General features: G+C 68.5%; 50 protein-coding genes (2 of these 50 cut by a window edge). 16 read left to right on the forward strand and 34 right to left on the reverse strand.

What is annotated here, in order from left to right; all coding sequences use genetic code 11:
- The 7 genes from U0R18_RS04065 to mutA all read right to left on the reverse strand — a co-directional run.
- On the reverse strand, positions 1-5,028 hold the 5' portion of the coding sequence (locus tag U0R18_RS04065; RefSeq protein WP_526366180.1) for a type I polyketide synthase. Its footprint begins 300 nt before the window's first position; only the first 5,028 of its 5,328 coding nucleotides appear in the window; the start codon lies at positions 5,026-5,028; the stop codon falls past the left edge of the window.
- 81 nt (positions 5,029-5,109) lie between these two features.
- Positions 5,110-6,900, reverse strand: coding sequence for a fatty-acid--AMP ligase (locus U0R18_RS04070; protein WP_526366182.1), 1,791 nt, complete (start codon positions 6,898-6,900; stop codon positions 5,110-5,112).
- 210 nt (positions 6,901-7,110) lie between these two features.
- Positions 7,111-7,821: a thioesterase II family protein gene (locus tag U0R18_RS04075; protein WP_526366184.1), complete on the reverse strand. Its 711-nt coding sequence runs from the start codon at positions 7,819-7,821 to the stop codon at positions 7,111-7,113.
- Positions 7,822-7,884: 63 nt separating this feature from the next.
- Positions 7,885-9,153 (reverse strand): esterase/beta-lactamase LipL, encoded by a 1,269-nt coding sequence (gene lipL, locus U0R18_RS04080; protein ID WP_526366186.1) that lies wholly within the window; start codon positions 9,151-9,153, stop codon positions 7,885-7,887.
- Positions 9,154-9,186: 33 nt separating this feature from the next.
- On the reverse strand, positions 9,187-10,185 hold the full coding sequence (meaB, locus tag U0R18_RS04085; protein ID WP_526366188.1) for a methylmalonyl Co-A mutase-associated GTPase MeaB: 999 nt from the start codon (positions 10,183-10,185) through the stop codon (positions 9,187-9,189).
- Positions 10,186-12,462 carry a methylmalonyl-CoA mutase gene (gene scpA / locus U0R18_RS04090; protein WP_526366190.1) on the reverse strand — a complete coding sequence of 759 codons (2,277 nt, stop codon included), beginning with the start codon at positions 12,460-12,462 and terminating at the stop codon, positions 10,186-10,188.
- A 3-nt stretch (positions 12,463-12,465) separates the two neighbouring features.
- Positions 12,466-14,328, reverse strand: coding sequence for a methylmalonyl-CoA mutase small subunit (mutA, locus tag U0R18_RS04095; protein ID WP_526366192.1), 1,863 nt, complete (start codon positions 14,326-14,328; stop codon positions 12,466-12,468).
- A gap of 98 nt (positions 14,329-14,426) precedes the next feature.
- On the opposite strand from mutA, the gene U0R18_RS04100 reads away from it, so the two are divergent.
- Positions 14,427-15,185 (forward strand): TVP38/TMEM64 family protein, encoded by a 759-nt coding sequence (locus U0R18_RS04100; RefSeq protein WP_526366194.1) that lies wholly within the window; start codon positions 14,427-14,429, stop codon positions 15,183-15,185.
- 23 nt (positions 15,186-15,208) lie between these two features.
- Here U0R18_RS04100 and U0R18_RS04105 read toward each other — a convergent pair whose 3' ends face one another.
- From U0R18_RS04105 to U0R18_RS04120, 4 genes are all read right to left on the reverse strand, one after another.
- The gene (locus U0R18_RS04105) at positions 15,209-16,687 is read right to left on the reverse strand and encodes a hypothetical protein (protein ID WP_526366196.1); all 1,479 of its coding nucleotides are present in this window, start codon (positions 16,685-16,687) and stop codon (positions 15,209-15,211) included.
- Positions 16,688-16,884: 197 nt separating this feature from the next.
- Entirely contained in the window at positions 16,885-17,247 is a 363-nt protein-coding gene (locus tag U0R18_RS04110; RefSeq protein WP_526366198.1) for a DoxX family protein, read from the reverse strand.
- A 14-nt stretch (positions 17,248-17,261) separates the two neighbouring features.
- Positions 17,262-18,464 (reverse strand): SPFH domain-containing protein, encoded by a 1,203-nt coding sequence (locus U0R18_RS04115; protein WP_526366200.1) that lies wholly within the window; start codon positions 18,462-18,464, stop codon positions 17,262-17,264.
- Positions 18,465-18,476: 12 nt separating this feature from the next.
- Positions 18,477-18,911 carry an NfeD family protein gene (locus U0R18_RS04120; protein WP_526366202.1) on the reverse strand — a complete coding sequence of 145 codons (435 nt, stop codon included), beginning with the start codon at positions 18,909-18,911 and terminating at the stop codon, positions 18,477-18,479.
- 71 nt (positions 18,912-18,982) lie between these two features.
- Between U0R18_RS04120 and U0R18_RS04125 the strand changes: the two genes are divergently transcribed.
- Positions 18,983-19,849 (forward strand): Rv1486c family protein, encoded by an 867-nt coding sequence (locus tag U0R18_RS04125; RefSeq protein ID WP_526366204.1) that lies wholly within the window; start codon positions 18,983-18,985, stop codon positions 19,847-19,849.
- Here the strand turns inward: U0R18_RS04125 and U0R18_RS04130 are convergent.
- From U0R18_RS04130 to U0R18_RS04170, 9 genes are all read right to left on the reverse strand, one after another.
- On the reverse strand, positions 19,818-20,861 hold the full coding sequence (locus U0R18_RS04130) for a ferrochelatase (RefSeq protein WP_526366206.1): 1,044 nt from the start codon (positions 20,859-20,861) through the stop codon (positions 19,818-19,820). The genes U0R18_RS04125 and U0R18_RS04130 overlap by 32 nt on opposite strands.
- A 5-nt stretch (positions 20,862-20,866) precedes the next feature.
- Positions 20,867-21,676, reverse strand: a complete 810-nt coding sequence (gene inhA, locus U0R18_RS04135) for an NADH-dependent enoyl-ACP reductase InhA (protein WP_526366208.1) — start codon at positions 21,674-21,676, stop codon at positions 20,867-20,869.
- Positions 21,677-21,724: 48 nt separating this feature from the next.
- Positions 21,725-22,477 carry a 3-oxoacyl-ACP reductase FabG1 gene (fabG1, locus tag U0R18_RS04140; protein WP_526366211.1) on the reverse strand — a complete coding sequence of 251 codons (753 nt, stop codon included), beginning with the start codon at positions 22,475-22,477 and terminating at the stop codon, positions 21,725-21,727.
- Positions 22,478-22,520: 43 nt separating this feature from the next.
- Positions 22,521-23,528 carry a vWA domain-containing protein gene (locus U0R18_RS04145; RefSeq protein WP_526366213.1) on the reverse strand — a complete coding sequence of 336 codons (1,008 nt, stop codon included), beginning with the start codon at positions 23,526-23,528 and terminating at the stop codon, positions 22,521-22,523.
- A gap of 47 nt (positions 23,529-23,575) precedes the next feature.
- Complete coding sequence (locus U0R18_RS04150) at positions 23,576-24,520, reverse strand: DUF58 domain-containing protein (protein ID WP_526366215.1); 945 nt, start codon at positions 24,518-24,520, stop codon at positions 23,576-23,578.
- Positions 24,521-24,527: 7 nt separating this feature from the next.
- Positions 24,528-25,706: a chaperone MoxR1 gene (gene moxR1 / locus U0R18_RS04155; protein WP_526366217.1), complete on the reverse strand. Its 1,179-nt coding sequence runs from the start codon at positions 25,704-25,706 to the stop codon at positions 24,528-24,530.
- Positions 25,707-25,836: 130 nt separating this feature from the next.
- Positions 25,837-26,532 (reverse strand): NlpC/P60 family peptidoglycan endopeptidase RipB, encoded by a 696-nt coding sequence (ripB, locus tag U0R18_RS04160; protein WP_526366219.1) that lies wholly within the window; start codon positions 26,530-26,532, stop codon positions 25,837-25,839.
- Between the two features lie 10 nt (positions 26,533-26,542).
- Entirely contained in the window at positions 26,543-27,991 is a 1,449-nt protein-coding gene (ripA, locus tag U0R18_RS04165) for an NlpC/P60 family peptidoglycan endopeptidase RipA (protein WP_526366221.1), read from the reverse strand.
- 200 nt (positions 27,992-28,191) lie between these two features.
- On the reverse strand, positions 28,192-28,752 hold the full coding sequence (locus U0R18_RS04170; protein ID WP_526366223.1) for an Rv1476 family membrane protein: 561 nt from the start codon (positions 28,750-28,752) through the stop codon (positions 28,192-28,194).
- A 178-nt stretch (positions 28,753-28,930) separates the two neighbouring features.
- Between U0R18_RS04170 and acnA the strand changes: the two genes are divergently transcribed.
- Both acnA and U0R18_RS04180 read left to right on the forward strand, forming a co-directional pair.
- Positions 28,931-31,747: an aconitate hydratase AcnA gene (gene acnA, locus U0R18_RS04175; protein WP_526366225.1), complete on the forward strand. Its 2,817-nt coding sequence runs from the start codon at positions 28,931-28,933 to the stop codon at positions 31,745-31,747.
- Between the two features lie 15 nt (positions 31,748-31,762).
- Positions 31,763-32,326, forward strand: a complete 564-nt coding sequence (locus U0R18_RS04180; RefSeq protein ID WP_526366227.1) for a TetR/AcrR family transcriptional regulator — start codon at positions 31,763-31,765, stop codon at positions 32,324-32,326.
- A gap of 19 nt (positions 32,327-32,345) precedes the next feature.
- Here the strand turns inward: U0R18_RS04180 and U0R18_RS04185 are convergent, their stop codons facing one another.
- From U0R18_RS04185 to trxA, 4 genes are all read right to left on the reverse strand, one after another.
- Positions 32,346-32,537 carry a helix-turn-helix domain-containing protein gene (locus U0R18_RS04185; RefSeq protein ID WP_526366229.1) on the reverse strand — a complete coding sequence of 64 codons (192 nt, stop codon included), beginning with the start codon at positions 32,535-32,537 and terminating at the stop codon, positions 32,346-32,348.
- Positions 32,538-32,639: 102 nt separating this feature from the next.
- Positions 32,640-34,268 carry an ABC-F family ATP-binding cassette domain-containing protein gene (locus U0R18_RS04190; protein ID WP_526366231.1) on the reverse strand — a complete coding sequence of 543 codons (1,629 nt, stop codon included), beginning with the start codon at positions 34,266-34,268 and terminating at the stop codon, positions 32,640-32,642.
- Positions 34,269-34,283: 15 nt separating this feature from the next.
- Positions 34,284-35,129 carry an enoyl-CoA hydratase gene (locus tag U0R18_RS04195; RefSeq protein WP_526367410.1) on the reverse strand — a complete coding sequence of 282 codons (846 nt, stop codon included), beginning with the start codon at positions 35,127-35,129 and terminating at the stop codon, positions 34,284-34,286.
- On the reverse strand, positions 35,126-35,497 hold the full coding sequence (trxA, locus tag U0R18_RS04200) for a thioredoxin (RefSeq protein ID WP_526366233.1): 372 nt from the start codon (positions 35,495-35,497) through the stop codon (positions 35,126-35,128). The genes U0R18_RS04195 and trxA overlap by 4 nt, the downstream gene beginning before the upstream one ends.
- Before the next feature lie 286 nt (positions 35,498-35,783).
- Between trxA and U0R18_RS04205 the strand changes: the two genes are divergently transcribed.
- Entirely contained in the window at positions 35,784-36,206 is a 423-nt protein-coding gene (locus U0R18_RS04205; protein ID WP_526366235.1) for a hypothetical protein, read from the forward strand.
- 2 nt (positions 36,207-36,208) lie between these two features.
- Here the strand turns inward: U0R18_RS04205 and U0R18_RS04210 are convergent, their stop codons facing one another.
- The 7 genes from U0R18_RS04210 to U0R18_RS04240 form a co-directional block, all read right to left on the reverse strand.
- Positions 36,209-36,550 carry a metal-sulfur cluster assembly factor gene (locus tag U0R18_RS04210; RefSeq protein ID WP_526366237.1) on the reverse strand — a complete coding sequence of 114 codons (342 nt, stop codon included), beginning with the start codon at positions 36,548-36,550 and terminating at the stop codon, positions 36,209-36,211.
- Positions 36,543-37,019, reverse strand: a complete 477-nt coding sequence (gene sufU / locus U0R18_RS04215) for a Fe-S cluster assembly sulfur transfer protein SufU (protein ID WP_526367412.1) — start codon at positions 37,017-37,019, stop codon at positions 36,543-36,545. The genes U0R18_RS04210 and sufU overlap by 8 nt, the downstream gene beginning before the upstream one ends.
- A gap of 2 nt (positions 37,020-37,021) precedes the next feature.
- Entirely contained in the window at positions 37,022-38,266 is a 1,245-nt protein-coding gene (locus U0R18_RS04220; protein WP_526366239.1) for a cysteine desulfurase, read from the reverse strand.
- Position 38,267: 1 nt separating this feature from the next.
- Positions 38,268-39,035: a Fe-S cluster assembly ATPase SufC gene (sufC, locus tag U0R18_RS04225; protein WP_526366241.1), complete on the reverse strand. Its 768-nt coding sequence runs from the start codon at positions 39,033-39,035 to the stop codon at positions 38,268-38,270.
- A 2-nt stretch (positions 39,036-39,037) separates the two neighbouring features.
- On the reverse strand, positions 39,038-40,222 hold the full coding sequence (gene sufD / locus U0R18_RS04230; RefSeq protein ID WP_526366243.1) for a Fe-S cluster assembly protein SufD: 1,185 nt from the start codon (positions 40,220-40,222) through the stop codon (positions 39,038-39,040).
- Complete coding sequence (gene sufB, locus U0R18_RS04235; RefSeq protein ID WP_526366245.1) at positions 40,223-41,662, reverse strand: Fe-S cluster assembly protein SufB; 1,440 nt, start codon at positions 41,660-41,662, stop codon at positions 40,223-40,225.
- 61 nt (positions 41,663-41,723) lie between these two features.
- Entirely contained in the window at positions 41,724-42,473 is a 750-nt protein-coding gene (locus U0R18_RS04240) for a helix-turn-helix transcriptional regulator (RefSeq protein ID WP_526366247.1), read from the reverse strand.
- Between the two features lie 77 nt (positions 42,474-42,550).
- On the opposite strand from U0R18_RS04240, the gene mptB reads away from it, so the two are divergent.
- The 4 genes from mptB (at position 42,551) to U0R18_RS04260 (ending at position 47,005) form a co-directional block, all read left to right on the forward strand.
- Positions 42,551-44,230: a polyprenol phosphomannose-dependent alpha 1,6 mannosyltransferase MptB gene (gene mptB, locus U0R18_RS04245; protein WP_526366249.1), complete on the forward strand. Its 1,680-nt coding sequence runs from the start codon at positions 42,551-42,553 to the stop codon at positions 44,228-44,230.
- Positions 44,227-45,153, forward strand: a complete 927-nt coding sequence (locus U0R18_RS04250; protein ID WP_526366251.1) for an ABC transporter ATP-binding protein — start codon at positions 44,227-44,229, stop codon at positions 45,151-45,153. Before mptB ends, U0R18_RS04250 begins: the two co-directional genes overlap by 4 nt.
- Positions 45,150-45,926, forward strand: coding sequence for an ABC transporter permease (locus tag U0R18_RS04255; RefSeq protein ID WP_526366253.1), 777 nt, complete (start codon positions 45,150-45,152; stop codon positions 45,924-45,926). Before U0R18_RS04250 ends, U0R18_RS04255 begins: the two co-directional genes overlap by 4 nt.
- Before the next feature lie 146 nt (positions 45,927-46,072).
- On the forward strand, positions 46,073-47,005 hold the full coding sequence (locus U0R18_RS04260; protein WP_526367414.1) for a COX15/CtaA family protein: 933 nt from the start codon (positions 46,073-46,075) through the stop codon (positions 47,003-47,005).
- Here U0R18_RS04260 and U0R18_RS04265 read toward each other — a convergent pair.
- Positions 46,955-47,893: an ATP-grasp domain-containing protein gene (locus U0R18_RS04265; RefSeq protein WP_526367416.1), complete on the reverse strand. Its 939-nt coding sequence runs from the start codon at positions 47,891-47,893 to the stop codon at positions 46,955-46,957. The genes U0R18_RS04260 and U0R18_RS04265 overlap by 51 nt on opposite strands.
- A gap of 28 nt (positions 47,894-47,921) precedes the next feature.
- Between U0R18_RS04265 and U0R18_RS04270 the strand changes: the two genes are divergently transcribed.
- Positions 47,922-48,896 (forward strand): quinone oxidoreductase family protein, encoded by a 975-nt coding sequence (locus U0R18_RS04270; RefSeq protein WP_526366255.1) that lies wholly within the window; start codon positions 47,922-47,924, stop codon positions 48,894-48,896.
- Positions 48,897-49,045: 149 nt separating this feature from the next.
- Complete coding sequence (locus U0R18_RS04275) at positions 49,046-49,936, forward strand: endonuclease domain-containing protein (RefSeq protein WP_526366257.1); 891 nt, start codon at positions 49,046-49,048, stop codon at positions 49,934-49,936.
- Between the two features lie 33 nt (positions 49,937-49,969).
- Here the strand turns inward: U0R18_RS04275 and U0R18_RS04280 are convergent, their stop codons facing one another.
- The gene (locus U0R18_RS04280; protein WP_526366259.1) at positions 49,970-50,899 is read right to left on the reverse strand and encodes a heme o synthase; all 930 of its coding nucleotides are present in this window, start codon (positions 50,897-50,899) and stop codon (positions 49,970-49,972) included.
- A 176-nt stretch (positions 50,900-51,075) separates the two neighbouring features.
- Between U0R18_RS04280 and tkt the strand changes: the two genes are divergently transcribed.
- The 5 genes from tkt (at position 51,076) to pgl (ending at position 57,520) form a co-directional block, all read left to right on the forward strand.
- Positions 51,076-53,169 carry a transketolase gene (gene tkt, locus U0R18_RS04285; RefSeq protein WP_526366261.1) on the forward strand — a complete coding sequence of 698 codons (2,094 nt, stop codon included), beginning with the start codon at positions 51,076-51,078 and terminating at the stop codon, positions 53,167-53,169.
- A 16-nt stretch (positions 53,170-53,185) separates the two neighbouring features.
- A complete protein-coding gene (tal, locus tag U0R18_RS04290; RefSeq protein WP_526366263.1) occupies positions 53,186-54,304 on the forward strand; it encodes a transaldolase in 1,119 nt (372 codons plus the stop codon).
- 110 nt (positions 54,305-54,414) lie between these two features.
- Positions 54,415-55,896 carry a glucose-6-phosphate dehydrogenase gene (zwf, locus tag U0R18_RS04295; RefSeq protein ID WP_526367418.1) on the forward strand — a complete coding sequence of 494 codons (1,482 nt, stop codon included), beginning with the start codon at positions 54,415-54,417 and terminating at the stop codon, positions 55,894-55,896.
- A 2-nt stretch (positions 55,897-55,898) separates the two neighbouring features.
- Positions 55,899-56,810, forward strand: coding sequence for a glucose-6-phosphate dehydrogenase assembly protein OpcA (gene opcA, locus U0R18_RS04300; RefSeq protein WP_526366265.1), 912 nt, complete (start codon positions 55,899-55,901; stop codon positions 56,808-56,810).
- Positions 56,807-57,520 carry a 6-phosphogluconolactonase gene (gene pgl, locus U0R18_RS04305; protein ID WP_526366267.1) on the forward strand — a complete coding sequence of 238 codons (714 nt, stop codon included), beginning with the start codon at positions 56,807-56,809 and terminating at the stop codon, positions 57,518-57,520. Before opcA ends, pgl begins: the two co-directional genes overlap by 4 nt.
- Before the next feature lie 52 nt (positions 57,521-57,572).
- On the opposite strand, the gene U0R18_RS04310 is transcribed toward pgl, so the two are convergent.
- On the reverse strand, positions 57,573-57,671 hold the final stretch of the coding sequence (locus U0R18_RS04310; RefSeq protein ID WP_526366269.1) for a LutC/YkgG family protein. 531 nt of this gene lie beyond the right edge of the window; 99 of the gene's 630 nt are visible here — the last part of the coding sequence; the start codon falls outside the window, past its right edge; its stop codon occupies positions 57,573-57,575.

Consider the following 57,671-nt stretch of genomic DNA (forward strand, 5'->3'; position numbering starts at 1 on the left):
CCGCGACAGGATGGTCTTCAGCTCGCCCTCGAGTTCCACCAGCAGGTCGGCCCTGGCCATCTCCGTCCACGCGCGCCCGGGCGTCAACGGCTCCTGATCGGCCGGCTGCCCGCCGGACAGCGGCACCATGACCGCCTGCGCGAGGTCGAAGGTGTCGACGTACTCCCAGGCCGGGAACGCCTCCTGCGGGGTGACCGGCCGCGAGCCCATCCGCTCGAGCTCGTCGAGCACCACCTGGGCCTCGGTGGCGAACCCGAGACCACGCCACGCCACCCAGTTCAGGCTCAGTGACCGGCAACCCTGCCGGTGCCGGGCCCGCGCCAGGCCGTCGAGGTAGGCGTTGGCCGACGCGTACGCACCCTGACCAGGCACACCGAACACCGCACCGGCGGCCGAGGTCAGGTAGAAGAATTCGACCGAGCCGGGCGGGAACGCCTCGTGCAGGACCCGCGAGCCCGAAATCTTCGGCCACATGGTGGTGCGCAGCCGGTCGTCCTCGAGTTCGGTCAGCAGCTGGCCCTCGGTGACACCGGCGGCGTGGATCAGGCCACGGATCGGCGGTTTCCCGGCCTCGTCGCGAGCCGCCAGGAACGCGCTGACGGCGTCGGCCGAGCCCGAGTCCAGTGCCACGGCCTCCACGTCGACGCCGCGGTTCTCCAGGGCCCGCACGGCCGCGATGCGCAGTCGCACCGCGGGATCGTTGGACTCGCTGTCCCAGTCCCGGCGCGGCGGCAGCCCGCTGCGGCCCGCCAGGACCAGGCGGCGAGCGCCCAGATCGGCCAGCCAGTCGGCCATCAACAGACCGAGCGCACCCAGACCACCGGTGATCAGATAGGCCGCGTCGGGGCGGCAGCGCAGCGGTTCGCGGACCGGTTCGCCGAGCACCGGGGAGATGACGGGCGCCAACACCGCGCCGTCGCGCACCGCCAGGATGGACCGCACCGGACCGGCCAGGACCGGCGCGAGCGCCGGGGCGTGCTCGGCGATCAGGGCGACGGGCTCGTCCGGCAGGTCGATCAGACCGCCCCAGATATCGGGCTGTTCGGCACGAACCACGCCCGCCAGACCCCACAGGCTGCTCTGACGCAGCGCGGCGTCGGACGCACACTCGCGGACGCCACGCGTGACGATCCACAGCGCGACGGCGCCCGGGCGCTTGGCCAGCCGACGCACCAGGGCGGCGATGTCGGCCGTCAATCGGACCGCGCAGTCGGTGTCGGATTCGCCCGCGATGTTCGGTTCGGGGTCGGCGATGTAGACGACGCAGCGCGCCTCGTCCACGCCGGCGGGTGTGTAGCCGGCCGCCGCCAGGCCGTCGCGCAGGGCGCCGGCGGCCGCGTCGGGGCCGACCACCGCCAGGGTTCCCGGGGCGACGTGCGCACCGGACTCGGGCGAGTCCTCCCGTACCCAGGGCTCCCATTCGATGGCGTGCGCCAGGGCGGCCGGATCGGCCGCGGCGGTGGCCGGCTCGGCAGACGCGAAATGCAGTCCGCGCACCTCGATACCGGCTCCGTGGTCGGGGCCCCGAACCGCGATGTCGACCACCAGCTCCCCCGCCTCACCCGTGGCGCGCCGGTGCACCTCGATCATGTCGTGTCCGTCGGCGAACTCCGCCGTCACCGTGATGCTCTCGACGGCGGCCGGCATCAGCAGCTCCCGGTTGGCACCGTCGGCCAGGCGTGCGACGTGGACCGCGGCATCGATCAGGGCGACCACCGAAGGCTCGGCCATCTCGACCCCCGCGAGCAGGCCATCCGGGATCGAGCGGTGCGAGGTGATGGTCCACGGGAACGGTTGGCCTTCGACGCCCCACTCGGCCATCAGCTCGGCGACGCCGGCCGCATCCGGCCCCGGATCGGCCTCGGCGGTACCGACCGCCGTGGTCGGCGCGTCCGCCGGCTCGTCGCCGGCCGGGGTGCGGTCGATGCGTCCGCTGGCGTGCCGGACCCAGCGCTGTGCCGAACTCTCACCGGCCAGCGCGGACGAGATGGTGACCAGTTCACCGTCGGTGACCACCTGGACCAGGCGGGTCTGGTCGAGGACGATCGGGTTCTCGAACCGGACATCGGACAGCGTCGACGACCCGGTCTTGGCAGCGGCAGCCGAAAGTGTCTGCAGCAGAATGGAAACCGGCACCAGCTCGACCCCGTGCACGCGGTGACCGCCGGGATAGGGCTTGTTGTCGGGAACCAGCCGCGCCTGCCACACGTGATGCAGCGGCGTGGTGGCCAGCACGCTGTGCTCGCCGAGCAGGGTTCCCCGCATGGGCGGCGCACCCGAGCGCCGGCTGGCGTTGTCCACGCTGATCCAGTGCCGGGTGTGCTGCCAGGGGGTGGGCGGCAGTACGACCGGCGCCCCCGGATGGACATGCTCGGTGTCGGTGCGCCCGATGGCCGCGACCTGGGTGTGGAAGAACAGGGTTTCGTCGTCGTCGCGTTTGAGCGTCGCCACCACCTGCGCGGGGGCATCCGGCTGGGCGGCCTCGAGCGATTCGGTGATGGCGTGCGTCATCGTCGGGTGCGGACTGATCTCGACGAATGTCCCGCAGCGCTCGGCGGCGGCGGCCACTGCCTGGCTGAACCGGACCGGCTTGCGCACGTTGGCCACCCAGTAGTCGGCATCCAGGCGAGGTGCGCTGGAGTCCTCGGTGACGGTCGAGATGAACCGGAGGGCCGGCTCGGCCGGCGTGGTGTCGGCCAGGGCCTCGGCCAGCTCCGGCAGGATCGGATCCATCAGCGCGGTGTGCGAGGCGACGTCCATCTTGACCCGCCGCGCGAAGCGGTCCTGGGCGGCCACGGCGGCGATCACCGCATCCACCTGGTCCACCGGACCCGCGACGACGGTCTGGCGCGGCGACGAGTACACCGTGATCTCCACACCGGGGTAGTCGGCGATGAGCGCTTCGGTGGCCTCGGCGTCCAGTTCGACCAGCGCCACCGCGCCCTGCCCGGCCATCTTCGACATCACCTTGGAGCGCCGCGCGATGATCTTGATCCCCTGGGCCGGGGTGAGCACACCGGCGACGACAGCCGCGGTGATCTCGCCCATCGAGTGACCCATGACCGTGTCGGGTTCGACGCCGCAGGACCGCCAGAGCGCCGTCAGCGCCAGCTGGACGGCCATGATGACGGGCTGCACCTGGGCGTCGCCGCTGATCTCGGTGCCCTCGGCCAGGATCTGCTTCAGCGAGAACCCGACGTGCTGGACGAACACCGGCTCGAGCTCGTCGACCGCCGCGGCGAACACCGGCTCATCGGCCAACAGCTGCCGGCCCATGCCGGCCCACTGCGAGCCCTGGCCGGAGTACACGAACGCGACGCCCGAACCGGCACCCGACGACTGCCGTGGCGGCACCACGCCGGGCGCGGAATCGCCGGTGGCCAGGGCCTTCAGGCCGGCGATCGCCCCGGCCCGATCCCGCGCACACACTCCCGCCACCGTCTTGAACCGACTCCGATGATGCGCCAACGTATGCGCCACATCCGCCAGCGCCACATCCTGGCCGGCCCCCTCGAGCCACTCCGCCAACACCCCGGCCGAGGCCGCCACCCGCGCCGCCGACTTCCCCGAAAGAACCAACGACGACACCACCGGCGCCACATCGGCCGCCGCCACATCGATCTCGGGCGCCTGCTCCACGATCACGTGCGCATTCGTGCCGCTGACGCCAAAGGACGACACCCCGGCCCGACGCACCCGATCCACCGCCGGCCACGCCAGCTCCTGCGCCGCAATGGTGAACTTCGCCGCGCCCGGACCCGCATGCGGCGTCAACCCCTGGAAGTGCAGGTGCCGCGGAATGACCCCACGCTGCACGCTGAGCACTGTCTTGATGAACCCGGCCACCCCGGCTGCGGTCTCCAGGTGCCCCAGGTTGGTCTTCACCGACCCGAGCACCAACGGCGCGGAGTCACCCCGATCGCCGAACACCGCCGTGAGCGCGTCCAGTTCGATCGGATCACCCAGTGCCGTGCCCGTACCGTGTGCCTCCACGTAGTCGATCTCCGCGGCGCCCACCCGCGCCGCGGCCAGCGCCGAGCGCATCACGGCCTGCTGCGCCGGGCCGCTGGGCACCGTCTGCCCGCTACTGGGACCGTCCTGATTGACCGCGGAACCCCGCACCACGGCCCAGATGTTGTCCCCGGCCGCCAGCGCATCGGAAAGCCGCTTGAGCACCACCACACCGGCGCCCTCACTACGCACATACCCGTCGGCGGCCGCATCGAAGGTCTTGCAGAACCCGTCCGGCGCCAACATGCCCCAGCGTGAGCAGGCGATGAATCCCTCCGGACTCAGGTTCAGGTTCACCCCGGCCGCGATCGCCCGATCGGTCTCGCGCCGACGCAGGCTCTGCACCGCCAGATGAATCGTCACCAACGACGACGAACACGCCGTGTCCACCACCATCGCCGGGCCGTGCACGCCCAGGAAGTAGGACAGCCGGCCCGCCGCGAAGTTGGTCGCGTTGCCGAAGGCGAAGTACGGATCGACGTCCTCGGGACCCGACTGTGCCGAGTGGGACATGAACGCGTAGTCCGTGGTGGTCAGACCGACGAAGACGCCGGTCTGCGAACCCCGGATCTGCGTCGCGGTCACTCCCGCGTTCTCCAGCGCCTCCCAGGTGACCTCCATCAGCAACCGGTGCTGGGGATCCATCCCGGCGGCCTCGCGCGGCGACATGCCGAAGAACTCCGCGTCGAACTCGTCGGGCTGCCACGACGTCAGGAACCCACCCTCACGGCTGCAGATCGTGCCCGGCACCGTGTGGTCCGGTGAGTAATAGGCATCGGCGTCCCACCGCTGCTCGGGAACGCGCACGACGCCGTCACGCCCGTCGCGCAGCAACTGCCAGTACTGCTCGGGGTTGTTGACGTCCCCCGGGAACCGACAGCCGACGCCGACGACCGCGATCGGCTCGGTATCACCTTGCTCCGCGATCTGCAGACGCTCGGTCAGATCATCGATCTTGCGCAGCGCATCGGCAATGATCGACCGGCTATCCGGACGTGCCGCAGCCTTCTCGCTCAACTCAGCCTTTCAGAACAGATGAACGGCTTTCGTCGATGAAAACCGGTCCAGTACCAGACCCCCGATACGAAGCCTAAGCGATCAGACCGCACCGTCGAGGCGCGCGAATTCACTCCGGCGGTACAACTCGATGCACGACGACCGGCGGATCTTGCCGCTCGTGGTGATCGGGATGGAACCCGGGGGAACCATCACCAGGTCAGAGACCCGCACGCCGTGCGACCGGGAGATGGCCGACGTCAGTTCCCGCTTCACCGACTGCAGCCGGTCCGAGGCCTCATCGGCAATGCCGCGGTTCTTGAACTCGACGATAGCGACCAGCTTCTCGCTGTTGTCGTCGGCGACCGCGATGGCGGCGACGCGACCGCCACTGACCTCCTGGATGGTGGCCTCGATGTCGTCCGGGTAGTGGTTACGGCCATCGATGATCAGCAGGTCCTTGATCCGGCCGATGATGAAGAGCTCGTCCTCGGACATGACGGCGAGGTCGCCGGTGCGCAGCCACGGGCCGTCCGGGGTACCGGGCGACGGGTCGATCAGCTGATGGCCGAAGGTGCGCTCGGTGGCCTGCGGATTGCGCCAGTAGCCGGCGGACACGTTGTCACCGTGCACCCAGACCTCGCCCACCCGGTCCGACGGGCATTCGGTGCTGGTCTCCGGATCGACGATCCGGAAGATGCAGGCGCGCGAGTTCCCGTGACCGATCAGCTCCACGCCCGCGCCGTCCTCGCAACGCTTGGCGTAGCCCGCGGCGAGCTTCTCGTAGTCGAAGCGGACGATGGGAACCTTCCGCGCGGCCAGTCCCGAACCGACGTAGACCGTCGCCTCGGCGAGGCCGTAGGCCGGCCGGAACGCGGTGTCCTTGAGACCGAACTGCGAGAAGCGGTTGTAGAAGCGCTTGATGGTCGCGGCGTGGATCCGCTCCGCACCGGAGACCAGCGAGTGCACGCCGTCCAGGCTCAGCCCGGCCATGTCCTCGTCGGAGGTCCGCCGCACGGCCAGCTCATAGGCGAAGTTCGGCGCCGGTGACACCGACCGGGTGTGCTGGGCCACCAGCTGCATCCAGCGGGCCGGCTTCTGCAGGAACGCCATCGGCGTGGTCAGCACGGCCGTCATGCCCTGGTAGGCGATGGTTCCGAAGATTCCCAGCACCAGGCCCATGTCGTGGTAGAAGGGCAGCCACGACACCAGCGTGGTGCCCTCGGGCGCGAGGCCGCCGAAATCCTCGAACCAGTCGGACTGGATCTGCCGCATGTTCTCCATCAGGCCCGCGTGGGTCACCATCACGCCGGCGGGCGTGCGGGTGGACCCCGAGGTGTACTGCAGGAAGGCCGTCTTCGCGAGCTCCTGGGTACCCGTGAAGGGCAGAGCCGGCGAATCGAGGTCGAGAGCGTCCAATTCGACGATGGTCGCCCCGGGTACCGAGGCCAGCGACGGCATCACGGCGTCGACGGCGGCCGAGGTCGTCAGTACGACGGTCGGGGTGCAGTCCTTGAGAACGGCGGTGGCGCGCTCGTCGTGCACGCCCATCATCGGAACCGACAGGGGCACCGCGACGAATCCGGCCTGCAGGGCGCCCAGGAAGCCGACGATGTACTCCAAGCTCTGCGGGGCCAGGATGGCCGCGCGGTCGCCGACCTTGCCCAGCTTGCGCAACTCGCCGGCAACCACCTGCACGCGATTGTGGAGCTGCGCCCACGTCAACGATTCAGCAAACCCGTTCGGGTCGACGTCGTAGTCGATGAACGTATACGAGATGTCATCGGGCTGTTGTTCGGCTCGTTCCGCCAGAACGTCGATTATCGACTTAGACACCACAGGACCACTAACCCCTTCGCTCACGAACGTGCGTGTACCAGGTGCATCACGCATGTCTGTCCGGACTGACCCACCGCGGAGACTAACACCCGGCAATCAGGTCATGTTCAGTTTGGATCGAAGACCCAGTTATCCGCAACTCCCGAGTAACTTATGGCGGACAACTGACACTTCCGAACATGCTGGCAAATCGGCCCGGGGAAACCGATCGTTTACCTCCGTAACATTTCTGAGCTGAGGACCCGCTCCGGTGAGAGCACTCAGCTAACCTTCAGCAAGGCGTTGCGAAATACGCTCCTCGATGTCGTTGACCAACTCCGGCAAATGGTCCGTGAGGTAGAAGTGATGCCCCGGGAACTCCCGTAACACGCACTCGGCGGTGGTGCGCTCGGCCCACGGCTGAACCTTCTCCCGGGTGGCCACCGGATCGTCGTCGCCGAAGTACGCGTAGATGGGGCACGACACCGTGGCGTCGGGACCGCACTCGTACTTGCTGATCGACATCAGACCGCGCAGCGTCGGGAGGATGCGTGCGGCGAACTCCTCGTTCTCCAGGAATTCGGGATTGACGCCCATCATCTGGCTGGCGGCGTCCAGCAGACCGCGATCGGTGTCGGGGATGTAGTCGAACCCGACGCGACCCGGTGAGGCGATCGCCGACAGGAACAGCGCCCCGATCCCGTGACCGGCCTCGTCGAGGCGGCGGGCCACCTCGAAGGACACCAGTCCGCCCATGCTGTGCCCGAAGAACGCGATGTTCCGCGAGTCGTCGCCGATCGGCGGGAGCTTGCGGCACACCTCGTCCGCGAGTTCGGAGATGGTGGTGAACGACGACAGGTCGTGCGTTCCCCCCTTGCCGGGGTATTGGACGGCGACACGCTTGACATCCGTGGTGAACGTCTTGGCGAACGGCGCGTAGAAACTCGGGGAGCCACCCGCGTGCGGAAAGATGTAGAGCGTCGTTGGACCGTTCACGCCGGTCACCTTATCGTGTGAACGTTCGGCTCGCCGCGTGCGCCTCCGTCCGTGGCCGGTGCGTCAGCCCGCGATGGATTTGGACACCGCGAACGGCGCCCCGAACTCCCCGATCGGCTCGAATCCGCTGCGTCGCGCCCGCGCCACACCGCCCCGGATCAGCGCCGCCGTACCGACGAAACCGGCCTGGTCGGTCATCACGAACGGGGTCAGCAGCCGGTTGTGCACGAAGCCGATCGCCACGCCGCTCTCGGGGATGGCCCAGCCCAGTGAACCGCCCAGGCCGACGTGGCCGAAACCGGGCAGCACGCCGGGGATCGGCAAGCCGTGATAGCCGAGGTGGAACGACAGCGGCATCCCGACACTGCGGTCGGGCGTGAGGTCGGGGCGGCCGATCAGACCCGCGGTGAGCTCGCGGGACAGGAACTGGGTGCCGTTCATCCGGCCGCCGTTGGCCAGTGCCCCGTACATCCGGGCCAGGCCGCGTGCCGTGGCGACGCCGTTGGCGGCCGGGATCTCGCTGTCGAGCAGCGGGACGTTGCCCTGCACGACGGCCTTCATGCCGGGGAAGTACAGGGCACCGAACCCGGCCGTCAGCGGATGCAGCGCCGCCCGCGGCGCGATGATGTTGAACAACGGGTTCGGAATGTTCAGCTGTGGGTGGATGATCTGCGCGGGTCGGGTGGCCGAGTCGGGCCCCGGACGGCCGAGGTGCAGGCCGTCGGTGTTCAGCGGTTCGGCAACCTCCTCCCGGATCAGTTGCCGCATCCCCTTGCCGGTGACCGCTCGGGCCAGACCCGAGACGAGCCAGCCGTAGGTGAGCGCGTGATACGCGGGCTTCCCGCGCTGCCGGGACACCGGGGCGGCGGCGATGCGCTCCTCCATGAGGCGGTGGTCCAGCAGCTCGGACTTGCGCACCCCGTTGAGATGCGCCAGGCCGGCCCGGTGCCGCAGCATCTCACGCACGGTGATGTCGGCCTTGCCGTTGGCACCGAACTCGGTCCAGTACTCGGCGATCGGGGCGTCGTAGTCGATCAGGCCCCGGTCGGCGAGGCGATGGATCACCGTCGCTGCCACACCCTTGGTCGCCGAGAACACCATGGCGCCGGTGTCCTCGGACCAGTGCACGCGACCCCGCCGGTCCGACCATCCGGTCCAGACGTCGACGACGGGTTCGCCGTCCAGGTAGACCGCGAGCGCACCGCCACCGAATCGCGGGTGCGGGAACATCGCGGCGAATGCGCGTACGGCACAGGCGAAGTTCGGGTCCGCCGCGCCCTGCACGCCCTTCGGGAGCGCCTCGCTGCGCTGCCGGTCGGTAACGTCGGTCACACTCCGGAATCTACACCGGTGCCATGAGCGGACTTACGGCACGTTATCGATCTGTGAGACATCTGCCGCCCGCAGGATCTCCTGTGCGGCCAGCGCCGGAGTGAGTTCGCCATCGCGCACCCGGCGTTCGACATCCGACTTGATGGCCCGCACGGAAGCCGCGTTGAGCACCCGGTCGAGAACGGCGTCACGCACCATCGCCCACGTCCACTCCACCTGCTGGGCGCGCCGCCGGGCCTCGAACTCACCGGCGTCGGTGAGCACCTGCCGGTGCCGCAACACCGCGTCCCACAGTTCGGCCACCCCGGTGCCCTCGAGCGCGCTCATCGTCAACACCGGCGGCCGCCAGAGGGCATCGTGCGGATGGATGAGCCGCAGGGCGCCGGCCAGCTCGCGCGCCGCTTTCTTCGCCTCGACCGCGTGGGCGCCGTCGGCCTTGTTCACCACCACGATGTCGGCGAGCTCGAGGACGCCCTTCTTGATGCCCTGGAGCTGGTCGCCGGTGCGCGCCAGGGTCAGGAACACGAAGGTGTCCACCATCGCGGCAACCGTGACCTCGGACTGCCCGACCCCGACGGTCTCCACCAGGATCACGTCATAGCCGGCGGCCTCGAGCAGGACGATCGTCTCCCGAGTGGCCCGCGCGACCCCGCCGAGGGTGCCCGAGGTGGGCGACGGCCGGATGTAGGCGTCGGGGTGGGTGGCCAGCCTGGCCATCCGGGTCTTGTCACCGAGTATCGAACCGCCGGTGCGCGTCGACGACGGATCCACCGCGAGCACCGCCACCCGGTGGCCCCGCTCGATCAGATACATCCCGAGCGCTTCGATGGCGGTCGATTTCCCGACGCCGGGAACGCCGGTGATGCCGACGTGACTGGCCCGGCCGGCGTCCGGCATCAGCTCGAGCAGCAGCTCCTGGGCGCGTTCGCGATGATCGGCGCGGCTGGACTCGATCAGCGTGATCGCACGCGCCAGGGCCGAGCGGTCGCCGCCACGGATTCTCCCCGGAAGGGACTCGCTCGGATCCGGCATCTAGCTCAGTTGGTAGCCCAGGCGATCGGCCAGCTTGTTCAGCAGACCGATCGCGGCGTCGGCGATGACCGTCCCCGGCGGGAAGATCGCCGTGGCACCGGCGGCGTAGAGCTCGTCGAAGTCGCCCGGCGGAATGACTCCCCCGACCACCACCATGATGTCGGGCCGGCCGACCTCGGCCAGTGCATCCCGCAGCGCGGGCACCAGCGTGAGATGACCGGCGGCCAGCGAGGACACCCCCACCACGTGCACGTCGTTGTCGGCGGCCTGGCGCGCCACCTCGTCCGGAGTGGAGAACAGCGAGCCGACGTCGACGTCGAATCCGATGTCGGCGAACGCGGTGGCGATGACCTTCTGTCCGCGGTCATGGCCGTCCTGGCCCATCTTGGCGACCAGGATGCGCGGGCGGCGGCCGTCCGCTTCGGCGAACTTCTCCACCAATTCGGTTGCTCGGCTCATCTGGGTCACATTCCCGCCACTTCCGACCTCATCCCGATAGACACCCGCGATGGTTCGGATCTCGGCCTGGTGCCGGCCGTACACCTTCTCCAGCGCATCGGAGATCTCACCGAGCGTGGCCTTGGCCCGCGCGGCGTCGATGGCCAGCGCCAGCAGGTTGTTACTCAAACCATCTTCGCCGGCGTGACCGGACTCCCCTGCCGCCCTGGTCAATTCGGCCAGCGCGGCCCGGCATGCCGCCTCGTCACGTTCGGCGCGCAGCTGCTGCAGCTTGGCCAGCTGCTCGGCCCGCACCCGGCTGTTCTCGACCTTGAGGACCTCGATGTCCTGGTCAGCGTCGGCGGACACCTGATACTTGTTGACGCCGATCAGCGGCTGCGCGCCGGAGTCGATGCGCGCCTGCGTGCGCGCGGCGGCCTCCTCGATGCGCAGCTTCGGGATGCCCTCGTCGATGGCCTGCGCCATACCGCCGTGCTCGGCGACCTCCGTGATGTGGGCGCGGGCCTTCTCGGCCAGCTGATGGGTGAGCCACTCCACGTAGTACGACCCGCCCCAGGGGTCGATCGGCCGGGTGGTGCCCGACTCCTGCTGCAGCAGCAACTGGGTGTTGCGGGCGATGCGGGCGGAGAAGTCGGTCGGCAGCGCCAGCGCCTCGTCGAGGGCGTTGGTGTGCAGTGACTGCGTGTGCCCCTGGGTGGCGGCCATGGCCTCGACACACGTGCGCGCGACGTTGTTGAACACGTCCTGCGCGGTCAGCGACCAGCCCGAGGTCTGCGAATGGGTGCGCAGGGACAGCGATTTCGGGTTCTCGGCACCGAACTCCGCCACCAGTTCGCTCCACAGCAGCCGCCCCGCGCGCAGCTTCGCGACCTCCATGAAGAAGTTCATCCCGATGCCCCAGAAGAACGACAGTCGGGGTGCGAACTTGTCCACGTCGAGGCCGGCATCGCGGCCGGCCTTCAGGTACTCGACCCCGTCGGCCAGTGTGTAGGCCAGCTCGAGATCGGCGGTGGCCCCGGCTTCCTGGATGTGGTAGCCCGAGATGGAGATGCTGTTGAACTTCGGCATCCGGGCGCTGGTGTAACCGAAGATGTCGGAGATGATCCGCATCGACGGTTTCGGCGGGTAGATGTAGGTGTTGCGGACCATGAACTCCTTGAGGATGTCGTTCTGGATGGTCCCGGCCAGCTTCTCCGGCGGCACGCCCTGCTCCTCGGCCGCCACCACGTAGAGCGCGAGGATCGGCAGCACCGCACCGTTCATCGTCATCGACACCGACACCGCGCTCAGATCGATACCGTCGAACAGCTGGCGCATGTCCAGGATGGAATCGATTGCCACACCGGCCATTCCGACGTCGCCGGCCACCCGCGGGTGATCCGAGTCGTAGCCGCGGTGGGTGGCCAGGTCGAAGGCCACCGACAGGCCCTTCTGGCCCGCGGCCAGGTTGCGCCGGTAGAACGCGTTGGACTCGGCCGCCGTCGAGAACCCCGCATACTGCCGGATGGTCCAGGGCTGGTTGACGTACATGGTCGGGTACGGCCCGCGGATGAACGGTGGCTCGCCCGGGAACGTGTCCACCGGGTAACCCGCCGCGGCCGCGGCGTCGCGGTCCGCCTCGATGTAGACCGGGCGCACCTCGATGCCCTCGGGTGTCGCCCAGGCCAGTTGTTCGGCGGTGTATCCGTTGGCGGTCGCGGCGGCGTCGACGGCCGCGGTGACATCGTCCGCCGTCGGCTCGGCGGCCGATGCTTCGCCGCGCAGCGGTACGTCGGCGAAGCTGCCGAGCGTCTGGGCGGTGATGTCGGACGTCGTCATGGGTCATGCCCCCAATCGGGTGAGCAGGGTCGAGAGCGCTTCGACCGCATCGATTTTCGCCGTCAGGTAGCCGTCCGGTTTGTTGGCGGCCTCGGCGACCGCACGCTCGGGGCCGGCCAGATACACCTGCTCGACCCCGGCGTCGCGCGCCGCGGCGACCACATCGGAGGCTTCGGCGCCGTACCGGCTGTCGGTTCCGCAAACCACCGCGATCGCCGCGCCATCGGCCGTGGCGACGGCCGCGGGCACCCCGCCGGCATCGAGCGGACCGGGGTTGACGGCCTCGATCCCGCCGGAGGCCAGCAGGTTGGTCGCGAAGGTGGTCCGTACGTTGTGTTCGGCCAGTGGACCCAGCGGCAGCAGCAGCACCTTCGGCCGGGCGCCGGCACCGGCCAGGAACGCGTCCGAACGGTCCCGCAGGGCCTCGAAGCCGGCGGCATAGCGCGCGACGCCCGTCAGTGAATCGGCCTGGGCCACCGGAGGTTCGGCCAGATTCGCGAACTCGTTCACGCCGGTGACCGACGTCCTGCGGTGGGCGATGTCGTCGGCGCGGCGCGCGGCCACCTCGGCGATCCGGGCACTCACGAGCTCCCGGGCCGCCACGAACCCGCCGGCGGCCTCGATCGCCTGGAAATCCGCCCAGGCCTGGCCGGCCAGCTGTTCGGTCAGGCTCTCCACGAACCAGGAACCGGCCGCCGGATCGAGCACCCGACCCAGGTGGGACTCCTCGAGCAGCAGCAGCTGCGTGTTGCGGGCGATGCGCCGCGCGAAACCGGGGCTCATGCCCGGCGCCCCGCCCGGGATGGCGGCGTCGAACGGCTGCACCAGCACGGTGTCGGCGCCGCCCACCCCGGCGCCGAACGCCGCCAGGGTGCACCGCAGCATGTTCACCCACGGGTCGCGCTGCGTCATCATCGGCAGCGAACTGACCGCGTGGATGGTTGCCGCCCCCGCAGCGGGCGCGCCGGCCACCTCGGCGACGCGGGCCCAGAGTTGGCGGGCCGCACGGATCTTGGCGATCGTGAGGAACTGGTCGTCGTCGGCGGCGAAGCGGAAACTGATCTGGCGCAACGCATCGGCGACCGGCAGGCCGGCCTCGATGAGCAGCCGCACGTAGGCCACGCCGGCGGCGATCGCACCGGCCAGTTCCAGGGCGGCGTTGGCGCCGCGGTTGTGCAGGGCCGGGCCGTCGACGGTGATCGCGCGGATCCCGCCGCCGTGCTCGGCGAGCCTGGTCGCCAGGGCGATGACATCTGCCAGCTCCGGTGCGTCATCGCCGGCGGCGGTCAGCGGGTCTGCGCCACAGTCGATCGACAACGCGCCACGTTTGTCCGCGGGCAGCGCGGCGACCAGATCGAGGACCGCATCGGCGGCGACGAGCAGATCGGCCCCGGCGTCCAGCACGACGGGCACCAGTTCCAGGAAGACACCCTCGAGGTGGCGGTCCACGTCGGGCGCCGGAATGCCCTGCGCACCGATCCGCAGCACCAGGCCGCTGACGCCGTCCGACAGGGCACCCAGCACGGCGGCATTGCCGGCCCCGGCGGCCACCCCGGCCGCAGGGAAGGATTCCATCACGCGCCAACCGGTCAGCACGTCACGGTCGCCGTCGCCGCCGCGGGTGAAGGGGAAGGTGCCCGGCAGCGGCGCCTGCGCCACCGCGTCCAGCGCGGTGTACAGCGGGTGGATGTCGAAGCCCTCGTAGGTCGCGGTGTCCAGCACGCGTTCGGGTTCGGCGGGCAACTCGCCGGTGCGGCCCTTGGCCAGGACTCCGGCGACCGCCTTGCGCCAGCGCGCGCGTCCCTGTTCGAGGTCGGACCGGCTCTCCGACCCGACGTCGTTCGAAACTGGGGTATCGATGGACACCGGCAACTCCTGTCGTCGCGGCAGGGCGGCCGGCGACACCGGCACTCGTCCAATCAGGCTAAATGATGGGGTTCGCGGCCGAAGAGGCCGGTCGGCACATGCCAGCGAATCTGCCCGTAGGCTTGGAAACCGTGGCCGCGACGATCATCCGCACGCTGCGCAATATGAGCGAGGCGCTGATCACCACCGCCCAGCAACTGTCCCGCCGCCGGATCATCACGCTGGTTGTGGGCGTTGTGATCCTTGTCGCAGTTGCACTGCTCGTCCCGTTACCGACCGCCGTGCAACTGCGCGACTGGGCCAGCACCGTGGGGCCGTGGTTCCCGCTGGCATTCTTGGTGGCCCACATCATGGCGACGGTGCTCCCCTTCCCACGGACGGCCTTCACGCTGGCGGCCGGCCTGCTCTTCGGCTCGTGGTTGGGCACGGTGATCGCGGTGGCGGCGAGCACCGCCAGCGCGGTGCTCGCCCTGGTGCTGGTCCGGGCCGGCGGTTGGCAGTTGGCAAACCTGGTCAGCCATCCGGCCGTCGAAGCGGTGGACGCCCGGCTGCGCCAACGCGGCTGGCTGGCGGTGCTGTCGCTGCGGTTGATCCCGATGGTGCCGTTCGCGGTGATCAACTACGCCGCCGGCGCGTCCGCGGTACGGGTCGCGCCGTACACCTTGGCGACCCTGGTGGGCATTCTGCCGGGCACCGCCGCGGTGGTGATCCTGGGCGATGCGATCACCGGAAACGTCAGCCCGGCACTCGCCCTGATCTCCCTGGTCACCGCATCGCTGGGGATCTCGGGATTGGCCTACGAGGTGTACAAGCACCGGAAGGATCCCGGCGACATGCGAAAGCCGGGCTCCCCGTAGGGAACCCGGCCCGCACTGCGTTACTACTCCGAGTCCGACGAACCCGAACCCGAACCCGACGCCGGGGCCGAACCGGAACTCGACGAGCCCGACGCGGCCGAACCCGAACCCGAGTCCGACGAACCGGACGCGGCCGAACCCGAACCCGAATCGGAGTCCGAGGAATCCGACGTGGCCGAATCCGCAGAACCCGTGGACGATTCGTCGGTCGCGGCGGAATCGGTGGATTCGGTGTCGTCCGAAGCGCTTTCGGATGCCTCGTCGGCCGCGGCCGGCGTGGTGTCGGCATCATCGGCGTCCGACTCCGCAGCCGGCGTCGACACGGTGTCGGTCGACGCGGCGTCGGTGGCGTCCTCGGTGACGTCGTCCACCGACTCGGTTGCCACGGAGGCCGGAACGACGGCCGCCGATTCGGTTTCCGATTCGGTGGTCGACGACTGCGCGTCTGCCTCGGCGACATTCGCGGATTCCGTTGCGGTGGAAGCGGTTTCGGTTGACGACACGCTGAGCGCGGCCACCGTGGCCGTCGTGGTGGTCGTCGCCGCGGGCGCCGGCGTGATGGCCTTGGCGATCGCCGCTGGGATCTTCACCAGCAGCTGACCGAGCAGGCCGGTCGACGTGGTCGCATTGGTACCGCCGGCCTGCCAGGTCAGCAGAGCCGGGAACGGCGCTTGGGCCGTCGGGTGCTGCCAACCGTTGAGCAGGGCGTTCACCACGAACCCGGGCATGTTCAGGACGGAGTTGATGGCACCGCCGATGTCGCCGTTGGACACCGAGGTCACCAGGCCCACGACGCAGTCGCTGAATGCGGACACCGCACCGATCGCCGCGCCGTAGACCGACTCGAAAATGCCGGTGATCCAGGTGGCGGGGCTGAAGATCGCGCCGACGGCGTTCGCGAGGTTCTGCACGATCTGCTCGGGAATGCCCACGTTCTCCACCGTGCTACCGCGCGGGGTGTAGGTCAGGATCGAGTTGTAGATCGGCGAGAGGGCGGCCAGTGCGCCGTACAGGATGTAGCTGCTGCCGTACCTGGTGGCATCACCGGTGTTTCCGGCGGCCGTCGCATCCTGCCACTGCTGCAGGAAGGTCTGCGCACGCTCGGTCTTGGTGTAGGCATCCCAGTTCGCGGGGAGGGCGAAGACCGCACCGAAGAACTCCGAGGCGTAGCCGATCTGGTTGGTGGCCACCTGCGTGAGCACCGGGAACGGATTGGCCAGCCAGGCGCCCGCGAGATTTGCGACGTTGGTGACGGTGTCGCCGACGATCTCGGTGTACACCGCGAACGGCGAGTCCGTGGCCTTGGCCGACAACGCCGTGAGCTGAACCGCACGGTTCTGGATCTCGATGGGCAGGGACGGCGTGGCGGGACCGGCGACGAGCGCGCCGGCGGTCACCACTGCGGCTCCGGCGAGCATGAACTTGTTGGCCCTACGCCGCGACGGGTCCGGGCCGACCACGGCCGCGGCCGTCGCTGCGGATGGATACAGGGCGTGTTGCACGAAGGCTCCTTCTTCGAGGGGGTCGCGCTTATTGCGCAGACGAAACTTAGCTGAGGTTTACCTAAGTAATAATAGGTTAGCCTAGCCAATATTCACCTAAAACCGGCCTCTAGCAGGCCGGATACCCTCAGAAAGACCTGAGAAAATGCTGTGATGGCGGGCGCGTTAAGGTCCGAAAGCCCTCGATTTGTGCCCCGCTACGCGGAGCGTGAGGCGGCCGGACCCTGCACCGTCATCGCGCCGAACAGACCCAGGAATGAGCTCGCCGCCGCCAGCCCGGGGCTCCAGTCGCGGGCCCGCACGTGGAACGCCACCGCCAGGATGAAGTACACGGTGAGCATGAAGGTGGTGAGCCGCGCCAGCGCGGGAAACCACCGGACTGACGCCAGCCCGATGGCTGAGGCCGCCTTGACCACCGGCAGGATCGGCCGGAGGTTCTCCGCGAGGTGAACGTCGTCGAGCGACTTCCGGATGGGCGGCAGCTGCGCCGCACAGGCGGCGGCGTCGACGGCCTGGAAGGCCGCGAGTGCGTCGTACACCTTGGTCGATGTCAATCCCATTTCCGGACTCCTCCTCAGGCCCGGTGCGCACCGCTCGGCGGCGCTCCTTGCGGTGGCAGCGGTTGCTGCGTCTCGACCGAATACTGGATCGGCGGCGGTGGTTCGATTGCGATCGCCGAGGTGCTGCGGGCGTCGGCCTCGGCCTTGGCCACCGCCTGCGCGATCGCCGGATCGGTCTTGGTCTCGAACCAGTCGGCCACCTCGTCGGCGTCGTCGGTGTCGGCCGGGGCCGGCTCCTCCGGCGACGGCGTGTACCGGAATACCCCGTCCTCGCCGGGCGCGCCGAGCAGTTTGGTGAAGCCCTGCAGCGCCGAGCCGAAGTCGCTGGGCACCAGCCACACCTTGTTGGCCTCGCCCTCGGCCATCTTCGGCAGGGTCTGCAGGTACTGGTAGGCCAGCAGCTCCGGGGTGGGACGGCCGGCCTTGATGGCGGCGAACGTCTTCTCGATGGCCTTCGCCTGGCCCTGGGCATTCAGGTACTGGGCGGCGCGTTCACCCTGGGCGCGCAGGATGCGGGACTGCCGGTCGGCCTCGGCGGACAGGATCGCGGCCTGTTTGGCGCCCTCGGCGGACAGGATCTGGGACTGCTTCTGGCCCTCGGCCTGCTTGATCGACGCTTCCCGGGTGCCCTCGGCGGTCAGGATCATGGCGCGCTTCTCGCGTTCGGCCTTCATCTGCTTTTCCATCGACTCCTGGATCGACGGCGGCGGGTCGATGCTGCGCAGCTCCACGCGGGCCACCCGCAGGCCCCACTTGCCGGTGGCCTCGTCGAGCACCCCACGCAGCTGCGCGTTGATCTGGTCGCGCGAGGTCAACGTCTGTTCCAGTGTCATGCCGCCGACGACGTTGCGCAGCGTGGTGGTGGTCAGCTGTTCGACGCCGACGATGTAGTTGCTGATGGCGTACACCGCCGCCTGCGGGCTGGTGACCTGGAAGTACACGACGGTGTCGATGTTGAGGGTCAGGTTGTCCTCGGTGATCACCGGCTGCGGCGGGAACGACACCACCCGCTCACGCAGGTCGACCCGGGCGCGTACCCGGTCGATGAACGGGACCAGCAGGGTGAGCTGGCCGCTGACGGTGCGGCTGTACCGGCCGAGCCGTTCGATCACGGCGGCCTCGGCCTGCGGGATCAGCGCCACCGACTTGGACACGATGATGATCGCGAGGATCACCAGGACCGCCAGCAACACCAGTCCGGCAACGGCACCGTTCATGAACCTGCCCCTCTATTCGTTTCTCCAGACCACCGCGGTGGCGCCGTCGATCCGCATGACCGTCACGCGGTCGCCGGGCTGATAGACGTCCTGCTCGTTGAGCGGGCGGGCCGTCCAGACCTCGCCGTCGAGCTTCACCTGGCCGTGGTGCGACGACACCTCGTCCAGGACCAGCGCGTGCTTGCCCTCGAGTGCGGCGATGCCGGTCTGATCCGGCGGCCCGGCCAGGAGCCGGCGCCGCAGCGCGGGCCGCACCAGCGCCAGCAGGAGGACCGAGACCACCAGGAACACCGCGCCGTCGACCCAGATCGGCCAGGCGAACAACCAACTGGTGGCGGCGGCGGCCAGGGCGCCTCCGCCCAGCATCAACAGGAACATGTCCCCGGTGAGGGCCTCGGCACCGGCAAGCCCCAGTGCGGCGACGAGCCAGATCAGGGCCGCAGGCATGTCCCGACAATACCCGCGCGGCACGTCCGCGTGGCGGGCTCGACGCACACTGTGCCGTTACACTGCGCATCATGTGGTGCCCGACCGCTTCGCTGACCGTGTGGGCCAACGCGTGGCTCGCCGGCCGGGCCGCCCCGGACGACGTCCTCGACGCGCTATCGCAATGGGCGCCAAGGCATTCGGTTACCGCGTACGATGCCGCCGCGGCCGACGCCACCGGCCTGCCCTGGCCGGACCTCAACGACGCGGGCGCGGTCTCGATGCTCCAGACCCTGCGGACCGCCGCGGGCCCACGCACCAGCCCGGGGCCGGCCCTGTCGCTGGTCCTGCCCGTGCCCGGCGACGTCCGGGGACTGCCCGCGGGAACCACGTTCGCGCGCGACGCGGTGGCCGCCGGCGAGGCGATCGTCGTCAGCGGGGCGACCGGAACGCCGGTCGGCCTGGTGGCCGATCTGGACCACGCCGACGACGAGACCGACTATGCCGAGCCGGATTTCGAACCGTCCCCGGAACTGTGCACGGTGGCCTGGACGGTGTACTCACTGCCCGCCGCGCCGACTCCCGAGCATTTCGACCTCGGCGACGCGGAGTTCGCGCTGCGCTCGGCCGTCCGATCGGCCGCCGATGCGCTGGGCCGGCTGCGCGCCGAGGGGTACGGCATGGGAATCGACGATCCGCGTGGCCTGATCGATCAGTTGGTGGAGTCCACCCTGGCCCACCGGGCCCCCGAGCACGCCCCCGAGCGGGCCATCCGGGTGCTCGAGAATGCGACGCAGGTCGATGCCATCATCACGGTGAGCGCGGGCCTGATGCCGGCGGCCATGCAGTCCTCGTCCGACGCGCAGGGTGCCGGCGACGCGTTGCGCCCATTGGACGCGGTGGTCCGCACGGCCCGATTGGCGGCCGTCAGCGCGATCCTGGATTCAGCCTGGCGTTAGCCGCGCATTCCGGCGTGCAGAAGGCGCCGTCGATGCTCTGTCCGTAACCCGGAACCGACTGAGCCGCAGGCACTCTGGAGGGCTCGCGCCCGGTGCGCAGCTCGTCGACGAGGTCGAGCGCCAGCTCGGCGAACCGAGGCTGGGCGTTGGGCGTGGACGTCCGCGCCAACGTGATGCCGGCCGCTGCGGCGTGCTCCGACAATTCGTTGTCGAGGTCCCACACCACTTCGATGTGGTCGGCCACGAACCCGACCGGACAGACGATCACCGCCCGGGTGCCGCGGGCGGCCAGTGCATCGAGGTGATCGGCGACGTCCGGTTCCAGCCAGGGCACCTGCGGCGGGCCCGACCGGGACTGCCACACCTGGTCGAATTCGCCGTACCCGGATGCGGCCGCCACCAGTGCCGACGTGTGAGCGACCTGCCGCCGGTAGAGGTCGGGCCCGCATCGGTCCCGCGCCCGCTCCGGGATCGAGTGCGCGGTGAAGACGAGTCGCGCCCCGGCCCGCTGCTCGTCCGGGAGGGTGGCCGCGGCGGTGGCGATCGCGTCGGCGAACATCTCGATCAGCAGCGGATGGTCGAAGTAGGACCGCAGCTTGATGAGTTCGGGTGCCGCGGGGCCGGCCGCGGCCCGCGCCCGCGTGATGTCCTCCTGATACTGGGCACACCCGGAGTAGCCACCCCACGCCGAGGTGGCGAACACCGCGGCGCGACGAATCCCGTTGTCCCGCATGGTTGCAACGGCGTCCTCGACGTAGGGCTCCCAGTTGCGGTTGCCGAAGTAGACCGGTAGCTCGGTGCGTGCCCGGATCTGGTCGATCAGGGCCCGGTTGATGCCGTTGATCGGCGAGACGCCGCCGAAGTGCAGATAGTGCTCGGCGACCTGCGCCAACCGCTCGTCGGGGATACCGCGCCCGCGGGTTACGTTGCGCAGGAACGGCATAACCTGGTCCGGCCCCTCCGGGCCGCCGAACGACAGCAGCAGAATCGCCTGGATGTCCGGGGACTGCACGGGGTCTACAAGAGCTGGGTGTGTGCGCCGCCGTCGGCGAAGACGATGGTCCCGGTGGTGGCCGGCAGCCAGTCGGACAGCACCGCGCAGACGGTCTTGGCGACCGGCGTCGGGTCCTTCATGTTCCAGCCGATCGGCGCGCGCTGATCCCAGCCCTGCTCGAGCAGCTGCATCTGCTGGCCGGCCTCCTCGCCGAGGGCGCCGCCGACGATCGCGCTCATCGCCAGCGTCCGGATCGGGCCGGCAGCAACGAGATTCGACCGAACGCCGTACGCGCCGGCCTCCCGCGCGACGAACCGGTTGACCGATTCCAGCGCGCTCTTGGCCACCGTCATCCAGTTGTAGGCCGGCATCGCCCGGGTGGGGTCGAAGTCCATGCCGACGATGCTGCCGCCGGGGTTCATGACGGGCAGGGTGGCCTTGGCCAGCGCGGCGTACGAGTACGCCGAGATGTGGATGCCCTTGGCGACGTCCTCGTAGGGCGCGTCGAAGAAGGGATTGACGCCCATGCCGGTCTGCGGCATGAAGCCGATCGAGTGCACCACGCCGTCGAGCTTGTTGCCCGCGCCGATGACCTCGGTGACCCGGTCGGCCAGGCTGCCCAGGTGCTCCTCGTTCTGGACGTCGAGCTCCAGCAGCGGCGCCTTCTCCGGCAACCGGTCGGCGATGCGCTGGATCAGCTTCATCCGGTCGAATCCGGTGAGCACCAACTCCGCGCCCGCCTCCTGCGCCGCCTTCGCGATGTGGAACGCGATCGAGCTGTCGGTGATGATCCCCGTGACGAGGATGCGCTTACCTTCGAGAAGACCTGCCATTGTGCTGACTCCTTTATCGAAAAGATCTGCTGAGCAAAGACTTTCGGGTCAGTGACCCATGCCCATGCCGCCGTCGACGGGGATCACCGCGCCGGCGATGTAGCCGGCGTCCTCCGACGCCAGGAAGCTGACCGCGCCGGCGACCTCCTCGGCGGTCCCGACCCGCTTGGCCGGGATGAAGTCCAGGGCGCCCTCTTGGATCCGTTCGTCGAGCGCACGGGTCATCTCGGTGTCGATGTAGCCGGGGGCCACGACGTTGGCGGTGACCCCGGCCTTGGACATCTCGCGCGAGATCGAGCGGGCCATGCCGATCAGCCCCGCCTTGGCGGCGGCGTAGTTGGACTGGTTGCCGATCCCCCACATGCCCGAGACCGAGCCGATGAAGATGATCCGGCCGAACCGCTTGCGCTGCATGCTGCGCGACGCCCGCTGGGCCACCCGGAACGCACCGGTGAGGTTGGCGTCGATGACGCTCTCGAACCGCTCTTCGGTCATCCGGATCATGAACGCGTCCTGGGAGATGCCGGCGTTGGACACCAGCACCTCGACCGGGCCCTGGTGCTCCTCGACCTCGGTGAAGGCACGGTCGACGGCCTCGTTGTCGGTGACGTCGCACACGACGCCGAACAGACCCTCGGGCGCCCCGGATCCGCGGTGGGTGACGGCGACCTTGTGCCCGTCGGCGGCCAGCCGCCGTGCGATCGCCAGGCCGATGCCCCGGTTGCCGCCGGTCACCAGGACCGAGCGGGACACGAACGGGGGGCGACCGCCTTCGGACGCCGACGCAGCAGGATCTGTCATGGTCGTCAACCTATCGTCTCGGTATTCGATCGCCGAAATCTGGTTAGCCGGGTAGCCGGCGGTTGATCAGCAGGGCGGCCAGCGCCGCCAGTGCCAGGATCAGCGAGCCCAGTCGCAGCCAGCCCGTGCTCGCGTCGCCCTTGATGGTCTCGTAGCCGATCTGTTGCTGCAGATCCTCGAAGACCTTGTTGAGCTCCTCGAGGTTGGACGCGCTGAACGAGTTGCCGCCGGAGAGTTCGGCCACCTTCTTCAGCGTCTCGTCGTCGACGGGGACGGGCTGACGTTGATCGTTGATGTCCACATATCCGTACGGCGTCCCGAAGGAGATGGTCGAGATCGGCACACCCTGGTCCTTGGCGGTTCGCGCCGCGGTGAACGCGCCCTTGGGATTGTCGGGATTCGACGGCACCGTCTCCTTGCCGTCGGAGAACAGCACGATGCGGGCGGGCGGCGGTTCGTCGCCGCCGCCGATGACCGCGCCGACGGTGGCGATGGCCTGTAGCGCGGTGAAGATGCCTTCGCCGGTGGCGGTGCGGTCGGCCAGCTGCAGCTTGTCGATCGCCGCCTTGGTGGCGTCGCGATTGGTGGTGGGTGAGACGAGGACGGTCGCAGTTCCGGCGTAGGCGATCAGCCCGAGGTTGATGCCGGGGGTCAGTTCCTCGGCGAACTTCTTGGCCGCCTGCTGGGCGGCCGCCAGCCGGCTGGGTTCGACGTCGGTGGCCCGCATCGATTGCGACACGTCGATCGCGAGCATCACGACCGCGCGGTTGCGCGGGATGCGGACGTCATTGGTCGGCCCGGCCATCGCGATGGTGAGCATTGTCAGGGAGGCGATGAGCAGGATGGCGGGCAGGTGTCGCCACCGGTTGGGTCGTTTGGGCGCAACGCTTTCCAGCAGTTCCATGTTCGCAAAGCGCAGGATGCGCTTCTGGCGGGCGAGCTGGGCAACCACGTAGAACACGATCAGCGCCAGCACGGCCAGCAGGAACAGGAAGAACCACGGATGTGCGAAGCCGCGCAGCGACATCGGCCCGAGCAGTGGCAGTGTCATGTGAGAGCTGGTGTCCTCTTCTTTACGTCCATCGGCCGCTGCGCCGCCTACGGGTGCCCGGCCATCGCGCCGCGGCGTCGCGATGCGACGAACCGCACGGTGTCGGCGATCCAGTCATGGTCGGTGCGCAGGGTCATCAGCGGCGCCCCGCAGCGCCGGAGGGTGCGCGCGACCTCGGCACGGTGCGCCTCGGCGGCCTGCGCGAAGTCGTTGCGCAGCTGGGCGTCGATGGTGAACTCGCGGGTGACGCCGGACTCGGTGTCCTGCAGGATGACATCGCCCACATCGGGCAGTTCGACGTCGCGCGGATCGAGCACTTCCACGCCGAGGACCTCATGACGCGCGGCGATGGCGCGCAGCGGCCGCATCCAGTTGATGGGTCCGAGGAAGTCGCTGATGATCACCGCCATGCCGCGGCGCCGTTCGGGACGGCGCAGCGCATCGATGGCCACCGACAGGTCGCCGCGCACGCCCAGCGGCGCGCGTGGGGTGGTGGCAATGGTGCGCAACAGCGTCTGTTCGTGCTGACGCCCGGATCTGGCCGGAACGCGCACGATGTCGCTGCCGTTGGTGATGATCGCGCCGAGACGGTTGCCCCCGCCGCTGTTGAGATAGGTGATCGCCGCGGCGGCGGCCACCGCCAGATCCCGCTTCTCGCATCCGGTGGTGCCGAAGTCCAGGCTGGCCGACATGTCGACCACCAGCCAGGTCTCGAGCTCACGGTCGGCGATCATCTGGCGAACATGTGGATGCGTCGTCCGGGCGGTGACTGACCAGTCCATCCGTCGGACGTCGTCGCCGGGCTGATAGGGCCGCGACTCCCCCGGCTCGGACCCCGGGCCCGGGATCAGGCCCAGGTGGTTGCCGTGCAGCACGCCGTCGAGCTTGCGCTTGACGGTGAGCTCCAGTGTGCGCAGGGCCGCCGAGAGTTTGGGATCGCCGATCTCGCCGCGCTGGAACGACGGCGGGTGCGGCGTGTGCGGTTCGGTCAACGTGCGCTCAGCGGCCGGCGGCAGCCGGTGCGGACTGCGGCGCGGCGGCCCCGGCGCCCACCGGCGGCACCGAATGGCCTTGCTGCGGAACGGCATTCACCTGGGGCAGCGCGACCGTCTGCAGGATGCGGTTGATCACCACTTCCGGCGAGATGTCGTCGGCCAGCGCATCGTAGGTCAGGACCAGCCGGTGCCGGAGCACATCGGGGATGACCTCGATGACGTCCTGCGGGATGACGTAGTCGCGACCGCGCACCAGGGCCAGCGCCCGGGCCGCGGCGATGACGCCGAGCGATGCGCGCGGCGAGGCGCCGAACGCGATCCAGGCCTTGACGTCGGGCATCCCGAACTGCTCGGGCCGCCGCGTCGCGGTGATCACCCGCACCACGTAGTCGACCAGGGCGTGGTGCACGAAGTTGTTGGCCGCCAGGTCCTGCAGCCGGACCAGGTCGCCCGGATCGAGGATCTGCTTGGGCTCCGGCGGGGTGATGCCCATCCGGTAGATGATCTCGCGCTCCTCCTCCGGCGACGGGTAGTCGACGTTGATCTTGAAGAGGAAGCGGTCGCGCTGCGCCTCGGGCAGCGGATAGACGCCCTCGTTCTCGATCGGGTTCTGGGTGGCCATCACCAGGAAGGGCTTGGGGAGCGGGAACGTCTTGCCGCCGATGGAGATCTTGCGCTCGGCCATGACCTCGAGCAGGGCCGACTGCACCTTGGCCGGCGCGCGGTTGATCTCGTCGGCGAGCAGGAAGTTGCACACGACGGGACCGAGTTCGATGTCGAATTCCTCGCGGCCCTGACGGTAGATGCGGGTCCCGATGATGTCGGTGGGCACCAGGTCGGGGGTGAACTGGATGCGGGCGAAGGTGCCGCCGACCACCTTGGCGAAGGTCTCCACGGCCAGGGTCTTGGCCACACCGGGAACACCTTCGAGCAGCACGTGTCCCTTGGCCAGCAGCCCGACCAGGATTCGCTCCACGAGCTGGTCCTGGCCGACGATGATGCGCTTGACCTCGAAGATCGCCCGCTCGAGGGTCTGGACCTCACCGGCGAGTCCGGCCGCAGGAGCCGGCGGGGCGAAGGAGGCCGAGACCCCGGGGGATGCCGAGCCGCTCACCGATCCGGTCGCCGAGGGGGCGGCGTGCGCGCCCGAACTGTAGTTGGGCGACCCACCTGGTGACGTCATCGACAATCCTCCACAAGAGTTACTGCAGTGCTATGGACGTGGCCGCCCGTGCCGGGCCGCCGCCACAACTATTCCAGGCACTTCGGAATCCGTCGACGTGCCCTGACCTTCAGCGGGTCGGGTCGCCGGATCAGCTCTCGATGATCCGGGCCGCGTAGGGCTGCAGACCCGCCGTCCGGACGGGGGCCACCCGAACCGCCGCGCCCGAGGCTTCGAGCACCTGACCGTTGCCCAGGTAGATCGCGACGTGTTGGCCGCCGCCGGGACCCCAGAACAGCAGATCGCCACGCTTGGCCTGCGAGATCGGCACCTTGCGACCGGTGTCGTACTGGTCGCCGGAGTACTTCGGGATCAACACGCCCACACCGGCGAACGAGAACTGGGTCAGGCCGGAGCAGTCGAACCCGACGATATTGGCGCCGTCGCCGACACCGGTGCTGGGACCGGTGGGCTTACCGCCGCCCCAGGAGTACGGGACGCCGATCTGGGAGCCGCCCCGGCGGATGACGTACTCGATGGCCTGCGGCCCACGGACCCGGGCGCCGGGAGCGACACTGGCGGCCTGCGGGGCGACGATCCCCATGCTCTCCAGGAATTTCCGGCCCAGGCTCATGGTGGCCTCGGTGGCCTGTGCGGTCGCGGCCAGCGAGGCGTTGGCGATGGCCAGCGGGTCGCCCGGAGCGCCCGAGCTGAGCAGCTTGGGCAGCGTCGGATCCCACTGGCCGGCATCGTCGGCGACGGCCGGTGACGCGAGGCTGAGCGCGACGGCTGCCGCGACGATCAGCAGGGCCAGCGGCCGCATCCAACGAAAGAGCTTGTGTCGCATGTCCAACCAATCAGTATTCGACGTAGCGCACCACGTAGGGAGTCATGCCGCTGGTGCGCACCGGCGAGATCTTGACGGTGGATCCGGTGTAGGGCGCCTCGAGCATCTGGCCGTTGCCGAGATAGATGGTCACGTGCTGGCTGCCGCCGGGGCCGTAGAAGATGACGTCGCCGCGGCGCATCTGCGACGAGGGGATCTTGCGGCCCATGTTGTACTGCGAGCCCGAGTAGTGCGGCAGCTTGATGCCGACACCGGCGAACGCGTACAGCACCAGGCCCGAGCAGTCGAAGCCGACGGTGCCGGCGCCGGAGTCGATGCCGCGACTGGGCCCGGCCGCGGTGCCGCCGCCCCAGGAGTACGGCACACCCATCTGCGACATACCGCGCTTGATGACGTACTCGACCGCGGTGGACCCGTACGCGAGTGGAATGTTGCTGCCGTCGGTGCTCACCGGATCGGCGGGCAGCAGGCCGATGCCCTGCAGGAACTTCTTGCCGAGGTCGGCGACGAACTGCGCGGCCGTCTGTGCAATGAGCAGGACGGCATTGATGATCTGGATCGGGTCGCCGGAGACGAACGCGCTGGGGATCATCGGCAGCGTCATGTCCCATTCGCTGGCGTCACCGTAGGGCGGCTTCACCCCGCCGTTTCCGGCGCGGTCCCAGTCGGTTGAACCCGAGCCGCCGGCCGGACCCGCGGCCGCGCCCTGCGGTGCCGGGGCTCCCGGGGCGGCGGCCGGCGCGTTGCCCGCGGGGGCCGCGGCGGGCGCCCGGAGTTCCTGGGCCTTGCGGGCCGCGTCGAGCCTGGCCCGCGCCTCGTCGCGCTGTGCGGCGAGTTGGTTGATCTGGGTCTGCTGCTCGGCGAAGGTGTGCTGCGCGGATTTGAGCGACTCGACCGCGGAATCCATGCTGGCCTGCGCATCGGCCGTGGTCCGGTCGGCCTTCTGCTGCGCCAGGCGGGCGACGGACTCCTTGTTGACCTGTTCGGTGCGGGCCTTCTGCAGTCCGGTCATCACCTGGGCCGCACTGGTGGCCAGCGTCTGGCCGGCCGACGCGGTGGCGATGAACTCCTCCGGCGAGGACGCCATCAGATAGGAGGAGCCCGGCCCGTTGACGTACGTGGCCGCGGCGAACGTGTCGAACCGGCGCTGGGCGTCGGTGATCGCGCCGTTGGACGCCGTGACGGCCTGTTGGCTGGCGGCGAGGTCCTTCTTGGCGGCGTCGGCGTTGTCCCGGGCGGTCTGGACGTCGACGATCGCCTTGTTGACGCTCTCCTGCTGGGTCTGCACGGCTGCGCCCAGATCCTGCAGTTTCTGGTTGGCGTCGGCGACGTCGGCGATCAGCGCGGCCAGGCTGTCCGGGGAGTTCCCGGGGCTGGCCGTGGCCACCCCGGGTGTCCCGACAACGAGGGCGACCGTCAACAACGGCGAAAGACCTTGAGCAGGCAGGATGCGTCTCATCGACTCACGACTCCCTCGAAGGCGACCGGGTGGCCCCGAACCAATCAGTCACTGGAGGCTCACCTAAAACAATAGGCATCCTCTGCACCGTACGTCACAATTGTCCCAAGTGAAACTTTTGTCACAAACTACAGGATTGTAATTACTGGGAGTGTGACCGAATGGTTATATTCGAATTTGCGACGAGTTGCCGACAGTGCCTAATTGTCAACCAGGGCAGTATTTTCGGGGGATCCCGAACGTTTGCTAACCACCTGCAGGATTCGTGTTGCGAGGGCCGCCAGGAATACCGCCACGGTCAGGAAGATCGTGAACTCGGTCCACGGGAATATCGGCGTGCCGAGCTGGCTGACGAAATTCTGCGCGGACTGCACCGGGTTGCCCGTGCGGGCCAGATCCTCACCGGCCTCCAGGAGCACCCGGTCGTAGGTGGGACTGTAGGTGCCGGAGAACGACGGGCTCAGCACCAGGACGGTCGACCCCGGGTTGGCCTGGCCGACGACGGTGGCGATGTCGCGCAGCGGCGTGTCGATCGGCGGGTTGACGTCGACCACCACGATCTTGAGATCGATGCCGTCGGCACGGGCGTCGGCGACCACCTGCTCCAGGCCGGGGACGTCCGACTTCGGCGCGCTCACTCCCCCGGCGGCCACCTCGGCCTTGACCGCATCCATGTCGATCTCGGGCGGGATGTAGGCCGGCAGCGGCGATGGCGCCGCGGGAAAGCTGGGGAACGCGGGGATCTCGTGCGGCCCGGACATGCCCAGCAGGCTACGCGACGCCCCGGGCCCCCGGTGGCAGCACGCGCCCGCGAGGAGAAGACTGGTATCCGACGGTCGTCGATCCCCCGCGCACATTGCAGTACGCGCGTACTGTTAAGGTGGGTCCAGGTCGCCGACACAGCCCGTCAGTGACTACGACAAGACGCCGGGAGTTGATGTGACCAGCCAGAATTCGTTCGGAGCAAAAAGCACACTCGAGGTCGGGGACAACAGCTACGAGATCTATCGCCTGGACGCGGTTCCGGGTACCGAGAAGCTTCCCTACAGCCTCAAGGTGCTTGCCGAGAACCTGTTGCGCACCGAGGACGGCGCGAACATCACCAAGGACCACATCGAGGCCATCGCCAACTGGGATCCGACCGCCGAGCCCAGCATCGAGATCCAGTTCACCCCCGCGCGCGTGCTGATGCAGGACTTCACCGGCGTGCCCTGCATCGTCGATCTGGCCACCATGCGCGAGGCCGTCGCGGCCCTCGGCGGTGACCCGGAGAAGGTCAACCCGCTCTCGCCCGCCGAGATGGTCATCGACCACTCGGTGATCCTGGACGTGTTCGGCCGCGCCGACGCTTTCGAGAAGAACGTGGAACTCGAATACGAGCGCAACGGCGAGCGCTACCAGTTCCTGCGCTGGGGCCAGGGCGCGTTCGACGACTTCAAGGTCGTCCCCCCGGGCACCGGAATCGTGCACCAGGTCAACATCGAATACCTGGCCCGGGTGGTGTTCGAACGCGACGGTGTCGCCTACCCGGACACCTGCGTCGGCACCGACAGCCACACCACGATGGAGAACGGCCTGGGCGTGCTGGGCTGGGGCGTCGGCGGTATCGAGGCGGAGGCGGCCATGCTGGGCCAGCCCGTGTCGATGCTCATCCCCCGCGTCGTCGGCTTCAAGCTGACCGGTGAGATCAAGCCCGGCGTCACCGCCACCGACGTGGTGCTCACCGTCACCGACATGCTGCGCAAGCACGGCGTGGTCGGCAAGTTCGTCGAGTTCTACGGCAAGGGTGTGGCCGAGGTGCCGCTGGCCAACCGCGCCACCCTGGGCAACATGAGCCCCGAATTCGGTTCCACCGCAGCGATTTTCCCGATCGACGAAGAGACCATCAACTACCTGCGACTGACCGGCCGCACCGAGGAGCAACTCGCGCTCGTCGAGTCCTATGCCAAGACGCAGGGCATGTGGCACAACCCGGATCGCGAACCGGTGTTCTCCGAGTACCTCGAGCTGGACCTGTCCACCGTCGTGCCCTCGATCTCGGGCCCGAAGCGTCCGCAGGACCGCATCGAGCTGTCCGACGCGAAGAACGCGTTCCGCAAGGACATCCACAACTACGTGGGTGGCGAGGAAGAAGGCTCGGTCCAGACCAACCTCGATGACGCCCTCGACGACAGCTTCCCGGCCTCGGATCCGGCCAAGCTGACCTTCGCCGAGGAGGACGCCATCGTGGTGCACTCGGCGGCGAAGAACTCCAACGGCCGGCCGAGCAAGCCGGTCACGGTGACCTCCGACGAGCGCGGCACGTTCGTACTCGATCACGGCGCCGTCGTCGTCGCGGGCATCACGTCGTGCACCAACACGTCCAACCCGTCGGTGATGCTCGGCGCGGCCCTGCTGGCCAAGAAGGCCGTCGAGAAGGGGCTGACCTCCAAGCCGTGGGTCAAGACGAACATGGCGCCGGGTTCACAGGTGGTCACCGACTACTACAACAAGGCCGGCCTGTGGCCGTACCTGGAGAAGCTGGGCTACTACCTGGGCGGCTACGGCTGCACCACATGCATCGGCAACACCGGCCCGCTGCCCGACGAGATCTCGGCGGCGATCAACGAGAATGACCTGTCGGTGGCCGCGGTGCTGTCGGGCAACCGCAACTTCGAGGGCCGCATCTCCCCCGACGTGAAGATGAACTACCTGGCCTCCCCGCCGCTGGTGATCGCCTATGGCATCGCGGGCACCATGGACTTCGACTTCGAGACCGACCCGCTCGGGCAGGACACCGACGGCAACGACGTCTTCCTGAAGGACATCTGGCCCTCGGCCGCCGAGATCCAGGAGACCATCGCCTCCTCGATCAACCGGGAGATGTTCACCGACAGCTACGCCGACGTGTTCAAGGGCGACGAGCGCTGGCGCTCGCTGCCCACCCCGGAGGGCAACACCTTCAAGTGGGACGACAAGTCCACCTATGTCCGCAAGGCCCCGTACTTCGACGGCATGCCCGCCGAGCCGGAGCCGGTCAGTGACATCAAGGGTGCCAGAGTCCTTGCGCTGTTGGGTGATTCGGTGACCACCGACCACATCAGCCCGGCCGGCTCGATCAAGAAGGGCACCCCGGCCGCCGACTACCTCGAGGCCAACGGCGTTGAGCCCAAGGACTTCAACTCGCTGGGCTCACGGCGCGGCAACCACGAGGTCATGATCCGCGGCACCTTCGCCAACATCCGGCTGCGGAATCAACTGCTCGACGACGTGTCCGGCGGCTACACCCGTGACTTCACCCAGTCCGCTAGTGCGAAGGACGCGCCGCAGGCGTTCATCTACGACGCCTCGCAGAACTACCAGAAGGCCGGCATCCCGCTGGTGGTGTTGGGCGGCAAGGAATACGGGTCCGGCTCTTCCCGGGACTGGGCGGCCAAGGGCACCACGCTGCTCGGCGTGCGCGCGGTCATCACCGAGAGCTTCGAGCGCATCCACCGCTCGAACCTGATCGGCATGGGCGTCATCCCGCTGCAGTTCCCGGCCGGCGAGTCGGCCGCGTCGCTGAAGCTGGACGGCACCGAGACCTTCGACATCACCGGTATCGAGGAGCTCAACAACGGCAAGACGCCCAAGACCGTCAAGGTGACCGCCACCAAGGAGGATGGGTCGAAGGTGGAGTTCGACGCCGTGGTGCGCATCGACACCCCCGGGGAGGCGGACTACTACCGCAACGGCGGCATTCTGCAGTACGTGCTGCGGAACATGCTCGAGTCGTAGCCAGTCCCCCAGCACATGCCCAGAGTCAGCGAGGACCATCTGGCGGCCCGGCGCCGCCAGATCCTCGACGGCGCCCGTCGCTGCTTTGCCGAATACGGCTACGACAAGGCGACGGTGCGCCGCCTGGAACAGACCATCGGCTTGTCGCGGGGGGCGATCTTCCATCACTTCCGGGACAAGGACTCGCTGTTCTTCGAGCTGGCCCGGGAGGACGCCGAGCGGATGGCCGATGTGGCCACCCGCGAGGGCCTGATCCAGGTGATGCGCGATCTGCTGGCGGCGCCGGAACAGTTCGACTGGCTGGCAACGCGTTTGGAGATCGCCCGCAAGCTGCGCAATGACCCGGTGTTCAATCAGGGCTGGGCCGAGCGGTCAGCCGAACTGTCGGCCGCCACGCACGACCGACTGGCCCGGCAGAAGCAGGCCGGCCGGCTGCGTGAGGATGTCCCCGGCGACGTGCTGCAGACCTACCTCGATCTGGTGCTCGACGGTCTGGTGGCCCGGCTGGCATCCGGCGACGATCCGCAGCGGCTGTCGGCCGTCCTCGACCTCGTCGAGGACTCCGTGCGGCAGCGCTGAGTTCCCTGCGCGAGCGGAGTCACACCGGTCTACTGCGGTGATTCGGCCCGCCACGGCTGCGCATGGTCGCACCCGACTCACGCAGCATGCTGTGGATCGAGCCGTACGATCGGCCGGTGGAGGACACCAGCGTTCGGATGCTCGCGCCACGCTCGTAGGCGCTGCGCAGGTCCCGCAGAAGTTGATCGCGTGCTTTGTTCGGCTTCGTCATCGACGACTCCCGGCGTTGGAAAGACCCGACCCTGCCAGGTTAGGGAGCCAGCGCCCGGTCCGGGTCTGAATCACCGGATCTGTTGGTGCACAACGCGATGGGCTACGCCAGTTCGATCAGTTCCCGGTACTCCTCGGACCAGAAGTCCTCGGTGGCGTCCGGCAGCAGCAGCACTCGCTGCGGCGCCAGTGCCTCGGCGGCACCGGGATCGTGGGTCACCAGCACCACCGAGCCCTGGTAGCTGCGCAGCGCGTCGAGCACCTGCTCGCGCGACGCCGGGTCGAGGTTGTTGGTCGGCTCGTCGAGCAGCAGCACATTGGCCGTCGAGGCCACCAGACCCGCCAGCGCCAGCCGGGTCTTCTCGCCGCCGGACAGTGTGCCGGCGGGCTGCTCCAGTTGTGGCCCGGTGAACATGAACGCCCCGAGCAGGCCGCGCAGGTCCTGTTCACCGGTATCCGGTGCGGCGTGGCGGATGTTCTCCCACACCGTTGCGAGGTTGTCCAGGGTGTCGTGCTCCTGCGCGAAATAGCCGATCCGGCAACCATGTCCGGGCTCGATCTGGCCGGCGTCCGGGCTCTCGACGCCCGCCAGGATCCGCAGCAGCGTCGTCTTGCCGGCGCCGTTGAGGCCCAGCACCACCACCCGTGAACCGCGGTCGATCGCCAGGTCGACACCGGTGAACACCTCGAGCGAACCGTAGTTCTTCGTCAGCCCGGACGCGGTCAGCGGGACCCGGCCGCACGGTGCGGGTGTCGGGAACTTGATCCGGGCCACCTTGTCGGCCATTCGCTCGGCGTCGAGCTCGGCCATCATCTTATCGGCGCGGCGCAACATGTTCTGTGCGGCAACGGCTTTGGTGGCCTTGGCGCCCATCTTGGCGGCCTGGGTGCGCAGTGCGGAGGCCTTGCGTTCGGCGTTGGCGCGTTCCCGGCGACGACGTTGCTCGTCGGTGGCGCGGGCGTCGAGGTACTTGTGCCAGCCCATGTTGTACACGTCGGCCTCACCGCGGACGGCGTCGAGGAACCACACCCGGTTGACCACGTCGGCGAGCAGCTCGACGTCGTGGCTGATGACGATCAGACCGCCGGTATGGCTGCTCAGGAAATCGCGCAACCAGCCGATCGAGTCGGCGTCCAGGTGGTTGGTGGGCTCGTCGAGCAGCAGCGTCGTGTTCGCCGCGGCTCCCGCGTCGGATGCGGCGAACAGGATGCGGGACAGCTCGACGCGGCGGCGCTGACCCCCGGAGAGCGTCCGCAACGGCTGGGTCAGCACGCGTTCGGGCAGGCCCAGGCTCGCGCAGATCCGGCCGGCGTCGCTCTCTGCCGCGTAGCCGCCGAGTGCCGAGAACCGTTCCTCCAGTTGTCCATATCGGCGAATTGCCTTGTCGCGGGCGGCATCGTCGGCGACCTCGGCCATCAGCGCCTGTTGCTTCTCCAGGTCGGCCAGCAGCGTGTCCAGCCCGCGAGCCGAGAGCACCCGGTCGCGGGCGAGCACGTCCAAGTCGCCCTCGCGGGGATCCTGTGGCAGGTATCCGACGTCACCGGTGCGGGTGACCGTACCCGCGTACGGTTCGCCCTCCCCGGCCAGGATCCGCATGGTCGTGGTCTTGCCGGCGCCGTTGCGGCCCACCAGGCCGATGCGGTCACCGGGCTGTACCCGCAGGGCCGCGCCCTCGACGGCCAGTAGCGTGCGCGCGCCGGCGCGGACCTCGAGGTCCGTTGCGGTTATCAAGGGCGAAACTCCTGGCTACTTCTCGTCGGTGAAGACCGGCGGGCGCCCCTCGGCGCGCGCTTTCACCGCTTCTTCGAAGTTTGAGGTGAGCAGGCGTACGTAGAGTTGGCCCAGGCCTTCTGCCTGCATGTGCCCCTCCAGGCTACCGGCGTCCAGTCCGGTCCACAGTGTGCGCTTGGTCAACTCGACGCCGGGGCGGGAGAACGCGGCGATCCGCTCGGCCATCTCGTAACAGGTGTCGAGCAACTCGGCGTCGGGCACGTGCCGCGACACCAGTCCGATCCGCCCGGCCTCGGCGGCGTCGACGTCGCGGCCGGTGAGCATCAGCTCGAACGCGCGCGACGTGCCGATGGCGCGCGGCAACAGGTAGCTCAGCCCCAGCTCGCTGGCGGTCAACCCGTTGTTGATCCCGGCGGCCCGGAAATAGGCGCCGTCCGCCGCGACCCTGATGTCACAGGCCAGCGCCAGGCACAACCCGCCCCCGATCGCGGCGCCGTTGACCGCGGCGATCACCGGCTGGTGCATCTTGCGCAGGCCCAGGATGACGTCGTCGAGGACCTGCATCGACCGCAGGCCGAAGCCGGGCCGGGTCAGACCCTGCACATGCGGGATGCTGCCGGCGGACTTGTGGTCGGCACCGGAGGAAAAGCCCCGGCCGGCCCCGGTCAGCACAACAGCGCGAACATCGTTGTCGTCGGTGAGTTCGTCGAGCACGTCCCGCAACGGCAGCATCACGTCGAACGCCATCGAGTTCATCCGCTCGGGACGGTTCAGCGTCACCAGCGCCACATGTGGGCGCGGCCGGTCGACCAGGACGTATTCGGAACGCACGGACAGCACGCTATCGCGCGCCGGGATCAGACTTCGTCGGCGCCCTGGGATTGCTGCGCGGCGGCGGCCGCTTCAACGTCGAACTCCTTGACCTGTTGGATCAACTGCTCGAGCGCGGCAGGCGGCAGCGCACCGGCCTGGTTGAAGACCAGGTTGCCCTTCTTGAACGCCATCAGGGTCGGGATCGAACGGATCTGCGCGGCCGACGCCAGTTCCTGCTCCGCCTCGGTGTCCACCTTGGCGAAAACGATGTCGGGATGGTTCTCCGACGCCTTGGTGAACGTCGGCGCGAACGCCCGGCACGGGCCGCACCACGACGCCCAGAAATCCACCAGCACGATGTCGTTGCCGTTGATGGTGTCGTTGAATTGCGCAGCGGTGAGGTCTTGGGTAGCCACGGTTCTCCTAACGCCGGTCTCGGCGCCATTGTTCCCCGTCAGGTCAGTGCGTACACCCGGATCCAGTCGACGAGCATCGTCGCAGGCAACTCGGAGGACGCGTCCAGTCGCCGCCCTGCCTCGTAATCGGGCTGGTCCGGACGCAATGCGCGCGTTCGGCCCCACCCGGGGCGTCGCCGCGAGTAGTCCGGGGCCGATGACAGGTAACCCGCTACGCACGAGCGGGGCCGGCACAGCCCGCACGATGGCGGCGTACCCCCGTCAACGCCACCCCCAGGAGCACGCCATGAAGGAAGAAGACATCACCCCGACCTCGATGGTCCTCGCGCTGAAGCGCGCCGCGCGGATCGCCGCCGCGATACCCGACGAGGTCGAGATAATCCGCGACCTGACGATCGAACAACTCAAGACCGGACCGAGGGTGACCAACGAGAACGGCTGGGCCCACCTGAGCGAGCACCTGGCGCACCTGGTACCGACCATCCTCAGCGATCCGATCCTCAGCGACCTCGGCACCAAGCTCAACGCCGAGAACGCCCGGATCGAGGAGCGTGAGCATCAGGCCCAGCACGTCGGGGTCGCGACCGCACTGGTCGCGGGCGGGACGGCCGTGGCCGCCTATCTGTTGATCGTTGCCGCAGCCGGCGCCTACTGCACCGACGGGCCGTACCCGGAGCCCGGTGAGTCGCTGCCGGCCAAGTGTGTCTGACGTCAGACGGTGAAACCCAAGGCCCGCAACTGTTCCCGGCCGTCGTCGGTGATCTTGTCCGGACCCCACGGCGGGTTCCACACCCAGTTCAGCTTGATCTCCTGAACCAGCCCGGCGCCCACCAGCGCGGTGCGGGTCTGGTCCTCGATGACATCGGTCAGCGGACAGGCGGCGGACGTCAGCGTCATGTCGATGAGCGCCACGGTGCCGGACTCGCCCTGTTCGAGGTCCAGCCCGTACAGCAGCCCGAGGTCGACGACGTTGATGCCGAGTTCGGGATCGACGACGTCGTGCATGGCCTCCTCGACGTCGGCGAGCAGTTCGTCGTTCGCGGTCTCACTCATCTGCGGTCTCCTTCGCCTTGCCCAGTGCGTCATCGATGGCGCCGGCCTGTGCCAGCGCGGCCTTGAATGCCATCCAGCCGAGCAGCGCGCACTTCACCCGGGCCGGATACTTCGCCACCCCGGCGAACGCGATGCCGTCACCGATCAGATCCTCGTCACCCTCGACGGCGCCCCGGGACGAGATCATCTCGGTGAAGGCGCCGACGGTCTTCAGCGCGTCCCCGATGTTCTGCCCGATCACCTGGTCGGCCAGCACCGAGGTGGCCGCCTGGCTGATCGAACAACCCTGCCCGTCGTAGGACACATCGGTCACGGTCTCGCCGTCCTCGGACAACGTGACGCGCAAGGTGACCTCATCGCCGCAGGTGGGGTTCACCTGGAAGGACTCACCGGCGAACGGTTCGCGCAGGCCCCGGTGATGCGGATGCTTGTAGTGGTCCAGGATCACGTCCTGGTACATCTGTTCCATTCTCACGCGAAGAACTCCACCGCACGGCGGACCCCGGCCACCAACCGGTCGACCTCGTCGAGGGTGTTGTAGACCGCGAACGACGCCCGCGCGGTGGCATTGATGCCATAGCGGCGGTGCAGCGGCCACGCGCAGTGGTGCCCGACCCGGACCGCGACGCCCTCGTCGTCCAGAACCTGGCCCACATCGTGGGCGTGCACGCCGTCGACCACGAATGACACCGGCGAACCTCGGCCCACCAGCGACGTCGGCCCCACGATCCGGACCGCCGGGATCCCCGCCAGGCCATCCAGCGCAGCGGCCACCAGCTGGGCCTCGTGCTGCTCGACCGCATCCATCCCGATTGCACTCAGATACCGTGCGGCAGCGGCCAGCCCGACCACCTGGGAGGTCATTGGGGTGCCGGCCTCGAACCGCTGCGGGGCCGGTGCATACGTGGCGCCCGCCATCGTGACCGTTTCGATCATCGAGCCACCGGTCAGGAACGGCGGCATCTCGGCCAGTAATTCGCGGCGGCCGTAGAGCACGCCGATGCCGGTGGGCCCGAGCATCTTGTGGCCGGAGAACGCGGCGAAATCCACGCCGAGCGCATGGAGATCCACCGGCTGGTGCGGCACCGATTGGCAGGCGTCCAGCACCGTCAGGGCGCCGACCGCCTGCGCGCGCTGCACCAACGTGCCGACCGGAGCGATCGTGCCGGTGACATTCGAATGGTGGCTGAAGGCAACAACTTTGACCCGGGAGTCCAGTTCGAGAGAATCGATGTCGATGCGGCCCTCGCCATCGAGGCCGAACCATTTCAGTTCCGCCCCGGTGCGCCGGCAGAGCTCCTGCCAGGGAATCAGATTGGCGTGGTGTTCGAGTTCCGTGGTGACGATAACGTCGCCGGGCCCGACGACACGATCGAATCGGTTGTCCCCCAGCACGTACGACACCAGGTTGATCGCCTCGGTGGCGTTCTTGGTGAACACCAGTTCGTCGGCGTCGGCGCCGACGAACGCCGCGATATCGGCCCGGCCCTGTTCGTATGCGTCGGTGGCCTCCTCCATCAACTGGTGCGCACCGCGATGCACCGCGCCGTTGGAGGTCAACAGGAACTCCCGCTCGGCATCCAGCACCTGCAGGGGCTTCTGCGAGGTGGCGCCGGAATCCAGGTACGCCAACTGCTTCCCACCGCGCATCACCCGGCTCAGGATCGGGAAATTCGCGCGGATCCCCGTCACATCCAGGTCCACCGACGCCGTCATGTCAGGCTCCCGCGGCCGCCTGGGTGAAGCGCACGTAGCCATTCTCCTCGAGTTCGTCGGCCAGTTCCGGGCCGCCCGACTCGACGATGCGGCCATCGACGAACACGTGCACGAACTGCGGCTGGATGTAGCGCAGGATCCGGGTGTAGTGCGTGATGAGCAGGACGCCGCCGTGCTCCGCCTCCGCATATCGGTTGACGCCCTCGCTGACCACCCGCAGCGCGTCGACATCCAGGCCCGAGTCGGTCTCGTCCAGGATCGCGATCTTGGGCTTGAGCAGGCTCAGCTGCAGGATCTCGTGGCGCTTCTTCTCGCCGCCCGAGAAGCCCTCGTTGACGCTTCGCTCACCGAAGGCCGAATCGATCTCCAGCTCGCCCATGGCGGCCTTGACCTCTTTGACCCAGTTCCGCAGCTTGGGCGCCTCACCGCGCACGGCGGTGGCGGCGGTGCGCAGGAAGTTCGACATCGAGACGCCCGGCACCTCGACGGGGTACTGCATGGCCAGGAAGAGCCCGGCCCGTGCACGTTCGTCGACACTCATGTCCAGGACGTTCTGCCCGTCCAGGGTGATCGACCCGGAGGTCACGGTGTACTTGGGATGCCCGGCGATGGCGTAGGACAGTGTCGACTTGCCGGAGCCGTTGGGGCCCATGACCGCATGGGTCTCCCCCGACTTCACGGTCAGGTTGACGCCCTTGAGAATGGGCACCTCGTCACCTTCCGGTGAGAACACCGAAGCGTGCAGGTCTTTGATTTCCAGAGTGGTCATGGCTAGTTGCTTCTCGATTCGGTGGTCTCGGTCTTGTGCAGTTCTGTCTCAATGGCTTCGGTCAGGCGCTCGCGCACCGCGGGCACGGTGATCTTCGCGATGATCTCGTTGAAGAATCCGCGCACCAGCAGACGGCGGGCCTGGTCCTGCGGGATGCCGCGGGCCTGCAGGTAGAACAGCTGCTGATCGTCGAACCGCCCAGTGGCACTGGCGTGTCCGGCACCCACGATCTCGCCGGTCTCGATCTCCAGGTTGGGCACCGAATCGGCGCGCGCTCCGTCGGTCAGCACCAGGTTGCGATTGACCTCGAAGGTGTCGGTTCCGGTGGCCTCGGCTCGGATCAGCACATCGCCGATCCACACGGTGTGCGCATCGGGCTTCTGCGAATTCGGATCCCCTTGCAGCGCACCCTTGTACAGCACGTCGGACTTGCAGTTGGGCACCGCGTGGTCGACCAGCAGCCGGGACTCGAAGAACTGCCCGTCGTCGGCGAAGTAGGTGCCCAGCAGCTGCGCCTCACCGCCGGGCGCGGTGAACCGCACGTTGGCCGAGGTCCGCACCACATCGCCGCCGAGGGTCACGTTCACATGCCCGAACCGGGCGTCGCGGCCCAGCTTGGCGTGGTGCGCGCTGACGTGCACCATGTCGTCGGCCCAGTCGGAGATCCAGATGACCCCCAGGGCCGCCGAATCGCCCACGATCAGTTCCAGGTTGTCGGCGTAGGTGCCGCTACCGCGCAGGTCGACGACGACGATGGCGCGCGCGAGTTCCTCGACACGGATCTGCAGGTGCCCGTAGGCCACCTTCCCCTCGCCGGGCCCGTCGATGACAACCTTGATGGTGTGCTCCACCTCGGTGCCGCGCGCAACGGTCACGATGGTGGCCCGCTCGAACGACGAATACGCCTGGGCGGCAACGCGGTCCGCCGGCACGCCGGCCTGACCGAGACGCTCGTCGTCGCGGCCGACGGTCTCCACGGTGACACCCGGCTGGTCGGTCACCGTGACGGTGGCGTGTCCGGTCGCGGTGGCGGTGCCGTCGTGCAGGCCGCGCAGCCGCCGCAGCGGGGTAAACCGCCACAGCTCATCGCGGCCGCCCGGCACCTCGAACGCGTTGACGTCGAACGAGGAGAACAGCTCGCCCTTGTTGGTCGCGACGCCCTCTGCCGCTTCTGTCAGATTGCTCACCTAGCCGACCGCGCCTTCCATCTGCAGCTCGATGAGCCGGTTCAGTTCCAGCGCATACTCCATCGGCAGTTCCTTGGCGATGGGCTCGACGAACCCGCGGACCACCATTGCCATGGCCTCGTCCTCGGTCAGGCCGCGGCTCATCAGATAGAACATCTGGTCCTCGCTGACCTTCGACACGGTGGCCTCGTGGCCCATCGTGACGTCGTCCTCACGGATGTCGACGTAGGGGTAGGTGTCGGAGCGGCTGATCGTATCGACCAGCAGCGCATCGCATTTCACCGATGAGCGCGACCCGTGCGCACCCTTGTTCACCTGCACCAGCCCGCGGTAGGACGCACGGCCGCCGCCGCGGGCCACCGACTTGGACACGATGTTGCTGCTCGTGTTGGGCGCGAGGTGCAGCATCTTGGCGCCGGTGTCCTGATGCTGACCCTCGCCGGCGAACGCCACCGAGAGCACCTCGCCCTTGGCGTGCTCGCCGGTCATCCAGACGGCCGGGTACTTCATGGTGACCTTCGAGCCGATGTTGCCGTCGATCCACTCCATGGTGGCGCCGGCCTCGGCCCGGGCCCGCTTGGTGACCAGGTTGTAGACGTTGTTCGACCAGTTCTGGATGGTCGTATAGCGAACGCGCGCTCCACGTTTGACGATGATCTCGACCACCGCGCTGTGCAGCGAGTCGCTCTTGTAGATGGGCGCGGTACACCCTTCCACGTAGTGGACGTACGAATCCTCGTCGGCGATGATCAACGTCCGCTCGAACTGGCCCATGTTCTCGGTGTTGATCCGGAAGTAGGCCTGCAGCGGGATGTCGACCCGCACACCCGGCGGGACGTAGATGAACGAACCACCCGACCACACCGCGGTGTTGAGGGCGGAGAATTTGTTGTCGCCGGCCGGAATCACGGTGCCGAAGTGCTTCTGGAAGATCTCCGGGTGTTCCTTCAGGCCGCTGTCGGTGTCGAGGAAGATGACGCCCTGCGCCTCCAGATCCTCCCGGATCTGGTGGTAGACCACCTCGGATTCGTACTGGGCGGCCACGCCTGCGACCAGTCGCTGCTTCTCCGCCTCGGGGATCCCCAGCCGGTCATAGGTGTTCTTGATGTCCTCCGGCAGTTCCTCCCAGGACGTCGCCTGCTTCTCGGTGGACCGCACGAAGTACTTGATGTTGTCGAAGTCGATGCCCTCGAGGTTGGAGCCCCAATTCGGCATCGGCTTCTTGCCGAAGGTCCGCAGCGCCTTCAGCCGGGTCTCGAGCATCCAGTCGGGTTCGTTCTTCTTCGCCGAGATGTCCCGGACCACGGCCTCGGAGAGCCCACGCTGGGCGGCCGCGCCGGCGGCGTCGGAGTCGGACCAGCCATAGCCGTAATTTCCCAACGCGGCGATGGTCTCGTCCTGGCTCAACCCAGAAGGCTGTACCTCCGGTGTGAGTGTCATTGCGACACACTCCTTCTGATCCTGTGTTGGCTCCGGCGCGGGCTGAGTGCCGGAGGTGGTGCTACTGGTGTCCGGCCGGATTCAGCGGGACGTGGGTGGTACACGCGAAGTCGCCGTTGGCGATGGTCGCCAGCCGCTGGACATGGGTGCCCAGCACCTCGGCCATGGCCTCCTGCTCCGCTTCGCACAGTTCCGGGAACTCCTCGGCGACGTGGGAGACCGGGCAGTGGTGCTGGCAGATCTGCACACCCTTGATCGGGCCACCCACCCGAGTGGTGCTGGTGGCGTAGCCCGCGTTGCTCAGCGCGTCGGCGATGCGGTCGGCCGCGGCCTCGACCTCCCCGTCGTCGTGCGAGACGACCCGTGGCACGTCGGCCAGGATCGTGTCGATGCGCCGGCGCGCGAAGGTGTGGATGGCCGCGTCGCCGCCGATCTCGCGCAGCTGGCGCATGGCCGCCGAGGCCAGGTCGTCGTAGGTGTGCTCGAGCTTGGCCCGGCCTGCGGCGGTCATCCGGTACCGCTTGGCCGGACGGCCCCGGCCCTCCTGCTGCCAGGCCGCCGCGGCGTGCGCCTCGGCGTCGCCCGCGTCGATCAGTGCATCGAGGTGCCGGCGGACACCGGCGGCGGAGATCCCGAGCTGCTCACCGATGTGGCTCGCGGTGACGGGGCCGGACTCCAGCAGCAGCCGGATGATGGAACCGCGGGTGTGACCATCCTGAGCGGGCGCGGCGTCAGCGGCGCGCACAACCTCCGAGCGGATTTTCACAACACCAGTGTGACGCAATTCCCAGAGTGAATCCAGCAAGGGCAACCTAACTACCCACTGTTGGCGTCGTCACACTTCAACGGCCGTCGGGAGCCGCCCTGATGGCCGGTTACGCTGCAGCAGTGGCAGCCCGCCCGCACTCGCTGAGTTCCTCGATCGCCCGTTGGCACGGCGACGAGCGCACTGTGGGCTCCCCGCTGACCGGCGCGGATCTGGTCGCGCTGCGGCGCACCCGGCTGTTCGGCTCCACCGGCACGATCCTGATGGCCATCGGCGCCCTGGGCGCCGGCGCCCGCCCCGTCGTGCAGGACCCGACGTTCGGCGTCCGGGTGCTCAACCTGCCGTCGCGCATCCAGACGGTGTCGTTGACCATGACCACCACCGGCGCCGTGATGATGGCGCTGGCCTGGCTGATGCTCGGCCGGTTCGCATTGGGGCAGTCGTCCGGTTCCGGTGCACTGCGGCGGCTGTCCCGCGGCCAGCTCGACCACACGCTGCTGCTCTGGATGCTGCCGCTGCTGGTCGCCCCGCCGATGTACAGCAAGGACGTCTACTCCTATCTGGCGCAGAGCCAGATAGCGCGCAACGGCCTGGATCCCTACCGAGTGGGTCCGGCCACCGGTCTGGGGCTCGACCACGTCTTCACGCTCTCGGTGCCCAGCCTGTGGCGCGAGACACCCGCCCCCTACGGTCCGCTGTTCCTGTGGATCGGCCGGTGGATCTCGGCGCTCACCGAGGAGAACATCGTCGCGGCGGTGCTCAGCCATCGGCTGGTGGTGCTCGTCGGCGTCAGCCTGATTGTCTGGGCCACGCCACGACTGGCCCGTCGTTGCGGCGTTGCGGAGGTCAGCGCGCTGTGGCTGGGCGCGGCCAACCCGCTGCTGCTCATGCATCTGGTCGCCGGCATCCACAACGAGGCACTGATGCTGGGGCTGATGCTCACCGGCACCGAATTCGCCCTGCGCGGCATCGATTCGGACAGTCCGCTGATCCCCCGGCCGCTGCGCGGCGGCCGGCACGAATGGTCACCGTTGCTCATGCTGGTTCTCGGTGCGGTGCTGATCACGCTGTCCTCGCAGGTGAAACTGCCCGGCCTGTTGGCGCTCGGGTTCGTGACCGTGGCCCTGGCCCGGCGCTGGGGCGGCGGCGTGACGGCGTTCCTGTCGGCCGCGGGCTGCCTCGGCACTCTCTCCCTCGCGGTGATGGCGCTCGTCGGCTGGGCCAGTGGACTCGGTTTCGGCTGGCTGTTCACGCTCGGCACCGCCAACGTCGTGCGCAGCTGGATGTCCCCGCCCACGCTGATCGCGCTGGGGACCGGTCAGATCGGCATCCTGCTGGGCCTGGGTGATCACACCACCGCCGTGCTGTCGCTGACCCGCGCGATCGGCGTCGCCACCATCGCCGTCCTGGTCACCTGGTTGCTGCTGGCAGTACTGCGCGGCCGGCTGCACCCGGTGGGCGGGCTGGGGGTGGCCATGGGCACGACCGTCCTGCTCTTCCCGGTCGTGCAGCCCTGGTACCTGCTGTGGGCCATCATCCCGCTGGCCTGCTGGGCCACCCGCCCGGGCTTCCGCATCGCCACGATCGCCGTGACGCTGGTCGTCGGCATCTTCGGGCCCACCGCCAACGGCGACCGGTTCGCGCTGTTCCAGATCCTCGACGCCACGCTGGCCAGCGCCCTGATCGTGGGGATCCTGATCGCCGTGACCTGGAACCACCTGCCGTGGCGCGGGCTGACCGGTTCGGCGCGCACCACGGATGCGCACCCGACGAGCGCCGACGCCTACGCTGGTTCCCCGTGAGTGCTCCCCTGCCTGTCCAGCTGACCGGGGTGACCAAGCGGTACGACGCGACGACGGCGGTGGCCGGCCTGGACCTCGAGGTGGCCCCCGCGCAGGTTCTCGCGCTGCTGGGACCCAACGGGGCGGGCAAGACGACCACGGTCGAGATGTGCGAGGGATTCGTGCGTCCCGACGAGGGCACCATCCGGGTACTCGGGCTGGATCCGATCGCCGACAACGCCGCGCTGCGCGCCCGGATCGGCGTGATGCTCCAGGGCGGTGGCGGCTACCCGGCCGCCCGGGCCGCCGAGATGCTCAACCTGGTGGCGGCCTACTCGGCACATCCGCTGGACCCGGCCTGGCTGCTGAACACCCTCGGCCTGACCGACGCCGCCCGCACCACCTACCGCCGGCTCTCCGGCGGTCAGCAGCAACGGCTGGCGCTGGCGTGTGCCATCGTGGGCCGCCCGGAACTCGTATTCCTCGACGAACCGACCGCCGGGATGGACGCCCACGCGCGATTGGTGGTCTGGGAGCTGATCGACGGGCTGCGCCGCGACGGCGTGACGGTCGTCCTGACCACCCATCAGCTCAAGGAGGCCGAGGAGCTGGCCGACCGGATCGTAATCATCGACCACGGCGCACAGGTCGCCGCCGGAACCCCGGCCGAACTGATGCGCAGCGGCGCCGAGGATCAGCTGCGTTTCAGCGCGCCGCGCAAACTCGACCTGGGACTGCTGGAAGCGGCCCTGCCCGAGGGCTACCGAGCCGTGGAGCTGTCCCCGGGCGAATACCGTATCGAGGGCCACATCGATCCGCAGGTGCTGGCGACGGTGACGGCCTGGTGCGCGCGGATGGACGTGCTGGCCACCGACATGCGCGTGGAGCAGCGCAGCCTCGAGGACGTCTTCCTCGACCTGACCGGCCGGGAGTTGCGGCAGTGAGCGAGAACCTTTTCCCCGCAGGCACATTCGCACCGGATCCGCGGCCGGCCCCGGTGCAGCGGATGCTGGCCGCGCAGTACGCCCTCGATCTGAAGCTGCTGCTGCGCAACGGCGAGCAGTTACTGCTCACCATGTTCATCCCGATCACACTGCTCATCGGACTCACCCTGCTCCCGCTGGGTGATTTCGGCGCGCACCGCGTCGCCACCTTCGTCCCGGCGATCATGGCCCTGGCCGTGATCTCGACGGCCTTCACCGGCCAGGCCATCGCGGTGGCCTTCGACCGCCGCTACGGCGCCCTCAAACGGCTCGGCGCCACCGCGCTGCCGGTCTGGGGCATCATCGCGGGCAAGGCGCTGGCCGTCGTCACCGTCGTCTTCCTGCAGGCGATCCTGTTGGGCGGCATCGGTTTTGCACTGGGCTGGCGACCGCATCCGATGGGCCTGCTACTGGGTGCGGTGGTGATCGCACTGGGCACCGCGACGTTCGTCGCCCTGGGCCTGCTGTTGGGCGGCACCCTGAAGGCCGAGGTCGTGCTCGCGCTGGCCAACCTGCTGTGGTTCGTCCTGGCCGGTCTGGGCGCCCTGACGCTGGAGACGCAGGCCATCCCGTCCGCGGTGAGATGGGTGGCCCGGCTGACCCCGTCGGGCGCACTGACCGAGGCGCTGTCGCAGGCGATGACACTGTCGGTGGATTGGTTGGGCATCGCCGTGCTGGCGGTGTGGGGCGGGATCGGCGCGCTCGGCGCGCTGCGCTGGTTCAGGTTCAGCTGACGACCCTCCGGATCTGTTCTGCCTCCAGTGCGACGAACCCCGAGTGGATATCGCTGAGGGCGCTGAACAGATCGAGGACCGGGGGCTACTACGACACGTAGTTGCGCGTCCCCTACGCTGAGGTCGTGTTCCAGCGGCTCGTCGACCTGCTCCCCCGGGCCAGTCTGCGCACCCAGCGGCTGATCGCCGCACTGGTGATCCTGACCCAGGGCGGCATCGCGGTCACCGGCGCCATCGTGCGCGTGACGGCGTCCGGGCTGGGCTGCCCCACCTGGCCGCAGTGCTTCCCCGGCAGTTTCGTGCCCGTCACGCACCCCGAGGTGCCTCGCATCCATCAGGCCGTCGAGTTCGGGAACCGGATGATCACCTTCGCGGTGGTGCTGACGGCCTTTGCGGTGGTTGTCGCCGTCTACCGCGCCCACCGCCGACGCGAGGTGCTGGTCTACGCGTGGCTGATGCCGGCCTCGACGGTGGTACAGGCCGTCATCGGCGGCATCACCGTGCGGACCGGTCTGCTGTGGTGGACGGTCGCCATCCATCTGGTGGCGTCGATGACGATGGTGTGGCTGGCGGTCCTGCTGTATGTGAAGATCGGCGAGCCCGACCCCGATGACGGCGGCGGGCCGCCGCGCCTGGTCGTACCGAAAGCGCTCCGGGCGTTGACTTTCGTCAGTGCGGTGGTTCTGGCAGCCGTTCTGGTGACGGGCACCCTGGTGACCGCCGCCGGTCCCCACGCCGGCGACAAGAGCATCGCACGCCCGGTGGCCCGCCTGCAGGTGGAGATCACCACCCTGGTGCACGCACACTCGTCGCTGCTGTGGATCTATCTGTCACTGCTCGTCGGCCTGTGCTTCGGCCTGGCGGCGGTCGCCGCCCCACGGTCGGTGCGCATCCGGCTCTACGTGCTGCTGGCACTGGTGTGCGCTCAGGCCCTGGTGGGCGTCGTGCAGTTCTTCACCGGCGTGCCCGCCGCCCTGGTCGCCGTGCACGTGGCCGGTGCGGCAGCGTGCACCGCCGGGACCGCGGCGCTATGGGCGTCGATGCGACAGCGGACCCAGGCCCAGCCGGTCGAGGGCTGACTCGACCTCCCGCGCGAACTGCCGCTGCTGCAGAGCGCGGGCGGCGTCGTCGAGCTGGCCCCAGCCGAGGCTCGGCTCCACCAACTCGAGCTCGAGCACCTGCGGATCGGCGGGGCCCCCGATCACGTCCACCCGGGCGTAGAGGAAGTCCGTCGGCACGATGCCGAGGTGTTCGGCCGCCGCCTCCAGCGCCGCATGGCCGACGTCCCACAGCTCGGGTTCGGGATCCGCGGCCGAGAGGTCCTCGGCGGCGTAGGTGCCCGAGGGGTCGAACGCCTGCGCGGCACCGGGCTCGGGCAGCATCGGGCCCTTGGTGAATGCGTGCGATGGCGCGCCGCCCAGGAACACCATCGCGGTCTCCCCGTCCTCGACCTTCGGGTGGTACGGCTGCACCAGAATGGCCGAACCCGATTCCTGCAGCACCGCCGCATGCTCGCGCGCCTTCGCGTTGTCGGTAAAGCGTTGCGCGCCAATCGAACCCATCCCGATCGCGGGTTTCACCACCACTTCCCCGGCCGGCAGATGTACGTCCTGGCCCGGTTCGAAGAACTCGCTCTCGATCACCGGCACCCCGGCCACCGCCAGATCGTGCAGGTAGTGTTTGTCGGTGTTCCAGGCGACCACCGCCGGCGAGTTCAACAGATTACGGACCTTCCTCGACCAGGCCAGGAACTCGTCGAGGCGCTCGATGTAGTCCCAGGTGGCGCGCAGGATGACCAGGTCGGCGGTCAACGTCGCCGGATCGTCCCAGGACAACCACCGGGCATGGAGGCCGCGGGCGGCCAGGGCGGGCACCAGGCCCGCGTCGTCGCCGTCCCCCTCGATCAGCTTCGGGCACCCGGCCAACACGATCTTCGGATGGAACAGATCGGGGCGGGCCAGCTTGATCGGCATCACGTCAAGGATGATAGTCAGCATGCATGTGATCGAAGTTCCCGTGACCGGTGGCCCCGAGGTCCTGACCTACGTCGAGAAGCCCGAACCCGCACCGGGCCCGGGCCAGGTGCTGATCAAGGCCGACGCCGTCGGCGTCAACTTCATCGACACCTACTTCCGCTCGGGGCTCTACCCGCGCGAGGTGCCCTTCGTCGTGGGCACCGAGGTGTGCGGAACCATCGCCGCGGTCGGTCCCGACGTGCCGGTGCTCAACGTCGGCGACCGCGTGGTGACCGCGAACGCCGACGGTGCCTACGCCGAATACTGCTTGGCCCCATCCGATTTCGTGGCCTATGTGCCCGACTCCGTGCCGTCCGATTCGATCGCGTCGGCCCTGTTGAAGGGGATGACCGCGCATTACCTGATCAAGTCGGTGTACCAGATCACTCCGCAGGACACCGTATTGGTGCACGCGGGCGCGGGCGGCGTCGGCCTGATCCTCACGCAGTGGGCAACCAGCCTGGGCACCAAGGTGATCACGACGGTGTCCTCGCCGGAGAAGGCCGAGTTGTCCCGGCAGGCCGGCGCGATCGAGGTGCTGGACTATCCGGATGATCCGGCGGTCTTCGCGGCCCGGATCCGCGAACTGACCGCCGGCAAGGGCGTGCAGGCCGTCTACGACGGCGTGGGGCGAACGACGTTCGACGCCAGCCTGGCCAGCCTGGCCGTGCGTGGCACCCTGGCGTTGTTCGGTGCGGCCAGCGGCCCGGTGCCGCCGGTGGATCCGCAACGGCTCAACCAGGCCGGTTCGGTGTATCTGACCCGGCCGAACCTGGCGCACTTCACCCGCAGCGCCGACGAGTTCGCCTGGCGGGCCGGCGAAGTGATCGAGGCGATCGCCGACGGGTCGATCACCATTACGGTCGGCGGGCACTACCCGTTGGCCGAGGCCGAACGCGCGCATCGGGATCTGCAGGGCCGCAAGACAGTGGGCTCGATCGTCCTGGTGCCCTAACCAACCTCCGCCGAGAGTTGAGTTTCTGACATCGCTTCCTGGGGTTTTGCGTTCGGAACCCAATTCTCGGCGCAATGAGTTGGTGGTTTCTCCACAGGTCGACGATGGGGTGACTACCGACGGGAAGCCGCGCCCCCGACGATGCGGGGATGTCACAACTGATCCTCGCCAGCGAAGCGCTCGCCGGCGGCGCGATGACCAGACGTGAGCTGCAACGGCGTTACCAGAGAGTCCACCAGAATGTTTATGCGCCAAGGGATCTGGAGCTGACAGCAGCGGATCGGGTACGGGCGGCCTGGTTGTGGTCCGGACGCACGGCAACCGCATCCGGCCTGTCCGCGGCGGTATTGCTCGGCAGCAGGTGGATTCCCGACGAGACCCCGGCCGAGTTGCTGCGCACCCAGTACCCCGCGCCGAGGGGAATCATCGTGCATCAGGACCAGGTTCCCGAAGAGGAGCTGACCACGCGGTCGGGCATCAGCTGCACGACGGCCGAGCGAACGGTGTTCGACCTCGGACGGCGCCTCGCTTTCACCGAGGGGCTGGTCCGCGTCGACGCGCTGCTGAACGCAACGAACACGGCCTTCGCCGACATCGCAAAAGTCGTCGACCGGCACCCGGGAGCGCGGTACGTCCGCCGGTTGCGCGATGTTCTTGCCGTTGCCGACGGCGGCGCCGAGTCACCCCAGGAGACTCGGGTCCGGTTGGTCCTGCTGCGTGGTGGTACCCCGACCGTCACTACACAGATACCGGTGGGCCGGCGACGGATCGACATGGGCTGGCCGGAATGGAAGGTCGGCGTGGAATACGACGGGGCGCAGCACTGGGATGACCCACGTCAACACGGCAGCGACATCGAGAGACTGGAGTACTTCGATGGCTTGGGCTGGCGGATCGTCCGAGTCGTGGCCGCGCATCTCCGCGATCCGCACAGCATCATCGGCCGGGCCGAACGGGCACTGCGTTCGGCTGGATGGACCGGCACCCTCACCCCGTCGAGCATTGGGTTATTGCCGTACCGAACCGGGAAAATGCGCTAGGAACCCAATTCTCGGCGGGCGGATCGAAAGGGGCTAGCGGGTCCAGAGCTGGGCGATGGTCGGCAGATCCAGCGCCGAGTCCACGGCCAGGGCGCAGAACACGGCCGCCAGGTAATTGTTGGACTGCAGGAACAGCCGCAGCGGCTTGACCGGCTGGCCGCGCCGCACACCCGCATGCAGCTGATGGGCCATCGCCAGGAACCAGGCGCCGGCCAGGATGGCCACCGCCCCGTAGAGCCAGCCCGTTGCGGGTATCAGCGCCAGCGTCGCCAGCACCGTCAGCCAGGTGTAGACCAGGATCTGCGTGGTGACCTGCTTCTCGGTGGCCACCACCGGCAGCATCGGGACACCGGCCGCCTTGTAGTCATCCTTGTACTTCATGGCCAGTGCCCAGGTGTGCGGCGGAGTCCAGAAGAAGATGATCAGGAACATCACCAACGCGGGCCACTGGATGGTCCCGGTGACCGCCGACCAGCCGATCATGACCGGCATGCAGCCGGCCGCCCCGCCCCACACGACGTTCTGCGACGTCCGGCGCTTGAGCAGCAGCGTGTAGATGAAGACGTAGAACCCGATGGTCAGGCCGGCCAGATGGGCCGACAGCATGTTGGTGGTCCACCACAGCCAGAAGAACGAGCCGACCGACAGCGCCAGCCCGAAGATCAGGGCGTGCGTGCGCGGCACGGTGGCCGTGGCCAGCGGCCGGCGGGCCGTGCGCTTCATCACCTTGTCGATGTCGGCGTCGGCCACACAGTTCAGGGTGTTGGCGCCGGCGGCCGCCAGGATCCCGCCGAACAGCGTGTTGACGATCAGCAGCGGGTCGACGGTGCCGCGGTGCGCCAGCAGCATGGCGGGAATGGTGGTGACCAGCAGCAGTTCGATGACGCGCGGTTTGGTCAGCGCGAGATAGGCGAGCAGCGAGGAGCGGATTCGGCCGGGCGCGTGGCCCTCGCGAATACTCACCCGGCTGACTCCTTGCTGGTGCTCGAGCTACGTCTACTACAGAGGATGGTAGACCGAAGGCCGCGCCGACCGTTAACGCGGCGGCCAATCCCGGTGCCGCCTGCACACCGGCCTGCTGGAGCACTAGGGTTGAGGACAGCGCCACACACCCCCGACATCTCCGGAGGAACCTGCCTGTGACCACCGTGGAAGAGATCGCCGCCCTCACCGAACCGCATCATCCGGACGATTGGACCGACGTCGATTCCCGAGCGGTCGACACCGCCCGCGTGCTGGCCGCCGATGCGGTGCAGAAGGTCGGCAACGGGCATCCCGGCACCGCGATGAGCCTGGCCCCGCTCGCCTACACGCTGTTCCAACGGCAGATGCGCCACGATCCCACGGACACCCACTGGCTGGGCCGCGACCGGTTCGTGCTGTCCTGCGGGCATTCGAGCCTGACGCTGTACCTGCAGCTGTACCTCGGCGGCTTCGGTCTCGAGCTCTCCGACATCGAGGCGCTGCGGACGTGGGGTTCCAAGACACCGGGCCATCCGGAGTTCCGGCACACCAAGGGCGTGGAGATCACCACGGGCCCGCTGGGTCAGGGTCTGGCGTCGGCGGTGGGCATGGCGATGGCGGCCCGCTACGAGCGCGGCCTGTTCGATCCCGACGCCGCTCCGGGCAAGAGTCCGTTCGACCACTACATCTACGTCGTCGCCTCCGACGGCGACATGGAGGAGGGCGTCACCAGCGAGGCCTCCTCGCTGGCCGGCACCCAGCAGTTGGGCAACCTGATCGTGATCTGGGACGACAACAAGATCTCGATCGAGCACAACACCGACATCGCGCTGTCCGAGGATGTGCCTGCCCGATACCGCGCGTACGGCTGGCACGTGCAGGAGGTCGAGGGCGGCGAGAACGTCGTCGGGATCGAAGACGCAATCGAGGCCGCGAAAAAGGTGACGGATAAGCCGTCGTTCATCGCGCTGCGCACCATCATCGGCTATCCGGCGCCGACCAAGATGAACACCGGCGGGGTGCACGGTTCGGCGCTGGGCGCCGACGAGGTCGCCGCCACCAAGAAGGTCCTCGGCTTCGACCCCGACAAGAGCTTCGACGTCAGCGAGGACGTCATCACCCACACCCGGCAGTTGGTCGCCCGCGGCAAGGAGGCCCGCGACGCCTGGCAGCAGGACTTCGACGCGTGGGCCGAGCGCGAGCCCGAACGCAAGAAGCTGCTGGACCGGCTGCTGGCCCAGCAGCTGCCCGATGGCTGGGACGCCGACCTGCCGCACTGGGAGCCCGGCTCCAAGGCCCTGGCCACCCGAGCCGCCTCCGGTGAGGTGCTCTCGGCGGTCGGACCGAAGCTGCCCGAGCTGTGGGGCGGCTCCGCCGACCTGGCCGGCAGCAACAACACCACCATCAAGGGCGCCAATTCGTTTGGCCCGCCGTCGATCTCGACCGAGGACTGGAACGCCACCTGGTACGGCCGGACGCTGCACTTCGGCATCCGCGAGCACGCCATGGGCTCGATCCTGTCCGGCATCGTGCTGCACGGGCCGACCCGCGCCTACGGCGGCACCTTCCTGCAGTTCTCCGACTACATGCGCCCCGCTGTGCGACTGGCCGCGCTGATGGACATCGACACCATCTACATCTGGACCCACGACTCGATCGGGCTCGGCGAGGACGGTCCCACGCACCAGCCGATCGAGCACCTGGCCGCCCTGCGAGCCATCCCGCAGCTGTCGGTGGTGCGCCCCGGTGACGCCAACGAAACGGCCTACGCCTGGCGGACGATCCTGGAGCGCGGCGCCTCATCGGGTCCGGTCGGCCTTATCCTGACCCGGCAAGGGATTCCGGTGCTCGACGGCACCAGCGCCGACGGTGTTGCCAAGGGCGGGTACGTGCTCGGCGGCGGCAACCCGACCGACGACGCCGACGTGATCCTGATCGCCACCGGCTCCGAGCTGCAGTTGGCCGTCGAGGCACAGAAGTTGTTGGCGGACAAGGACATCAACGCCACCGTGGTGTCGATGCCCTGCGTCGAATGGTTCGAGGCACAACCGCAGGACTACCAGGATGCGGTGCTGCCACCCAGTGTGTCGGCACGCGTGGCCGTCGAGGCGGGCGTCGCGATGCCGTGGCACAAGTTCGTCGGCGACACCGGCGAGATCGTCTCCATCGAGCACTTCGGCGAATCCGCCGACGACAAGACCTTGTTCCGTGAGTTCGGCTTCACCCCCGGCGCCGTGGTGGCCGCTGCGGAACGCGCATTGGACAACTGATCCCAGAGGAGTTGGCATGACCCAGAATCCGAACCTGGCCGCCCTGAGCGCCGCCGGCGTTTCCGTGTGGCTCGACGACCTGTCCCGCGACCGACTGCAGACCGGCAACCTGCAGGAGCTCATCGATACCCGCAGCGTCGTCGGCGTCACCACCAACCCGTCGATCTTCCAGGCCGCCCTGTCCAAGGGGCACGCCTACGACACCCAGGTGGCCGAACTCGCCGAGCGCGGCGCCGACGTCGACGCCACCATCCGCACCGTCACCACCGACGACGTCCGCAACGCCTGCGACGTGCTGGCCAAGCAGTACGAAGCCTCCGACGGCGTCGACGGCCGGGTGTCCATCGAGGTCGACCCCCGTCTGGCCCACGACACCGACAAGACCATCCTGCAGGCCATCGAACTGTGGAAGATCGTCGACCGCCCGAACCTGCTGATCAAGATCCCGGCCACCCTGGCGGGGCTGCCGGCGATCACGGCGGTCATCGCAGAGGGCATCTCGGTGAATGTCACCCTGATCTTCTCCGTCGAGCGCCACCGCGGCGTGATGGACGCCTACCTCGCGGGCCTGGAAGCGGCCGCCGAGGCCGGCCACGATCTGGCCAGGATCCATTCCGTCGCTTCGTTCTTCGTCTCCCGGGTGGACACCGAGATCGACGCGCGGCTCGACAAGATCGGCACTCCGGAAGCGCTCGCGCTGCGCGGGAAGGCGGGCCTGGCCAACGCCCGTCTGGCGTACGCGGCCTACCAGGAGGTGTTCGAGGGCGGCGAGCGCTTCGCAGCGCTGACGTCCAAGGGGGCGCGGGTGCAGCGGCCCCTGTGGGCGTCCACCGGGGTGAAGAACCCGGACTATCCCGACACCCTGTACGTCACCGAACTCGTCGCGGCCAACACCGTCAACACCATGCCGGAGAAGACCCTCGAGGCCGTCGCCGACCACGGCAAGATCACCGGTGACACCATCACCGGCACCGCCGACGCGTCCCAGGGCGTGTTCGACGAGCTGGACGCCGCCGGAATCGACCTCGTCGACGTCTTCAAGGTCCTCGAGGACGAGGGTGTCGACAAGTTCGAGAAGTCGTGGCAGGAGCTGATCGACGCCACCCGGGATCAACTCGACACCGCGGGGAAATGACCAACGGCGCCGCGGGTCCAGTTGGCGCCGGGCCTCGTGCTCGCGGAACGACACCGCTCGCCGAACCCGGCGACTGGGTGAACCCGCTGCGGGACAAACGCGACAAGCGGATGCCCCGCGTCGCGGGTCCGTGCGCGGTGGTGATCTTCGGGGTCACCGGCGACCTTGCCCGCAAGAAGCTGATGCCCGCCATCTACGACCTGGCCAACCGCGGACTGCTGGCCCCGCAGTTCGCACTGGTCGGATTCGCCCGCCGGGATTGGGCCGACGAGCACTTCGGCGACGTGGTGCTCGAAGCGGTGAAGGAACACTCCCGGACGCCGTTCCGCCAGGAGGTCTGGGACCGGCTGGCCGAGGGAATTCGGTTCGTGCACGGGGATTTCGACGACGACGACGCATTCGCCCGACTCGCCGACACCTTGCACAAGCTCGATGTCGATCGCGGAACCGGCGGTAATCACGCGTTCTACCTGTCCATCCCACCGGCATCGTTCCCGGTGGTGTGCGAGAAGCTGTCGAAGTCCGGCCTGGCGGCCACCACCGACGGCTGTTGGAACCGCGTGGTGATCGAGAAGCCGTTCGGTCACGATCTTGCCAGCGCGGAGTCACTCAACACCGTCGTCAACAGTGTGTTCCCGGAGTCCTCGGTGTTCCGCATCGATCACTACCTGGGCAAGGAGACCGTGCAGAACCTCCTCGCGCTGAGGTTTGCCAACGAGCTGTTCGAGCCGGTGTGGAATTCCCACTACGTCGACCATGTCCAGATCACGATGGCCGAGGACATCGGATTGGGCGGGCGCGCAGGCTATTACGACGGCATCGGCGCGGCGCGCGACGTCATCCAGAATCATCTGCTGCAGCTGATGGCCTTGACCGCGATGGAGGAACCGGTCAACTTCTCCCCCGCCGAGCTGCATACCGAGAAGATCAAGGTGCTCTCCTCGGCCCGCCTGGTCACCCCGTTGGACCAGAACACCTCACGCGGCCAGTACACCGCCGGGTGGCAGGGCAGTCAGAAAGTGGTCGGACTGCTCGACGAAGAGGGATTCTCCAAGACCTCCACCACCGAGACGTTCGCGGCGGTCACCGTCGAGGTCGACACCCGCCGCTGGGCCGGCGTGCCGTTCTACCTGCGCACCGGAAAACGGTTGGGCCGCAGGGTCACCGAGATCGCACTGGTGTTCAAACGCGCCCCGCACCTGCCGTTCGACGCCTCGATGACCGACGAGCTCGGCCAGAACGCCCTGGTGATCCGGGTGCAGCCCGACGAGGGCATCACCCTGCGCTTTGGTTCGAAGGTGCCCGGACATCTGATGGAGGTCCGCGACGTCAACATGGATTTCTCGTACGGTTCGGCCTTCGCCGAGGAGTCTCCGGAGGCCTACGAGCGGCTGATCCTGGACGTGCTGTTGGGCGAGCCCTCGTTGTTCCCCAACAACGAGGAGGTCGAATTATCCTGGAAGATACTGGATCCCGCATTGGAGAACTGGGCCGCCGGCGGAAAACCCGATCCGTACGAGTCGGGCGGCTGGGGTCCGGAGTCGGCGTTCGAGATGTTGCGGCGCACCGGTCGTGAATGGCGGAGGCCCTAGTCGTGATAGTCGATCTGCCCGACACCAACACCAACGATGTCAACGCCAAGCTGGTGGAACTTCGCGAAGAGGGCGGCGTCTACGCCCAGAGCAGGGTGCTGACCCTGGTCATCGCACCGGACACCGAGGCGATGATCGAAGATTCGATCGAGGCCGCCAACCATGCCAGCCGTGAACACCCGTGCCGCGTGATCCTGGTCAGCCCGCTGGACCGGCTGGCCACCGAGGCCCGACTGGACGCGCAGATCCGCGTCGGGCACGACGCCGGTTCGGGTGAGGTGGTCGTATTGCGGTTGTCGGGTCCGCTGGCCAACCATGCCAGCAGCGTGGTGATTCCTTTCCTGCTGCCGGACACGCCGGTGGTGGCGTGGTGGCCGGACGTCGCGCCCGAGGTTCCCGCACGGGATCCATTGGGGCAGTTGGCCGCCCATCGCATCACCGATGCCACCAACGGCGCCGATCCGCTGGCCTGCATACGGAGCAGGCTGCACGGCTACACCCCGGGTGACACCGACCTGAGCTGGAGTCGCGTCACCTATTGGCGGGCCCTGCTGGCCTCCGCCGTCGACCAGGCCCCGCACGAACCGATCACGGCTGCACGGGTTTCCGGACTGGCAACCGAACCGGCGCTCGACCTTCTGGCGGGCTGGCTGGCCAGCCGGATCGACGGACCAGTGACGCGCTCTGTGGGTGAGCTGAAGGTCGAACTGAGCCGGCCCTCCGAGACCATCACGCTGGCCCGGCCACAGGACGGTGTGACGGCCACGCTGACCCGTACGGATCGGCCCGACGCGTTGCTCCCGCTGGCGCGCCGGGAGACCCGAGACTGCCTGGCCGAGGAGCTGCGCCGCCTCGACGCCGACGAGATCTACCGCGAAGCCCTGGAAGGCCTGGACAAGGTGCAGTACGCATGACCGAGACGATCATCGAAACCTATTCCGACAGTGCCGAACTGGCGACGGCCGCCGGTGCCCGCCTGGTCGGCGCCATCACGTCCGCGGTGGCCGGTCGCGGGGCGGCCCACATCGTGCTGACCGGTGGCGGCACCGGAATCGCGCTGCTGCGCCATGTCCGTGACTACGGGCTGGACATCATCTGGGACAAGGTGCACCTGTACTGGGGCGATGACCGGTTCGTCCCGCACGACGACGACGAACGCAACTACAAGCAGGCCTACGAAGCCCTGCTGGAGAGCATCGACATTCCCGGCGCCAACGTGCATCCGATGGCGCCGTCCGACGGCCAGTTCGGCGCCGACATCGACGCCGCCGCCGTCGCCTACGAGCAGCTGCTGCCGGCCGGCTTCGACGTGCACCTGCTCGGGATGGGCGGCGAGGGCCACATCAACTCACTGTTCCCGGATACCGCGGCGGTGCGCGAGCAGGACCGCCTGGTGGTCGCGGTGACCGACTCGCCGAAACCACCGCCGCAGCGAATCACGTTGACGCTGCCCGCCATTGCCCGTTCGCGGGAGGTCTGGCTGGTCGTCGGCGGCGCCGCGAAGGCCGAGGCGGTGGCCGCCGCCATCGGTGGCGCCGATCCGGTGGACGTGCCCGCCGCCGGCGCGATCGGGCGGGAGAAGACCGTGTGGCTGCTGGACCGCGAGGCCGCCGCCGGCCTTTGAGCACCGCGGTTTTCGCCGCCCGGGCTCTCTGCGAGAGGGTGCGAGCGGGTTCTCAGTCCACGACGATGACGTGCAGCGTGCGCGGGCCGTGCACACCCTCGACCCGGTCGAGTTCGATGTCACTGGTCGCACTGGGTCCACTGATCCACGT

The organism is Mycobacterium sp., assembly GCF_046330795.1.
Taxonomy (GTDB): Bacteria; Actinomycetota; Actinomycetes; order Mycobacteriales; family Mycobacteriaceae; genus Mycobacterium.

Excerpts from the sequence above, each read along its gene's own strand:
- U0R18_RS04070 (WP_526366182.1), bottom strand. The coding sequence starts at position 6,900 with ATGCGTGATGCACCTGGTACACGCACGTTCGTGAGCGAAGGGGTTAGT.
- meaB (WP_526366188.1), bottom strand. The coding sequence starts at position 10,185 with ATGCCGGATCCGAGCGAGTCCCTTCCGGGGAGAATCCGTGGCGGCGAC.
- scpA (WP_526366190.1), bottom strand. The coding sequence starts at position 12,462 with ATGACGACGTCCGACATCACCGCCCAGACGCTCGGCAGCTTCGCCGAC.
- U0R18_RS04100 (WP_526366194.1), top strand. The coding sequence starts at position 14,427 with ATGCCAGCGAATCTGCCCGTAGGCTTGGAAACCGTGGCCGCGACGATC.
- U0R18_RS04110 (WP_526366198.1), bottom strand. The coding sequence starts at position 17,247 with ATGGGATTGACATCGACCAAGGTGTACGACGCACTCGCGGCCTTCCAG.
- U0R18_RS04115 (WP_526366200.1), bottom strand. The coding sequence starts at position 18,464 with ATGAACGGTGCCGTTGCCGGACTGGTGTTGCTGGCGGTCCTGGTGATC.
- U0R18_RS04120 (WP_526366202.1), bottom strand. The coding sequence starts at position 18,911 with ATGCCTGCGGCCCTGATCTGGCTCGTCGCCGCACTGGGGCTTGCCGGT.
- U0R18_RS04125 (WP_526366204.1), top strand. The coding sequence starts at position 18,983 with ATGTGGTGCCCGACCGCTTCGCTGACCGTGTGGGCCAACGCGTGGCTC.
- inhA (WP_526366208.1), bottom strand. The coding sequence starts at position 21,676 with ATGGCAGGTCTTCTCGAAGGTAAGCGCATCCTCGTCACGGGGATCATC.
- fabG1 (WP_526366211.1), bottom strand. The coding sequence starts at position 22,477 with ATGACAGATCCTGCTGCGTCGGCGTCCGAAGGCGGTCGCCCCCCGTTC.
- U0R18_RS04145 (WP_526366213.1), bottom strand. The coding sequence starts at position 23,528 with ATGACACTGCCACTGCTCGGGCCGATGTCGCTGCGCGGCTTCGCACAT.
- moxR1 (WP_526366217.1), bottom strand. The coding sequence starts at position 25,706 with ATGACGTCACCAGGTGGGTCGCCCAACTACAGTTCGGGCGCGCACGCC.
- ripB (WP_526366219.1), bottom strand. The coding sequence starts at position 26,532 with ATGCGACACAAGCTCTTTCGTTGGATGCGGCCGCTGGCCCTGCTGATC.
- ripA (WP_526366221.1), bottom strand. The coding sequence starts at position 27,991 with ATGAGACGCATCCTGCCTGCTCAAGGTCTTTCGCCGTTGTTGACGGTC.
- U0R18_RS04170 (WP_526366223.1), bottom strand. The coding sequence starts at position 28,752 with ATGTCCGGGCCGCACGAGATCCCCGCGTTCCCCAGCTTTCCCGCGGCG.
- U0R18_RS04180 (WP_526366227.1), top strand. The coding sequence starts at position 31,763 with ATGCCCAGAGTCAGCGAGGACCATCTGGCGGCCCGGCGCCGCCAGATC.
- U0R18_RS04185 (WP_526366229.1), bottom strand. The coding sequence starts at position 32,537 with ATGACGAAGCCGAACAAAGCACGCGATCAACTTCTGCGGGACCTGCGC.
- U0R18_RS04205 (WP_526366235.1), top strand. The coding sequence starts at position 35,784 with ATGAAGGAAGAAGACATCACCCCGACCTCGATGGTCCTCGCGCTGAAG.
- U0R18_RS04210 (WP_526366237.1), bottom strand. The coding sequence starts at position 36,550 with ATGAGTGAGACCGCGAACGACGAACTGCTCGCCGACGTCGAGGAGGCC.
- sufU (WP_526367412.1), bottom strand. The coding sequence starts at position 37,019 with ATGGAACAGATGTACCAGGACGTGATCCTGGACCACTACAAGCATCCG.
- U0R18_RS04220 (WP_526366239.1), bottom strand. The coding sequence starts at position 38,266 with ATGACGGCGTCGGTGGACCTGGATGTGACGGGGATCCGCGCGAATTTC.
- sufC (WP_526366241.1), bottom strand. The coding sequence starts at position 39,035 with ATGACCACTCTGGAAATCAAAGACCTGCACGCTTCGGTGTTCTCACCG.
- sufB (WP_526366245.1), bottom strand. The coding sequence starts at position 41,662 with ATGACACTCACACCGGAGGTACAGCCTTCTGGGTTGAGCCAGGACGAG.
- U0R18_RS04270 (WP_526366255.1), top strand. The coding sequence starts at position 47,922 with ATGCATGTGATCGAAGTTCCCGTGACCGGTGGCCCCGAGGTCCTGACC.
- U0R18_RS04275 (WP_526366257.1), top strand. The coding sequence starts at position 49,046 with ATGTCACAACTGATCCTCGCCAGCGAAGCGCTCGCCGGCGGCGCGATG.
- tal (WP_526366263.1), top strand. The coding sequence starts at position 53,186 with ATGACCCAGAATCCGAACCTGGCCGCCCTGAGCGCCGCCGGCGTTTCC.
- zwf (WP_526367418.1), top strand. The coding sequence starts at position 54,415 with ATGCCCCGCGTCGCGGGTCCGTGCGCGGTGGTGATCTTCGGGGTCACC.
- pgl (WP_526366267.1), top strand. The coding sequence starts at position 56,807 with ATGACCGAGACGATCATCGAAACCTATTCCGACAGTGCCGAACTGGCG.